Source organism: Paenibacillus sp. BR1-192 (assembly GCF_029542445.1).
Taxonomy (GTDB): Bacteria; Bacillota; Bacilli; order Paenibacillales; family Paenibacillaceae; genus Paenibacillus_AQ; species Paenibacillus_AQ lautus_A.
Window position 1 is genome coordinate 5,131,933 of the sequence record NZ_CP120718.1, and the last position, 57,671, is coordinate 5,189,603.

Consider the following 57,671-nt stretch of genomic DNA (forward strand, 5'->3'; position numbering starts at 1 on the left):
TTATGGGGGGGGATTTCATGAGAGGAAGTTATGGCCGACCTAGTAAAAGAGTCCGCGCAGCCATCGCTTCCATTGTCAGGCTCAGCGCATCGGACTCGTTATTAGGTTGCATATATAGGAAGAAGCAGATGTTGGTATCATGAAGTGGATGAAACGTTTTTTCCCGTCGTCTCGCCAATGACCAATTCCGGCTCCACTAGGGTTTTAAAGTATTTTCCGTCTTGTCCGTCATCACTGTTAATCACCTCAAGCAGCGTGTAAGCTGCACGGTAGCCCATGTCTCGTTCAAACTGTTTAACGTGCGTGAACGTGCTATATCCTTCGATGATGGAAGTCGGATCGTCAAAACTGATAATGGAAATGTCCTCAGGCACCTTCAATCCGGCTTGACGCGCAATCTGATAGATTTTTACTCCAAGAATTCCATTAAGCGTAATATAAGCCGTTGCCATTCGATTTTTGATATAGCGGTACAATGGATGGGTTTGCTCAAGGCTTCCGATTTCAAAACCGGTTACGATATGGGCAGGGTTAATGAGTGCTCCCTTTTCCTTGAAGGCATTCATATATCCATCGATCCGTTCTTGAACGGTTACGGTTTGTATGGGCGAATCGGAGCAGATGGCGATATCACGATGCCCCAGCTCCCACAGGTAATTGACCGCCATGTTAGCGCCAAGCCTGCCGTCCGATGCGATATAATGCGTTTCCACCCCGGGAAGGTAACGGTCGATGAGAACAAACGGAAACCCCGCAAATTTCATGCTTAATATTTCCTCGTTGAATAGTTCCTCGTCCACCGGGAAAATCAGCAATCCCTCTACTCCGATGTTACTGCATGTCTGGATCGCCTCTTTTTCCTTATCAATATCGCCCTCTGATAAATAGATAACGCAGCGGTAATCGTTCTCTTTCAGCGCTTGCTGAATACCTTGTATAAGTCGAATCGTAAAATAATCGTAAATGCTGGGCATAATGAGCCCGATCAACCGCGTCCCCATTTCTCCGCTAGTCTTATGGACAGGTTTTACGGTACTTATAGGAGGAGTGGCCGGCATCTGAGATTCGGGCTCGCTTACAAAAGTCCCCTTTCCGGGCACCCTGGTTATGATTTTTTCGTTAACCAAGCCGGCCAGGGCATTAACGACCGTAATCTTGCTTACTCCAAAACGCTCCATGAGTTCCTTTTCCGTAGGTATACGGTCTCCAACCTTCAGTACCTGCGACGATATCAAGTCGCGTATATACTCTTGAACCCTCTGATACAAAGGCATTCTTTCCGTAGAGCTCAACCGAATCACCACATTTCATTCAATATGTTTAATATATACGTTACGAATGGCGTAAGCGTTTTATTCCATGCTCTAATCATGAAACAGCGGCAGCCATGGACGAGAAAATCATGTCCTGACTGCCGCTGTTTATTTATTGATCTATCATATTCGTTAGCTTGCGCGGGAAAATACAAATTTATACTATGATGGATCATAAAAGTTGCTAAAAGAAAGGATAAGAACCCTTGTTTTTTTCGAAACATGTCTCATAAAAAATGAGAAGCGATTCAGATCTGTTCTTTAGTATTAGTGTTGGCTCATAGAAATCGTTAAATCCTTTGAAGACAAATTCGCCATGTATGCGTACTATTCACGATTATACAGTAGTACATTTCCGACAATGCATACTCTATATAAAAAAGGACCCGAGACATCTCAGACCAGCTGTGCGAAATTGGGATTATTTTTCCTTCCTCAAAACGCGGCTTCGAGGCAATAAAAGCGACCTGCATGGACGAAACACACAAAGTCCAGGGCTGTCACTGTTTTTATCGAACTGTTAAAAGTTGATTTTCTCGCCTTTAAAAGCTGCAATGTAAATTTGTTTCATTTGCTCCAAGGATAATTCCCGAGGATTGGATCGCGTACATGGGTCCTCAACGGCTCCCGCCGCCATCTGATCCATTTGTTTCTCGAAGTCCGCTTGATTGACGCCAACTTCTTGGAGTGTTAACGGCAGGTTCAACGTTTTGTTTAAACGGCGAAGCAAATCCGTTAATGAGTCAACTAATTGGTCGTCCGTATTGCCGTTAAGGCACAACGTTCTTGCGATATCCGCATACCGTTTGCTGTTCGCCTTCTTATTAAAGTCTATTACATACGGAAGATACAAGGCATTAGCCAAACCGTACGGGATTTTAAAGCTGTGCACAACTTCCCAAAAATCCATTGGAGAAAGCCATCCCGGCCAGACATTATTATGGACTGCTGAGTTTCCAAGCCCACCTCGTGTAAATACGTCTGGATTTTATCAAGATACCCTGATTTTTTAATAAATTGACCTCCGATACTATCGTAGCTTTTTCCCTTGGATGGTTTTCAGTGCCTCCAAGGATCCTTCACTATAATAAATATCTCTTGGAATGGTAAAACGATTCATGTGATTGCTCCACTTGTTTTTAATGAATAAGTATAATGTTCGCACTCCTTTCATGAACATTCACTTGACTTAATGAAAAATGGCACCCCAGCTTGAGTCTTGCCGAGGCACCATATGATTATTTCCCGAGAAGCTTTAGGAACTCCCGCATAAATCCGGGCAGATCAGGCCATGCCTGGCCAGATACAAGATTGCGATCCACATGGAGTTGATCCGTCACGTATTCCGCGCCCAAATTCTCCACGTCTGGACGGCAGGCAGGGTACGCGGTCATTTTATGATCTGCCAGCTTCAATTTCAGTCCGCTAAGTAATAACACAGCGTGGCAGATGGCGCCTACGGGCTTTCCGGTTTCAAAAAAATGGTTCACAATGCGGCCGATGTTCGGATCGAGCCGAATGTACTCAGGCGCACGGCCACCCGGAATGACCAAGCCGTCATAATCCGCTGGATTCACATCAGCAAACGATACATGACTTTGAATTTGATAGCCGGGTTTTTCTGTGAACGTTTCCCAGCCTTCAAAATCGTGCACGACGGTGCGCAGCACTTTCTTTGTTGGGGATGCAATCACCGCTTCATATCCTTCTTCCTGCAAGCGGTAATATGGATAATACACTTCAAGTGCTTCAACTGCGTCACCTGTAACAATCAACACTATAATCACCGTCCGCTTGATCTTTTATCCGCTAATTGCCAGATGGTGATCGATTCTGGAAAAATCGTTACAGTGGCAATCGTTGCTCTTAATTTTTTGCCTTCTCTGCCATCGAAACCAAACTTTTCGTTTCCCCGGAACCTGACCAAATGATGAGCAGATCTCCTTTTTCTAAGTTCGGGGTAACGGTCTCCCCTACTCAGCTTAGCCTGTCTTCAAGAAAGTCCACTGCCCGACCTAACTCGTTGATGATTTCTGTGAAATAATGAAATCGTTATTCCAAAAATCTAAGCTGCGCGTAAATATTCATAAAGACATTGGAATTCTTTATCCTGTAATAAGTAAACAACATTCGATGCATCGCCATCAAAGAAGATTACCCAGCACGTTAGTTCCTTCTTAAATTCAACCGGAATACTTGCCTGGTTCCCGTTCCTTATGTCGTCCGCTGATATGGCTTTAACATCTACTTTCCAGTCTTTATATGCTAAATGTGGATGCTGTTCCTCCATATAGTGTCTAGATACTTTAAGCACGCTCATGTTATTGCTCGCTCCCCTTATAGGTTGATAAAAAAGGAAAAAAGAGAAGATAAATCATCGTCACTGGATGATTTTATCTTCTCCCTCCTTTGTAGAGCGCCTAACCACTTCATTATTCATTTGAATTTGTATCGATTCAATTTTACGGTCATTGGCTATCGTAATTTTATTGATTAGCAAATGCAATAGCTGTTTTCTCTGTTCGCCTGTAATGGAATTCTTATAACAATCCTCAAAATGATCCATTACCCGTTTGACCGATTATAAATGATATTTTTTGCTTGCTGCCTTGCCCCAATTTTTGCTCAATCGGCACAATTCGGTCATCCAATAGCCTTTTTTCTTCATCTAACTTTACCAATCGGTCCTTTAAATCGGTCTTGTTTAATATTCCATCTTCGTACAGACCTATTGCCTTATCTTTCTTAGATTGAATAGCTTCCAATGAGTTTTTCAGAGATTCGATATTCCCTTTGGAGCAGTTCTGAAATCGTACGATTGCTTTCATTAATTTTACCAACTATATCTGCTGGTTCTTAACTGGGATGATTCATTGGAGCTTGAATCCACACGTTTCTCATTTTCTTACCTTACTCTGTCTGAACAAGGTACAAGCTCTGACTTCTTGTTGGCCACAAGCTCCAACTGTAACACCAGCAAATGCCATAGGATAGGACAGCACCAACTCTATCTGTTGAATGGATTTATTTTTCTTACATTTGGCTATATGAAAATTCAGCGAAGAGACTGTAGAATTAACTTAATGCTTTTACTAAAGCTTCTCCAAATTCTTTAGCGCCATCTGGACCATCACCAGTGATAATATCATCATAAGCAACAACATGTTTTTCAACATAGGTTACTTTATTCGCTTTTAATTGGTCTTTTTGCACATCTACTGGATAGCAAGTTGCTTCTCTTCCAGTAAGTAAACCCGTTTTAGCTACGGTAACCGCACCTGCACAAATTCCTGTTACAAGAACTTTATTAGAATACGCTTGTCTCAAGTACTCTTGTAATTCTTGGTTTCCCCATAGATGATCGTTCGTACCAGATCCACCAATAACAGATATAACATCATAGTCAGAAGCAAAAACGTCTGAGAAAATGACCTCAGCAGTTGCTTTACCTTCATAATCCCCTATGATTTCACCTGTTTTTGTACTTGCAATTGTCACATCAATTCCGTTGCTTTCCAATTCCGCTTTTGGTTGAAATAATTCGTCTTCATTAAAACGTTCTGGTGGTATAATTAAAAGTGCTTTTTTACTCATTTGTAGTTCCTCCTCATTAATGAAAAAGATTTGCCGGTAAGACGACCATTTCATTCTACTGCTTGTTTTCTTCACTGTGAAGAATGCACTTTTTTGTAAGGAGGTTACCGACAGGTTACAATTGATACATTTAAGGAGGTAAGAATTTATGCCAGATACATTTAGAGATGAAGTTAAAGAAAAGATCATAAATGGTGATTATAATTGTGAAAAGGAACTTACCTTATCAATTATAAGTGGTAAATGGAAAATTGTTATTTTATGGCATTTGGGGGTAGAAGGACCACATCGATTCAGTGATCTCCAAAGGCTTTTTCCAAAAATATCTCATAAAATATTAACGAATCAATTAAGAGAACTGATGGAAGATGGAATAGTTCATCGCGAGGTTTATCCAGAAGTTCCACCGAAAGTGGAATATTCCATGACTGAATTGGGGATGACTTTACTTCCTATCGTTGAAATGATGTATGAATGGGGAAAAAATCGGATAGCAGAAATCATAAAAGAAATGGATATCTCGGAATTAAACAATTAAGCATAAGCTTACATTTACAATGTTGCTTTACAAAACCTATTAGAAAAGAAGCACCTTCACTTAACTTGAAGTGCCCCCCTTAGAATAGACATTGGAAAAACCCCCTTGGTTATTCCGATAAATTCTAAGGGGTGTATTTTTGTGGTAATGAAAGGACAAAAGTTAAAGCAATATTCAAAAGAGCTCAAATTAGAAGCGATTCGACTTCATGTAGAAGAGAAGTGGACTTATCAGCAAATCAACGAACACCTTGGTATTCAAGACAAAGACCGAATGAAGCGGTGGATGCGAAAATATCGGGAACAAGGCGAGTTTGGATTATTGGATCAGCGAGGAAGACGAGAAGAATATTTGGATCAAGATCGCTATGTCCAAAAGCTAAAACGGGAGAATGAAATGCTAAAAAAGTGCTTGAAAATCTGGATGAAGGAGGTAAGAAAGAAAGCTTCGCCATGATCGAACAAGCAGCAAAATCAGGGCAAGTAGCTGAACTGTGCCAGTTCATTGGTGTTTCTAGAAGTGGCTATTACGCCTATTTAAAGCGTAAAGAGAACGACCGGGATGCCGAAGACAAACGGCTGATCCTCAGAGTATACAAACGCTACGAAGGAAAGTATGGTTACCGACAAATCCAACTGTTCCTGTGGCAGGATCACGGTGTGTGGATGAATCACAAAAAGGTGCTACGTCTCATGCAAGAACTTGGGCTCCAAGCTAGCATTCGCAAGAAGCGCCAATTCAACATGGTATACAAGGCCGCGGAGCGTGTGGCGGAGAATCTGCTTAAGCGTAACTTTACGGCGGAGAGACCAAACCAAAAATGGGTAACGGATATAACCCAATACCGGGTGGGTGAGCGTTGGCTGTATCTCTCGGCGGTAAAAGACTTATTCAACAACGAGATTGTGGCCTACCAGCTCAGCGAGCGTAACGACAATGAATTGGTTCTGCAGACGTTCGCCATAGCGTTTGCTAAGCAAAAAGACGTGACCGGATTGGTCGTTCACAGCGACCAAGGGTTCCAGTACACGTCTCATGCCTATCACGACATGCTGCCAAAGGTTAGCGCCCAAATCAGCATGTCTCGCCGGGGCAATTGCCTAGACAACGCCTCCATGGAGAGCTTCTTCTCGCATCTCAAAACGGAAGGGCTCTATCCTTATGATATCCGAAATCTAGCGGAGGCACAAAGCCGAATTGAGAAATACATACGATTTTATAATCGAAGACGACCACAGCGCAAATTAAATAAACTGACGCCGGTAGAGTACCGACGCCAGTTTACAGCCTAGGTGTTTTTTCAATGTCCACTAAATGGGGTCTTGACCAACTGTAAGGAAGGTGCTTCTTTTCTATCATCTTCACATGATTTCCCCCTATATTTATATTTGTTGAGTATATTACGTGAGAAATAGAACATGCTGCAGTAGTGTATTTAATACACAGGAGATCAGATCATGGAACAAAAATACATATTTGTATTTCTGATTTATCATTTTAAGGAGGTTAGTGCGCATGGGCAAAAAAAATCGCTACACTACTAACAAACTTATTTGAAGATGTTGAGTACACCGAACCAGCACAGGCCTTTAAAGAAGCTGGTCATGAAGTGATCACGATTGACAAACAGTCAGGCAACGAAGTAACCGGTAAGAAAGGCACATCTGTAAAAATTGATAAAGCCATTAATGAAGTCAATCCTGCAGACTTTAATGCTTTGCTCATTCCTGGTGAATTCTCTCCTGACTTATTACGTGAAGATGATCGTTTTGGTGAATTTGCAAAAGTATTTATCCAAGATGAAAAGCCTATTTTTTCCATTTGTCATGGGCCACAAGTGTTAATCGATACAGATCTTTTAAAAGGTGTCGACATCGCTGGTTATAAATCCATTCGCAACGATTTGAAAAATGCTGGTGCAAACTATAAAGATGAAGAAGTTGTCATCAGCAAAAATATTTTAACAAGTCGAGAACCAAAAGATATTCCCGCATTTAATCGTGAATAACTAAAACTTTTGGTTAAATAAACGTAATGATGTAAACACTTAAGTGTAAAAATAAGGAGGATACAAATTTGTCACTCAAAGGAAAAAAAGTGGTTATTTTAGGAGGCACATCTGGTATTGGTTTAGCTGCTGCCAAGGCGTTTCTCGATGAATCCGCTCAAATCATTATTGCCAGCCGGTCTGCTTCAAAATTATCTGACGCAAAAGCAATGCTTGGTGGTAACGTAGAAGGTTATGAAATCGACTTCCGTAATGAGAAAAAGGTTTCTGACTTTTTTAAGCAGGTTGGAAATTTCGACCATCTAATCGTTACTGCAGGTGAAGGCGCAATGGGTCACTTTAGCGAACTACATGTTGCGACCGTAAGAGAAGCTTTTGATAGCAAGTTCTGGGGCCAGTATATTTCGGTCCATGCAGCTCTTCCATACTTGAATAATGAAAGCTCCATTACATTAACTTCTGGTGTATACGGGAAACGCCCTCCTCAAGGTGCAACGACACTCGCTTCCATCAATTCAGCAATCGATGGATTAGTACGAGGCCTTTCAGTAGATCTGGCTCCTATCAGAGTAAATGTGGTTTCACCTGGTATCGTTGATACTCCTCTTTACGGCGGAATACCAAAAGATCAACGACAAGATATGTATAATGGCATTGCCCAGCAATTACCTGTTGGGCGTGTTGCCCAGCCTGAAGATATAGCGGAAACCTATGTTTATTTAGCGAAAAATGGTTTTACAACTGGTACATCGGTACTTATCGATGGTGGAGCTCATTTAATCTAATCCCGCGATATCAAATTCGACTGATTATTGATTTAGAATAGAAAGGAAAGGATGTGGTTCATGAGTTTTTTATGCTGGCAGTATTGCACGACAAGGTGGAAACAGTGAATACCATCTGGTCGATGAACGAATCGTTGGGCGCAAACCTGTTTCCTTAAGTTTTGTGGAAGCCGTAGCTCTTCCCCTAACCTCCATTACAGCGTGGGAAGCCTTATTTAACCGAATGTCTATTTCCCAGGATCCGGGCCCTAACAAAGGAAAGGCTCTGCTGATCATTGGTGCAGCCGGGGGTGTAGGTTCCATTGCCACTCAGCTTGCAAAACAAGCGGGGCTTACTGTAATCGGGACTGCTTCCCGATCTGAGACGATTAGCTGGGTTAAATCAATGGGCGCGGACTACACCATTAATCACCATGACCCGCTCCTTCCACAACTTCAAGCAATTGGATTTACAAACGTTCCGTACATTTTTTGCCTGAATGCATTGGAAAAACACTGGGCCAGTATTAGCGAAGCTATTTCTCCGCAAGGAGTTGTGTGCGCAATTGATGATCCAACCTCTCCGCTGGACTTCAAATTACTTAAGCAAAAAAGCGTTACCTTCGTGTGGGAGTTTATGTTTACTCGCCCTGTTTACGATACAGATGATATGATTGAGCAGCATCTATTGCTTAATCGTATTGCTGATGCTGTTGACCATCAAAAATTAAAGACAACACTGGCCGAAGTCCTTGGACCGATCTCAGCAGAAAATCTCCGTCAAGCCCACAAATTTTTGGAGAGCAATAGGACGATTGGTAAAATTGTACTAGAAGGTTTTGTTTAAAAATCTGTTTGAAGAGAGTATAAAAAACAATGAGGCTTCCCGATAAATCGGTGTTCGATAATTGCTATTGGGTATAAATCGAGTAGATGAGGGCGGCAAGCCCTCGATCTCTCATAACACCTAGCATGCAGGTCCGAACTAGGCGTTTCCTAAAAGCTCTAGATACCGATTAAACAAGCTCTTCAGCCCTTGGGACTCCCAAAAAGAGACCCCAAGTGCATAATTTGTATTACGGGAAACAGTCCAATATACACAAACCGTTCAGGAACACCGAGGCTCCGAAGATTCCTCCTGCGTGCACTTGGCTTCTTTCACTGTTTCCACAGGCACATTCTCAGCCTTTTTCGAATCCATTGGTCGAAGTTGCCGCAATGCTTCTTAGCGGAAGCGATTTGGAAGTAGCCGATACAGCCCATGAGGTAGCGGTTAAGGTCGCCAATTCGCTTGTCCATCGACATAGATATGGTTCGGCAAGTAAGTTCCTTGACCTATGAAGTGGATCACCGAATTCATGACTCGCTCACCGGCTCGCTGAGCCTGTTGGAGGAACCTGTCCATTACGGTCGGAATGCCAAAAAGTCGAAAACCGCCTCCGGGTTTGGGGATTTCCACCCGTCTGACCGGCTTCGGTTCATAGGTTCCCGCTAGGAGTTGGTTCTTCACCGTAAGCCAGTGTTCTCTCAGGTGAGCTGGAAGCTCTCGGCTACCGTCACACTGTCCACTCCGGGGGCTCCTCCGTTTTGTCTGCAGGCCTCCCTAGATAAGAATGTCATATTTCCGCCCGCGCTTGCCCAAGTTTACGCCCATGGTTTTTGGCGGCTCTGGATTTTGTCTTGTCATGGAGACTCATCCGGCCATGGACGCCTCAAATTGGATTCGTGTACCTCAAGCCGTGCGTTTGCCTCCGGCTTCCTTCAGATTCCGCCTCGCAACGGACACCCTTGCCATTGGCTATGGTAGGCGCTCGCCAGCCTCTGCTTTCCGACTTTCACCGTATAGATGACGCCCATGCTGGGCGTACATATAAAGCCGACTGCTGATCGCAGCCGGCTTTAATTACACAAAGAAACTTTCTTTTACTTATGATATGGTTCCTTGTATCAATATCACACCCTATCTTAAAAACTTTGCCGAAAACTGAAATGAACCTCAACAATGTGTTTTTTCAATTCTGATACTGCTGCCGCTTAAGTTTGTTATCTTCATGTCGCTTTCCTTAGTCTTTCCGATGTGCGACGACTTAGAAGGGAGTGATTCCGGACGGGGGTAGTGAACCGTATGTCATCATTCCAGAATAGACTCCCCTGACCGAGTTAAAAGAAGGGAAGCTGTTGTATTGAACAGACTTCGGATGACTGTATCTTGTCGGTTAGGATGCAGATCGTTGAGAACGAGAACTCTGCAGGAGGAAAGGGTAGAATACATCTGGTCAGCGAATACCGCATCCATAACAATAGTAGGACTCGGGGATGTACTGCCGAAAAGAGTAGTACATGCGTTTCCCGGAAATTGTTTTTTCGAATAACAAAAAGAAAGACAGCACAAAACTCGAATGGCGAGTCGTATATTGTCTTTTTTCGGATGCTCTGTTATCCTTGATTGTTGATTTTTGACCGAAAGAAAAAACCACCATTTAATGACGGTTCCATACTGCACTATCGTTCCCCGATAACAGCTGAATATGTGCAAAGCAAAGGGTATGTAGGATCCAGATCGTTCATCTGTTATCACTCCTTATGCTTGGATTCTTGTTTATGATTACCATTTTTCAATCGGCTCGGAACGATTTGCTTGGTTTGAATCACATCTACCGCTCCACATTGATTAAAGGATGTATTTTGATGTCGTAGTCAACATTAATTCTCATATTTCCCCAATATTTCAACCATTGTTCTTCCGTTATTTCTTTAGAAAACGGCTTAAGCGAATGTGTTCCGACCTCTAAAGGATCCACTTTCCACCGTTGCATTCTTTTTAATAAATCTGACGTTTGTTCCTCAAGGTAGAACTCAACCTCATGAATTAAATGTTCCAATTGTTCCTCACTTTGAATATTCTTTTCACCCTGGTATTCCTCAATTCTTGCGTTCAATCCCACTTGTAAAGACAAGGATGAATAGTCCCTCGATAGTTTCATGCAAACATTGGATCGAACACGTCCTAAACTGATAGATAACGCTGGAATGGCCAAGACTTTTAGAAAATGATCGTTATCCAGTAGTTGAAAAATTTCATCGTCCACATCTTGAATGACCATTACTTCTTTATCCTTTTGGAAGAAGGCTGTCCCTACGTAATTGAAATTGTTCTTATCCGAATGAAAAACCGGCAGAATCGGATCCTTAAGAGGGGAATATAACTTTTTCATAAATTGATGAATATTGACGATGCTCATTTCACCTTGGTTATGCTTCTCGTAATGCTCTAACATTCGGTAAAGAAAATAATCTTGGTTTCCTTGCTTCGTCAGTTGATTTTTTATATATTCATCAAAATCCCCTCTGACAACCAACAAATAAATACGCATTGAAATGTCGGGATCAATCATTAGCGTATTGATCAGCTTTTCAATGCCTCCTTCTTTTGCCAGCTCCTCATTGATTAATAACATTCGCAGCTGCCCCTGCTTTAATTCCTGATAATAAATTAAATTAAACTCCTTGCCTCCCTGTTTTAACAGAGAGACTTCTTTGGAGAGCAGACGTTTTTCTTCTTGGGTGAGCGGTGGTACTAAAGTACTAATTTTCAACTTTCCTTCCGCCCCCTTATCAACCGACCAGAAAACTACAGGAGCGATCTCTTCGATCATATTGTTCTCGACAAATGGAGAAGAACAACTGGTCATCCACATAAGGCTTACAATCACCAATATACCATAGTGCTTGTATAGTACCATCCCTACATACTCTCCTTTCGTTTAACTGCAGTATATAGAATCGTAGGAACAAGTAAATAAATGAATCCGCCGAGACAGCTCTGAATGTTAAGTAATAATTTTTGACCCGGAACGCTTTGCCATAACCATTGATTCATTAAAATGATGCTTATTAAAATGACGAACCAACTCGACAATAATCCAATCCGAGTCGTGCGTTCGTTCATTTTACTCATAATGACTCTTATGGCTCCATAAAAACACAACAGAAGAATTGAAATGTCGAACACATAATTAAACATATGAAAAGAGATAAGGATGTAATCGATTCGATCTAATGCGTTCGTTTCAATGTAGCTTCCCATATATACTACCGGAAAATTGATCTTGCTTAAGAAGCTCGAACCGTAAAACAATATCGTAGCAATGAACAATAATAAGTATTCAATGATCGTCAGCATGTTACCAATGACCAGATATTTCGTTATTTTTTTATTAGAGCTTAGCCATGGAACCATAAAGGCTAAATATACTGGACCAGAATATGCCGACCAAATAAACAATAAACCCTGCCATGATTGTCCTGACCATTCGGTAGGTATGAGGGGATATAAATCGCGATAATTTGCAATCGGTGGAAAGAAAAAAGGAATAAACACAATTAATATCCACGCCCCGCAAAGAAAGGCGATGACGACAAAACGCAATGTTTTCTCCATTCCATGTGAAGCCACATATAAGCTAATCAAAAGAATCACTAGGATCAGCCACTTTTTATCCATTGATGGATAAATAAAACTATGGAGCATTTCAACGTATCCCAGTGATAGTATTGAAATTTTTAACAATATTATCAGAAAACCAAATATTGCGAAAACTTGAACCATCCGTTTCCCGAAAAGCTGTAAAAATCCTTGATAACCTTTTGCTGCATAACTGGAAGTAAACCATTTAGACAGCAGCATCAAATTAAGTTGGGACAGCAGACCCATCACGATAATTCCCCAAACCATATACGAATGAACCAAATAAACCGGCATAATTAAAACATAATAATGCATTTGCGTACGATTGATCAATAAGAGGAAGTAGATTCCATCAAAGGTTGAAGTTCGATTATATAGACTCTTCACTTCTTTATCTCCTTACGCGATTTCCGCAGTGGTTTTAGGTTTTTAGGACGCGTTTTCATCCATATTAAAGGGCCGCGGATAAATAGGTCCTTCCAGTCCCTCCCATAAAAAGGGGCAATCGGCGCAAAATAAGGTTGACCTAATGACGTTAATCCATGGATATGTGCAAGAATCCCGATCAGCCCGATCACGATTCCCGGCAACCCAAGAAACGATGCAAGGATAAGAAGAAGAACTTGCATCAGCACCATGGATTTTGTCACTTGATAATTGGGAACTAAAAAGAAAGCAATCGCGGATATACCCATTAAAACAATCAATACTTTACTTGCAAAGCCTGCTTCTACAGCCGCTTGTCCAATAACGATACCACCGATTACACCTAACGTTTGACTGGTTTTAGACGGCATTCGCAGACTTGCTTCTTTGATGATTTCCAGCGTTATGATCATAAAAAATCCTTCCGCAAATGGAGTAAAGGGCAATTTGCTTCTCGATTCCAATAATACGAAAAGTATCGGCAACGGAATCATCTGGTAATGAAATGTTGTTAACGCAACATAAAAAGGAATCATCGTCAAAGAAACAACAAAACTTCCGTACCGGATTAATCGTAAAGCACTTGCTACCGGCCAACGAAGGAAGTAGTCTTCCGGCGATTGGAATAGATGAAAAAAAGTAATGGGTCCAATCAATGCAAACGGTGAATTGGAAATCAATAGCGTCAGCTTTCCCTCTCCTAAGGCGTAGGCGCAGGCATCCGGCCGATCCGTTTGGAGATACTGGGGTAAGACCGAGTGATGATGATCTTCAATAAACGCTGCAAGCTGAGAGGAGTCTAGAAATTGATCGAAATCCACACTTTCGATTTTTTCTCTTGCATAGGAAACATATTCTGGATTAATTAATCCGTCTATGTACAGTAACACAACCTTCGATTTACTCAGTGAACCGATAGTGAAGCATTCCGTCTTTAATGCCGTTATAGGCAAACGTCTGCGTAACATTGTAATGTTCTTATCAATTTGTTCGCTGAAGCTGTCTTTCGCTCCATATATAACAGTTTCCGTTTGGGAAGGTTCAACTGCTCGGCCAAGAGGATTTTCCATTTGGACGCCTAACCATTGATGGTTGACTGAATCGTTTAGAAGAATAAATCCTTGCATTATTTTTTGCTCAGCATCTTCGATCGATATAACTTCCGAAACTTTGGCATTGGTTATGCATGAAGAAAGAGAACTGCCGGCAGAACGATGAAGTGGCTGAATAATCGTCTCGTTTAAACGCTCTTGATCGATTAACGTTTTTATGTATAAAAGATAGACTGAGGCACTGGTACCCATTCTGTGCTCAACAATTTCGGCATCATCCATATGGTTTAATTTCTGTTTTAATTCATCAAGCCATGTGGACATTTGATAATTTTTCATTTGAGGGTCTTTTTTAACCATAATCTTCTCCATTATTAAAGTAATCAAAATCATGTGGTTTTTATCTTGCCCTGTAATCGAAAAATCATACGACCAGCAATTTGTATTTCAAACTGCAACGTTTTGAGATGTGGTTTGAGTCACACAACAATACTATATGTAGCCTAAGGGAGTAGCAGATTTATTTGGTGTTAGATATGCCGAGGTGAAAACTGCAGCTGAGGTTAGTAAAGTCATCAGATTATCTAGGTATGTAAGTTATGCATAGTTCATCTTCGGGGGCAACTTTCTTCGCCCCGCAAGCATGTAATGCCAAAAAGTTTGCTTCATTTATGGTACGGTTCCCCGCGTTGTCTGTAACGGCAAGTTTTTCTCTGAAAAGGAATTCGTTAGCCTACTGTAGAATCTTGATAGAAAGATGAAATCGGAAAGGGTTGTGTTCAAAAATGGCCAATTCCAAATTCCCTTTGTTCCAGGAAAACTTCGTCCTACAAGCACGTAGTAAAACTCATCATTGGGAAGGTACTGGACCACTTTCCATCAAAACATTTCGTAATGGTCGCGCCTATTACAAAACAAAACTTGGGCATTACGCAGTTGAAAGTGATAGCTACCTTCTTCTAAACGAAGGGGAGCACTACGCGATTGCAATTGAATCAGAAACAGAAGTCGAATCATTTTGCGTATTTTTTAGAGCTGGCTTTGCTGATGAATTTCACAGAGAAATTCATCTAGGAGTAGAGAAGATTTTAGACGATCCATTTTCGGATTCAAAACACCAATTGCACTTTTACACAAAGTCATACCGACATAGTCACTTGATAACTCCAATTATCGAAAACTTTAAGAAGTCCTTACCTGTACTCGGTAGCGAGAGTCTCTGGGTCGATGAACAGTATCAAAATCTAATGCAAGCATTAGTTAACGTTCATCTGAAAATTTCTCAAGAAATCAATGCACTCCCAGGAATACGACCAGCAACTAGGGAAGAACTATTTCGGCGGTTGACACTTGCATACGAATACTTACATGCTTATTACAATCAAAACGTGTCCCTTGAAGAAGTTTCGAGAGTAGCGTGCATATCCAAAAACCATCTGATTCGCAACTTTCGTCATTTCTTCCAAAGGACACCTCACCAATTCATCATTGAAAAGAGAATACTTGAAGCACAGCGTCTTCTTTCTCAAACTGAGGGTAGTGTAACAGAGATTAGTTTGAGTGTTGGCTTCGAAAATGTTTCTTCCTTCAACAAGGTCTTTAAACAAAGAACTGGCTTTTCACCCCAGGTGTTTAGAAAAAAGTGATTTTGGCAAAGCACTGTTTAATCCACACATGTTACATTTAATGTGTGGAAAATACAATCTTGCAAGGGGGAGATAATCTATGAGTTCAGAATTTCAAATCAAAGGTATTGGACAAGTGTCCATTCGGGTACATAACATGGAAGTTGCTACTCGATTCTACCAAGAAACTCTAGGCCTAAACATGTTGTTTCAGATTACAAACATGGCGTTTTTCGAATGTAACGGTATTCGAATTATACTGAGCATTCCCGAAGGCCCCGAATTCGATCATCCCAGTTCTGTATTCTATTTCAATGTTGACAACATTAGCTCTGCGTACGATACATTAATCAATCGGAATGTACAATTTTTGAGCAAGCCACACAAAATTGCTGAGATGGGTCAAACTGAAACTTGGATGGCGTTCTTTCATGACCCAGACCAAAACGTACATGCCCTGATGAGCGAAGTGCCTGTCTCCAAATAATTGATAAGTACCAAACACTTTTTCAAGCTTATTATGATTTTGGTCACCCGGATATCGGGTGGCCTTTTCTAATTTCAGGAGGGATTTGGACATGCGAACCATCAAAACCCAGCAGGACATCAACACCCTGCAAAGCGTCAAATTTTTGCCGGAAGCGTTCCTTGAACACATCGACAAGTACTTACGGCAACTGGAAGCTGCTTTGGCGAACGATGAGGAGGTGTTCTCACTCGAACATCATGGCTACATCGTCTTACTAGAAGCGGGCGACAACGTCCGCGACCTCGGAAACGTGGGGCTGGGCCGCGAAGATGGCGGACTGCTTGGATGTTTTCCCGAGTACGTCGAACTGCTCGACGTAGGCGGAGGGCTCCAGGCGTACAAAATCGCTGTGCTGTACGACAACGACTACCTGATGACGTTCTTCACGCAGGCTGGAGCACACGACGAGGAGGTGGAACATTGGCTGAAAGACCAAGCGGAAAGAAGCTGACCGGCAAACGAACTGGTTCTCCAGAAGCTGAAGGAGACGTTCGAGCGGAACGAAAACGTCGCCGCCGACAGCAACTGGACTAATGTTTGGGTCATGCTTGTCGCAATTGCCTCTTTTTCTGAGAGTTCTGCACTTCCGACATGGCCCCTGCCCCATTCTGAACAGAGACCTTCACATCACGTCCGCGTAGTGCTTCGGACATCGACAAGCGAAGGATACAATCCCTAAGTTGACGGTTCCGATTTCTTTTTCTTCGTAGATTCGGAAAGTCAGTTGGTTGAATTCGTTTGGGAAGAGGAATGCTTCGGGTACAGCCCGGATTATCACGGAGGCACAGTATAAGGAGCTTTGACTTGGACAAGCCAACTGGCGGAACCGTGCTTCGTTCAGCTTGCAGACCCTTTCTGCTAGTTTTCCGTCAAATTCCACCTACGAAAAGCGTCAGAAGCGAAAGTTACAACACGACAGTTTGGTCGCTCCTGACGCTTTTCAAAGGGCCTTGGTTTTCTTCCACACCTCTACAAATAGGGCTTCTAACTCTTTCACATTGGGAGCTACTGACCCTTTTTGAGGAATCTAAGTGTCCCGCTTTTCTGTGGGATTTTTTTTGCAACCGCATTCAATGAAAAATAAAACCTATATTATAATCCTAAATGATGTTTAATCGGTAGGCAATCATACCGGATCACAAGGAACACAAATAGCCGCCGAAAAATTTCATGAAATCTAAGATATAAAGAGCATACGGGCCCCTGAGCGAGCTTATTAGCGCCTCTAAGACCTTTCCGCGAGCCTTCGCTCCCCAGTTGCAAATTGCCATCTTCCAGACGAGCTTCGAAAAAAAAATAGCGACTCCTGTACACTAAGGTCAATCAGTCCCTCAGCAAATCCACTTCATGGCCAGATCGAATGAGCAACTGTTGAACCCGTAAAGTGCCTCTGCAGGAAGGTCGACCTGACACTACGCGGGCAAAACTGAGGAGGCGCAACTAATGAATTCTACGGTTAAAAGGCAAGCAACGGAATCAGCCAGCAATCCAACGGATATGCTCATCTTCTTCGGCAAAGACGGCAACAAGTTCTTCACCAACTTGAACGGCGAACCCTACGTTTGCATTGACCATCATAATTCGAGCAAGGCCGTCAAGTTCAAAAGTAAGACCTTCAGGAACTACCTGATGAAGCGCTACTACGAAGAAACGAGGCAGGCCCCATCACCCAACGCGTTCGCACAAGCAATGGGTCAGCTTGAAGCAGACGCTACCTTTTCGGGGCAATCGAAGCCTGTTGAGCTTCGGGTTGGTGAGTACGCAGGGAAGATCTACTACGATCTCCATGACGGGAACGGCTCGGTTGTCGAAATCGACAGTACAGGCTGGAGGATAACCCGCAGTTGCCCGGTCTGCTTCTCCTCAAGCCAAAACATGCCGCAAAGATTGCCCCAAAAATCTGGAAACTTGAAGAATCTCCTCAAGCATGTCCGCTTCAAGAGCAAAGCAGATAAGCTTCTGTTCCTTGTCTATATAGTAGCCTGCTTCATACCGGCTATACCGCATCCTGTCCTGATCTTCGCCGGGGAGAAAGTGGCCGCAAAGTCCTCTTCGTCCAGGTTGACCCGCTCCATTGTTGATCCTGCGTTTAGGGACATCACTTCCATGCCGGGAGGTCTTTAGGATCTGGCCATTTCCCTGCAGAACAACTACATGCCAGCGTATGATAACCTCACTTCGATTTCGCAGAAGATTAGTGACCTTCTCTGTACCGCGGCAACAGGCGGTGGGTACAGCACTCGAAAGTTCTACACTGAAGACGAGGAAACTATCCTTTCATTTTTGCGCTGTATCATCCTCAACGGCATCAACGTGGTAGCTACGAAAGCAGACCTCCTCGACCGAAGCATCATTCTTGAGCTCGACCGCATAGACGAAAGCGAACGCAAGGCCCTGAGCAGGGCGAATTCGAACAAGACAAGCCATCCATCCTTGGCGGCCTGTTCAACGTGCTAAGCCGGGCGATACAGATCTACCCCGACGTTCAACTGAATAGCTTGCCCCGAATGGCAGACTTTGCGCAGTGGGCTTACGCAATTGCAGAGGCCATACAGGAAGGCTACGGAGAGAAGTTCCTTAGAGCCTATAAGATGAACACAAACAAGGCCAGCGAGGAAGCAGTCTCCGCACATCCTGTCGCTTCAGCCTTCATAGCCCTGATGAAGCGGACTCCATTCTGGGAGGGACCCGTTTCAGACTTGCTCGACAAGCTCGAGAACATTGCCGCAAGGGAAAAGATTGACACTCGCACTAAGGAATGGCCGAAGGCCCCGCATGCGCTGAGCCGAAGAATTCGGGAAATAAAGTCGAATCTGAAGGCCTGCGGGATTGAGGTCGAGATACGTCACAAAGGTGACTACAAAGGAGCAACAGTCCAAAAACTCGACGCGAAGACGATCAGCGACGAAGCTTAGGCATTCCCAGGTTCCTAGCCTTCGCCACACACTTTGCAAAGCGTCGGTTGCGTCAGTGCTGTCACTGACACATTGACACTTCCGACGCTTTTGCTTGTTTCACGGACGTAGCCCAACTACTCTTCAGCAAAGGTGATTAAAAAACTTGGAGACCAGCGGAACTTCTACGTATGAACAAATGATCAGCATCCTATCAGATATGGTGATCACATACCTTTCAAAACACAGTAGCAGAACAACTCAGTTCCCCGTAGTTTTTGTGTTGAACACAAATAAGAAGCCTGGCCCCCAGACAAATGCGGAAATGATTCAGACGATTCTAACCTGCCAGAACTTCGGACTTTCGTTTGACCCACTAGAGATTAAGCAAACCAGCTAAAAGGGAGTGATTGCATGAAACCCGCCAGTTACCAATATAACAGTCCAATTGTAGTCGGCATCTACGGTAGGGTAAGTACAGAAGAGCAAGCGGAACAAGGCTACAGCATCGAAGCCCAGGTGGAAACACTCCGCGCTCTTTGTAAGTCGGAACACAAAGTCGTCTACAAAGAATATATAGACGCAGGCATCTCCGGCAAAAGCATCGACAAACGTCCCGCGATCAAAGAACTGCTCAGGGACGTCGAGAGTGGCTTGATCTCGGAGCTTCTGGTCTGGAAACTAAACCGCATCAGCCGAAAAATGTCCGATCTGCTGAACATCATCGACCACCTAAACCGTCACAACGTTAAGTTCCGCAGCTACACCGAGAAGGAGTTTGACACGGAAACGGCAGCAGGGAAACTGAGCCTCCAGATGCTTGGGGTCATCGCCGAGCTTCGATTCGGTTCCTCCCGCAGAATGGCTTCCAGTGGGGTGTGATAAGGATAACTGCGGCTAAATAATGCCCAGTGAAGCAAATAAACCCGAGTGGTGGCTAACCCAACGTGAGAAAATCCTTGCCAGGCATGGAGTTTGCCCGCTCTCCGCCAAAAAACTTGCCGTTACTTATGGTACGGTTCCCCGTATCACCCTGTGATACCAGGATATACCCAATGGCAGTTTTCTTTCTGTCAAAAAATGCTACTTTCCTCGAAATATTATAACATGTACCTAAGGCGGGCGTATTACACGATAATAACCGGTATCAAAAAAGGCACAACCTTCGTTTAAATGATGGTTGTGCCTTGTTATTATTCTTAATTTTTGCATTTTAACGAACTCATCTTTGTTTTTTGACTAGTTTTTGAACTTATTTCATAGATCTGACACAAAGTCTTTAATAATATCTCTTTTAATATCCTCATCAGTTTTTAGTAACTTTTCAATTACTGTAGACAAGTGTTTCACTCCAAGTAAGCCAAATTTGGAGCATTAACTCCATGCCTGATAAAAAATATCACCCAACTACTCTTAATGACTCCCTGTCGTTCCCCTCTCGGCGCCACGAATCGTCACCTGCTCTCCCATATCCCCGATATAGTCCTTTCCCCACTGGTACATCAGATCCAGAATGGGAATCAGGCTCTCCGCGTGGCGTCAGACTGTATTCCACTTTAGGCGGCACAACGGGATACACTACGCGGTTCACGATGCCGTCATCTTCCAGCTCCCGCAGCTGTGTCGTCAGCATGCGCTGCGTGATGTCCGGAGTCAGCGATTTAAGCTCGCAGAACCGTTCGGTGCCCTCTTTTCCCATGTGCCACATGATGATCATTTTTCACTTGCCCCCGATAATGGAGAGCGTCAGTTACCGCATTTCTGCTCATGCTTGCAGTGCCTCCTACATCGTTCGATACTTTTAGACACTATATAACAAAATTGTGCCTACTTCCAGCTTTGATACCTTCTCCTTATAATTAACTTCAGCCTTGCGCATACTTAGTATATTCACACTCAAAGGAGGTACACATTCATCATGAAACTTCAGCTTGCAATCGATCTGGTGAACATTCCGGAAGCCAAGGAAGTCGTCAAGGAAGTACAGGAATATATCGATATCGTCGAGATCGGCACCCCGGTCGTCATTAACGAAGGGCTTCGCGCCGTGAAGGAAATCAAGGAGGCGTTCCCGAATCTGGACGTGTTGGCCGATCTGAAAATCATGGATGCCGGCGCATACGAGGTCATGAAGGCTTCCGAAGCCGGGGCAGACATCATCACAGTGCTGGGCGCGACCGACGATTCCACCATCCGCGGCGCGGTGGAGGAAGCCCGCAAGCACGGCAAGAAAATTCTGGTCGACATGATCAACGTGAGAAACCTGGAGGAACGCGCGCGCGAAGTCGATGTACTCGGCGTTGATTACATCTGCGTGCATACCGGGTATGATTTACAGGCGGAGGGCGAGAATTCCTTCGAACAGCTTCGTGTGATCAAAAACGTCGTGAAGAAAGCCAAGACGGCGGTTGCAGGCGGGATCAAGCTCGCCACGCTGCCGGAAGTCATCGAGGCGTCCCCGGATCTGGTCATCGTCGGCGGCGGCATTACGGGCCAGGCGGACAAGCGTGCCGCGGCGGCCGAAATGAAGCGACTGATTTCGGCGCGTTAAGCGATGGCGCAGTCCATCAAGCGCCATGCGGCACATATCGTGCAGGAGCTCGAGCATGCCGCATCGCTGCTCACAGAAGACGCCGGCGAACGGCTGACGGAAGCGATTCTCGGGGCCGAACACATTTTTGTAGCGGGGGCGGGACGCTCCGGCCTCATGATGAAGGCTTTCGCGATGCGCCTGATGCATCTGGGGCTTCAAGCCCATGTCGTGGGCGAGACGGTAACACCAGGTATTACTAAGGGTGACCTGTTGCTGATCGGCTCCGGTTCGGGCGAGACGCAGACCTTGATTGGCATGGCCGAAAAGGCGAAGGCGCTGGATGCGGACGTCGCCGCACTCACCATCCAACCGCAGTCGACGATCGGAGCGCGGGCCGACATCGTCGTCCAGCTGCCGGGCGCGCCGAAGGACCAGGCGTCCGGCCGGGATTTGACGGTGCAGCCGATGGGATCGTTGTTCGAGCAGACGCTTCTGGTTGTACTAGACGCTGTCATCCTTCGGATCATGGAATCGCAGCGCCAGAACTCCGGCAAGATGTACGGCAATCACGCGAATCTGGAATAACGTACAGGAGGGAAAGGCAAGCATGCTCAAAGGTAAAACGGCTATTTATTACAGGCGCGGGTAGGGTGATCGGACTCGCGGTCTTCCGCGCGCGGAAGGCGTGCGTCCGGGCCTGATGGCGCGGTCCGCGTCCGACCTGGAACGCGCGCAGAAAAAGCTGAAGGAGTCGACGACGCCATCGCGACGGCCGACGTGGCAACCGCGGGGAGGCCGAAGCGGCTGTCGCCCGCTTGATCGGCGAGCTCGGCACCGTCGACATCCTGATCAACAACGCGGGAACGGCCACGTTCGGCACCGTGGCGGACATGGGTCCAGAAAAGTGGCTGCGCATCGTTCAGGTCATCCTGATGGGTACGTACTACGTTACAAGCGCCGTGCTGCCAACGATACTGGATCGCAAGTCCGGCGACATTGTCGATGTCGCGTCCACGGCCGGAGAACGCGGCTTCGCGACGGGTTCGACCTACTGCGCGTCTAAATTGCGCCGTGATTCGTTAGTACTTCTGTAGCCAGGGAAGCTTCCTTCATCCATTCCTATTATCATAATAGTGTCAAATACTAATCCCTTTTGAGTAATGACGAGTAGATGGGTAAAATTACATCAACAGTGGTTCCTTCGTTGACCGTGCTTTCGATATGAATACTCCCTCCGTGTTCGTGGACAATCTTGTTGCTGACCATTAGGCCTAATCCCGTTCCCTTTTCTTTGGAACTATAAAAGGGTTCTCCAATGGATTTAATTCGTTCCGCCGAAATGCCACTTCCTTGGTCTATAAATCGAAATTTGATAAACTCTGAATCGTGGCATAGAATCTGTGTTTTGATGATTCCTCCGTTTGGCATAGCGTCAACCGCATTCTGGAGAATGTTAATAAACACTTGCTTGATTTGATTCTCATCGCAGTAAATACGTAGTACTTCCGAGTCGTGTTCTTCAATAATTTCAATGTTGTTTAATATGGATTGTGTACTGAATAACAACACCACCTGTTGTAAAACAACCGCCGCATCAACTTCCTGCATTTTCGGAGCTTGGGGTTTGGCAATTGTTAAAAATTCCCATACTATAGCTTCTAATCTCCCAACCTCAGATAGAATCAATTCAATATACTCGGGTTTTTCGTTACCTTGTTGTAACAGCTGAGCGAATCCCTTGATCGAGGTTAGAGGATTTCTAAACTCATGTGCAACTCCTGCCGCCATTTGACCTACTATCGAAAGCTTTTCAGTTCGTAGAAGGAGTTCCTCTGCCTTCTTTCGTTCCGAAATATCACGAGACCCGTACACGCATTGCACTACTTTACGATTCTCATCAAATATAGGAGCGCCCCTGGTCTCGATATATACCCAACTGCCATCTGCTTTTTTACACCTCCACTCAAAATCGAACGTTGATTCTAATTTAACCATGTCATTGAATTGCTTCTTCACGTACGCAAGATCGTCAGGATGAACGAAATAAAATGCAGAATTTCCTTCAAATTCGCTGGACGAAAACCCCAAGACCAATTCATGGGACGGCGAGGCGTATAGAACTGTACCTTCCATATCCACGACACCGACTAAATCCTGGGTATTTTCGGCAATAAAACGATACTTTTCTTCTCTCTCAGCGAGACGTTCAGAGATATCACGATACCGTTGTTCGCTCTCACGGAGTTTCCGTTCCTGTATCTTGCGTTCTGTAATCTCCCGACCAGTTATTAAGATGCTTTCAATCTTACCATCAGACGTTAGAATGGGAGTCCCTATGCCTTCGAGCCAAATGCAGGTCTCGTCCACTTTAACGAATCGCCACTCAAGACGTACCGAAGTCTTGGTGTATATCATTTCATCCCAACGTTCTCTGATGAGTGCAAGATCATCAGGGTGTACCATAGAGAAAGGGTAGTTTTCTTCAAACTGGGAAGCTTCCCCCCGAACACCCGAATGTGGGATGGCGAAGCGTACTGTAATACACCATTTGTATCCAAGTATGGCAATCAGGTCTTGTGAATTCTCCCCAATCAATCGGTATTTTGACTCTTGCTCCACGAGGTATTGTGTGAGAAGGGACGCTTCCCTTTCTTTTTTAATACGATCACTTATATCGACAGCCGAGCCGATTACCTCTGCCACTTGTCCTCCTCTATGGATAGGGCGTAAGGAAGCCAAATACCAAATTCCGTTGTATTGACCTTCGTAAATGACGTTCTCCTCGCCACCCCAAGCTCTTTCGTAATATTGAGACTTCCGTTCAGCATCATTGAGCGGGAGGAATTCATGAGGCTCCTTTCCTACGACTTGTTCGGGTGTTAGACCCATGCGATATAACAATTCACCATCACACAAAGTATGAATAAATTTTCCATCATGCCGAGTCAACTTAAAAGTCATACCTTGCTGGTATCTCAACGTAACTGCTAATTCCTGCTTTGTTTTGTGCAAAGCTTCTTGTAACCATTTTTCTCTGAATAATGCTGAAGGTATTCCATCTCTGCTAATAATCTTCTCTATTTGATGGAATGCCACCAGAAATTCCGATGGCGGCAAAGGTTTGCTAAACAAATAACCTTGCCCTAAATCGCAGAGGTTTTGTTGGAGAAATATCAATTGCTCTTTCGATTCGATCCCTTCAGCAACCACCTCCACATTTAATTCATGCCCCAGAGCAATAATTGCCTTGACAATCGTTGCATCCTTCATGTCCACCAGGCAGTTACTCACAAAACATTGATCAATTTTTATAATGTCAATCGGCAATCTTTGAAATTATACAGGGAACTATACCCTATCCCGAAGTCGTCCAAACTGATTTTTATACCGATATTTTTTAATTGTCTTAGAATTGGAGCAATTCGGACAATTTCCATCGTCATGTATTCCGTAATTTCAAGCTCCAGATACGATGGAACAAGCCCTGTCTCATACAAAATACTTTCTACACTTTCCAAAAAATCAGGTTGATAAAGTTGACGTACAGAGAGGTTGACTGCCATTATAAGTGTTGGGGCACCTGCATCCTGCCATGCCTTGCTCTGAGTACAAGCGGTTCGCAACACCCATTCCCCGATGGGGCAAATCAGATTAGTCTCTTCTGCGAGGGGAATAAACTGTGTTGGAGTAAGCAGTCCCTGTTCTGGATGCTCCCACCGGATCAATGCTTCAACGCCTGTGATTTTCCCCAAAGCCAAATCCAATTTTGGCTGGTAGTACAGTTGGAACTCTTGACGTTCCAGTGCTTCTCTTAAATCTTTCTCTAATTGTTGAATCCCCATTGTTACCTACCCCTACTCGTGTAGTTGATGAGACGGCAAAGTACCTGTGGTATCGTGGATGAATTTATCGAATTACGGGGGGCTATCGCTATTCTCGCCACTCTAATCCCCAACAACAGACTCGAGACAACGCAAAAAAAAACGCAACACACGGCCACCTTGCAACCATAACGCACATGCGTATTAGATCCATGGCTTTACGTCCCCATCTTTCAACGGGTTTGCCATTCCAATTGTTAATCTTCACCACATTATGCCATGGCTCGACAATCTTCTGCAACATTCTCTTTGTGCATGAATATTGTCTTTGCGAGGATACCAAGTTGATCAGGGTTTCGAATGAGCTTTCGGACAAATGAAGCGCTTTAGCACGGGATTACCGTACTATCCCTCGCGCCAACATTAGCATATAGGTTAACTTTTCGAACATCAAATCATCGACGGTGAAGACGGTATCCCGATCCTCAGACATCAGCGCATCCATCTTTTCCACCTTTTTCATGGTGGCTACGCTAAGCGAGGTCAGATAACGACACCATTCAAAGCCGGCATGATTGAGAAAGCAATAAACCGCAGCTTTGCCAAGCATGGAATCGTCCTTGCGGCTCTCAAGCAGGCGAAACCAGTTTTTCTGATGGAACTACAGAACGAAGACGAGTTGGAACAGCCGGGCGCAGCTAAAGCCTAAGCATTTACGGAACCCAGCTTGTTGCAAATGCTGCATGACTTTCAATTCTTGGAACGCTGGCTTTAGTTCGTTAGGTATATTAATCAATTCGGATGGATGGGCTATCATTAGGTTAAAGTGATTGCTCGAAACTCTCACTTTTGCAAACGAAGCGGTGTTTTTCTATTAACAAGTCCAGTTATCTGATCGCCTTGGAAGCCTGCAACGACATGACTTTTAAGACGAATTTCGCTCAGCGAAATTTGGGTTGGTAAACTACAAGTATTGTTAAAGCCTTAGAAGAACTTGGTACAGCTTCGAAGTAAGTTTTGATCTGGTTCGCGAGAAAGTCTTTGCAGATTTGGGAAGACAATTATATATAGTCGCGCGTGAATTTGATACAGGAGAGTTTACAGGAATATCTCTTGGCGGCTTGGGATTTCGCTGTGTTCAGGCAGCTCATCCGGCTATCCCTTCCTCAAATTCAGTTCGTGTACCTTGGCCCGTGCTTTTGCCTCCGGCTTCCTTCAGATTCTGCCTCGCGGCAGACACCTTTGCCCTTGGCTAACAGTAGGCGCTCGCCAGCCCCCGTTCGGGCTTTCACCCTAGAGATGACGCCCATGCTGGGCGTACTGAAAAAAGATGACCCCCGAAGAATCAGAGGTCATCTAATTGCTGGTTAGGCTTAGGGCTGTTTCTTTTTAACCGTCCACAATCCGGGTCACAGTTCACTCATCGTGCCCAGGTACTACAAGAGAGAACATGGAGAGATATGCTGCAGTTGTCGAAACTGACGGAAAAGCAGCGGTTTGAAATTCGGGAATACCTCAAATCTAACCTGCGGGAACTTTCATGTGAAGGCTTTCTTAAATAATGTCGAGCTGAACCTTTCTAGTCGGTTTGGGGAACGCCTCATCCAACATCCCCAAGTCTTCCTCGGTAAGCTTAATACGTTCCGCCTCCGCATTCTCTTCGACATGCACTGCTGTCGACGCCTTAGGAATGGCAATTACGTCACCGCTTCTAATGCACCAAGCCAAGAGAATCTGAAGAGGCTTCACACCATGTCGATCGGCAATTTCCTTAACCGCTGGATGCTCAACCAACCCTCTTCGTAAAGTGCCCGCCTGGGCGAGCGGACTGTAGGCCATCGTCGGGATTTTTTGCTCTCTCAACCAAGGAAGCAGGTCGTATTCTACGCCGCGGGAACCGAGATGATACAGCACCTGATCGACCATGCAATGCGTCCCTCGCGCCGCGTCGAACAGTTCTTTCATATCATCCGTGTCCAGGTTCGAGACGCCCCATCGCAAAATTTTCCCCGCTTCGACCAGCTGCTCCATCGCTTCTACCGTTTCGCTTAGAGGAATACTTCCTCTCCAGTGAAGAAGATAAAGGTCGAGACGGTCCGTCTTTAACCGCTTCAAGCTTTGTTCGCAGCTGCCGACGATGCGGCTCAGACCCGCGTTGTGCGGGTACACTTTGGATACCAGAAACACTTGATCTCGTATCCCTTCGATCGCTTCTCCAACCAAGGACTCGGATCTGCCATCGCCATACATTTCTGCCGAATCGATCAGGTTCAATCCAAGCTCCACACCGCGTCTTAACGTGCGAAGCTCTTCATTTTTCTTGGACGGCTCATCCCCCATATACCACGTACCTTGACCGATTCTGGGCAAAGTTGTCCCATCAGGAAGGGTTACCACGCGCCCACCCCCTTATTTTTTTAATATTTTTCCCGCAGCGCCCCGTCCTATTCTCCATATCTAATATATTGGGCGATGTTTTTGCAGTGGTCTCCCATACATTCTAACTCAACTTTCGCAGCATAAAATCGCCAAACAAGCCTTAATGTAACTGGGTAAAGCGGCAATCCATTGATGGAGTGACGCTGAATAAGAGCGGAAATCTTCTTACGGGCTTTTTGGGCTACTTGGTTGATCAAATCCAGCAGCTGTTGCAGAACAACGACCCAATCGAGCGTACCGACTTCGTCGCACAACAAATAAAATAATCCGCCAAAGGAACGCGCATCCGTGCTTTTCCGGTGCTGCCACGCCAGCAGTATGTATCGGCAAAACACAATCGCCGTGTGGCCGGTCAGCAAATCGTAGGAACGGCATTGAAACTCTTTTTGCAGGCGAAGCAGCGATTTGGTGCACCTGAAGAAGACCTCAATGTCCCAGCGCATCGCGTAAATCCGAATGATCTCTTCTACGGTGAGGGTAAGATCGGTCGTCCAAAATCGCCAGCCACTCGTTTTTCTTCGAGAATGCCGCGTTTCGTACTTACGACGGGAGACGCAGCCGCGTACAATTATTTTAACGTCAGCTTCTGGCCTTGAATCAGGAAGTGCTTGTTGTCGTTCTTGGACCATTCCGATCACATCCAGGCCGCGAGTGACAATTTCGCCGATGAGCGGCGCATGGGTAAACTTAACTGTCCATTAAGACGTAGGAGGCCGTGGCCCCAGCCTTTAGCGCCCGATCCAGCATTGACACATGATGACCTGAGGGGATGCAACAACGCCTCCTGCCGGCGTTTGTAGCCATGCGAACGTTTATCGATGTTTTCATTCATGCCATTGATCGCCGATTTACTGGAACTCAGCAGCGAAAAATCCAGCGACACGAAGGTATGGCCGTCAGATCATCCCACAGTCAGCATGCGGAAACCCTTGTAAAATGTGCCGGAAGCATTATCCTTAAACCGGGCTAGCAGCTCGACAACGTTGCTGCGCCACGCTCAAACATGGAATCGTCGACGATGAAGACGGAGTCGCGATTTTCCGAGGTCAGAGCATCAACCTTTTGCATGGTAGCCGTCCCGAGCAGCGTCAGAAAGCGACGCCAAGCAAAGCCGGTGTGATTGAGGAAGCGATAGACGGCGTCTTTGCCGGGAAATCCCCTTTACTGCTCTCGAGCAAACGAAACCAATTCTTCTGATGAAACAAAAGGAGCATGAAAACGAGTTGGAATAGATGGGCGCATCTGAAGCCAATCCGTTTGCGAAATCCGGCTTGCCGAAGTTACGGTTACAACTAGGGCATTTCATCATCAATAAGATCGAGTGTTTCATGACAAGTTGTATAAGGATTTTCCCTCAAGCAAATGGGACAAACTTGATTGAATGTTTTACATGTTCCAAATCCACCAATGTGACGTAGTATTTTAATATCTTGATCTGAGTATCCCCGCATATTCAAAAAAGTTAACTTTATAAGTTCTTTTCCTCTTTGTTTACCAAGTTACATAATCCATGAATGCCCACTTTTTCAGTACTCTATCACCAGCGATTGGTATATAATGTTTCAGCCTTATTCTTAGGTAGTTGATTTGGAGAACTTTCAAACTCAATAACGACTGCCACTGCGTCCATTGAATCAGAAAAACCGACTTTATCCAAGGCAGCTATTAAAGAACCAATCGCTTGTTTTGAAGTAATTTGACTTTTCAACTCATGAGAAATGTTCTTCAAGAATAGCTCACAATTGGAATATGCTGCTTTTTGAAGAATTTGGATCTTTCGTCTTTAAAAAAGCTCGGATCGATTCAAGATAATTTAGAAAAGTTTCTTTACTCGGCAATTTATCAATATGACATTCCAATACAGCGATAAGAAATGCGACTTTTTCGGAATCGTTCAAAAGAGTCAAGTTATCACCCGCTTCACCTGTTTCTTTCATCATTACAACAAAACAAGCGATCAATCGAGAAAAAGATTTAAACCGCCTTCTCGATAATCGCTTGTTTATGTGACCACGCTTAGTCACATATTTAGTTTTGTCATAAAACCCATACTTTATACATCTGTGGACAACCTTGCACGAGAATTAAAATGCAAATTATCGCATAATTATACACAAACTAATAATTATGCATTTTAATAAATAATATGAACTTTTCTCAACATTAGTGACCATTGTTAAGCTGATTTTGCAGTATTCGTGATTCATCTCAATTAGGAGGGAGCAGCTCATCTCTACGACTTCCTTAAGAGCACTTACTATACCCGCAGTTCCCGCACGTCTTGCATCCCTCGATGTTAATCAAGGATGCCCCGCCGCAGGACGGGCACAGATCCAGCGACATGCTGCCGCCTGCGTGCGTGCCATGTCCGCCGTGGCCCGCGGCTGCCGTTGCCCCGCCTTCGCCTGCATCGGCAGGCGCCATCGTGGCTGCGACCGGTGCCGGATCATGGTCATGATCCGCCTCGGCGTTGTTGGCCACGTGCGTCTCGAGCGCCTTCGCCACGGCGTCGGCGATGGACTCGACGCGGTTCGCGCCGAAGCCGATCGCGCCGGTGCCGCCGATGCCTTTGAGGTGCTTGATCAGCAGCTCCACCTTGTTGCCGTGGTCTCCGTAACGGAGGAACAGTGAGCATACGCGGCCCAGGGCTTCCGCCATCGCGAACACATCCGATCCGGCTTTGCCGACGTTCAGGAAGATTTCGCTTGGAATGCCGTCCAGATCATTGATCGTGATGTACGCCATGCCGAACGGCGTGTTCATTTTATAGGTTGCGCCGCGCAGCACTTGCGGACGCTTCTTGTATTGTTTATCCAGTCCGCTCTTGCTCGGCGAGGCTGTCACGGCCATGCTTGCAGCAGCCGGCTCCACGCTCGCCGTTTCCTCAGCGGCTTGGCCTGCCGCACTTTGCTCCAGCGCCGCTTCCGCGGTAGAAGCTGTTGTCGCTTCGGCGGCTTTGTCTTCTTTTTTCTCCGTCTGCAGGACCTGCACGTCGCGGCTGCCGTCGCGGTAGATCGTTACGCCTTTGCATCCCAGATCGAATGCCAGCTCATACAGGCGTTTCGTATCTTCAACCGTGAAGTCGGACGGACAGTTCGCCGTCTTCGAGATGGAGCTGTCCACCCAGCGCTGAATCGCCGCCTGCACGCGAATGTGATCCTCGGCGGAGAGACTCATCGCGGTGACGTAATAGTCCGGAAGCTCTTCGCCCGGATGGCTGTCCAGCCAATCCTGAGCAATCGGCACGAACTGCTCGTCGAAGCCGAGACGGCTTTGACGGAAGTATTTGAAGGCAAAGTACGGCTCGATGCCCGTCGAAGTTCCAACCATCGTACCCGTGCTTCCCGTCGGCGCTTGGGTAATGACGGTAACGTTGCGGGCGCCTTTTTTGCGGACCGCTTCGGCAACTTCCGGATACACCTCGGCCATATTTTTCATGAAGCCGCTTTGGAGATACAGTTCGGCATCGAATGCCTGGAACGAGCCCTTCTCCTCGGCAATATCCGCGGATGCAAGATACGCTTCGCGCGCGATGAAGCCATACAGCTTATCCAGGAACTCCAGCGATTCCGGGCTGCCGTAACGGATGTTCAGCTTGATCATCAGCTCGGCCAGACCCATTGTTCCGAGGCCTACGCGGCGCTCTTTTTTCTGGTTCAATTCGTTTTCTTCGAAATGGTAAGGCGTCCGGTCGATGACATTATCCAGGAAACGCACGGAGTAACGCGTCGTCGTAGCCAGCTCATCCCATGCAACGTCATGATTCGCTTCATCGTAGAACTTCGACAGGTTCATCGCGGACAGGTTGCATACGCCCCAGCCCGGAAGTCCCTGCTCGCCGCAAGGGTTGGTACAGATGATCGGGTTGAAATACCAGCTGTTGGACATCTGGTTGTAGTATTCCATGAAGACCACGCCCGGCTCTGCCGATTTCCATGCGGATTCGATAATGGTGTGCCATACCTCGCGTGCTTTAACCGTTTTATATGGAATGATGCTGCGTCCGGCTTTCTTCCATTTATCCAAATCGCCGTCCCACAGCTCATCGTAATCGGGATCGGTGGTATCCGGGAACACGAGCTCCCAGTCCAGGTCTTCCTTCACGGCTTTCATGAAAGCGTTGCTGACGCATACCGACAGGTTCGCGTTCGTGACTTGTCCCATCGTCTGCTTCACCGTAATGAAATCCTCCACGTCCGGGTGCCAATCGTTCATCATCAGCATGAGCGCGCCGCGGCGGCTTCCGCCCTGCTCGATCAGGCCTGTCGTATAACTGAACAATCCGCCCCACGATACCGCACCGCTGGAGGAGCCGTTCACGCCTCTAACGATCGCGCGCCGAGGACGAAGGGAAGACAAGTTGATGCCGACACCGCCGCCGCGCGCCATAATCTCGGTCATCTCGCTCAGGGTTTCCATGATGCCGCCCCGACTGTCCTTCGGGGAAGGAATGACGTAACAGTTGAACAGCGTCAATTCATCGCTTGCACCCGCTCCGGCCGCAATCCGTCCGCCCGGCACCAGCTTCCAATCATCCAGAATCTCGCGGAATTTCCCGCGCCACTCTTCCTGCAGTTCCGGCGTTGCCTCAACCGATGACATGGCGGCCGCGAGTCGATCCCACATTTCTTCCGGCGTTTTCTCGATGGTTAACGTCAGCTTCTCCACATCCGACTCCACAAACTCGCCCTTCCGTGTCTTCACGGTGACCTTGCGGCCTTCGCGTTTCACGATTTCGCCGACTTCCTTGGTCGGAAATTTAGGATCATCCTTCGTCAGCACGAGCACCACGTCGCCGACCTTGGCGTTGTTGGTGTCCGCATCCTTCCAGGCATACCGGTCCAAAAAGATCTTCTCGCTTAAACCTTCCAGCCGCTGATTCTGCATCGTACTCAAGTGCAACTACCTCCTATATAAGATATAAAATTTAAAAGATTCCCAAGTATGTGCTCACCAACAACATAACCTGTTATGTAGCCGGTCAAACATCCAAAACCACAATATACACCACATATAGTGCTATTTATTCATTATACTACACTATATATAGGTTAACTATGCCGATAATGTGAAAATTAAGCCGACAGTTCCAAGCTCCCGCGCGCAAGCTTCCGCTTTCTTCCTCTCGCTCTCTTTTTCGCTGATCCCTATGAAAAAAAAGGATGAAAATATCCAATTCCAGCAGCCGTGCGCTCTATAGGGTATTCCGCGGCTCCCGAATCCGTGCAAGGTTATGAAGACTTCTTTTTTCGTCCATACTACATATACACCGTTGGCCCGGAATCTTTCATCACAGGAGGAGATCGACATGAACCAACAGCCATCTGCCGACTCAGGCATGATTTTCGACCCGCGCCTTCCCGTTCCATTGCAGATCGACCGTTCTTGGTTTGACGATCTCTCTGGCCGACTGGACAAAGGAGGCCCTTGGGGTGACTATCGTCTGGCCCAGCTTGCCGTTGAGGGCGAGAAATCGCGCCTTGTTACAAGCTTTGAAGAACTGCAGTGCCTCAAGCACCTTGGCGGTTTATCCCCGCTCCCCCATCAGACCGATACCGCAAGACGCGTTTTGTTCGAGATGTCGGGCAGAGCCATTTTGGCGGATGAGGTGGGACTTGGCAAGACGATTGAAGCCGGTCTTATTTTAAAAGAATACATCGTGCGCGGACTGGTATCCAAAGTGCTGATTCTCGTACCTGCTTCCCTGGTTCTCCAATGGGTCCGCGAGCTGAACTCCAAGTTCGGCATTCCCGCGGTCGCGCAGAAAAAAGCGTACTCCTGGGGCAATGACATCGTTGTCGCCTCCATGGATACGGCCAAGCGCGATCCGCATCAGGAGATTTTGCTGAACCAGGAATACGACATGCTCATCATCGATGAAGCCCACAAGCTCAAGAACAAGAAAACATCCAATTATCAATTCATCCAAAAGCTGCGCAAAAAATACTGTCTCCTGCTCACCGCCACGCCGGTGCAGAACGACCTCAGCGAGCTCTTCAATCTCATCACGCTGCTGAAACCGGGCCAGCTTGGCGGCCAGGGACAGTTTGCCGCAAATTTTGTCGTGGATAAACGAAGACCGAAGAACCAAGACCAGCTCAAGGATGAGCTGTCCAAGGTCATGATCCGCAACCGTCGGGGCGAAGGCGAAGTGAAGTTCACGAAGCGGTCCGTCCGCAACGTGGGACTCAGCCTTTCGCCTGAAGAACAGTCATTATACGACGGCGTTACGTCCTTCGTCAAAGATCAGTATCAGGCAGCTGGGGGAAATTTAAGCAGTATGCTGTCGCTCGTCACCCTGCAGCGGGAAGTATGCAGCAGCCGGGATGCCGTCTTCGTGACCCTTGTTAATCTGTCCAAGAAGCTGCCGGAGGACTCTCCGCTGCGCGATAAAATTTGGGAGCTGGTCTATCTCATCAAGGCCATCAAAGCAAACACCAAGGCGGAAAAAGCCATCGAGCTCATTCAGCAAATGAACGAGAAGGTCATCGTGTTCACGGAATATCGGGCCACGCAGGAATACTTGCTCAATTATTTCCGCGATCACGGGCTGGTCTCCGTCCCATACCGGGGCGGCATGAACCGCGGCAAGAAGGACTGGATGATGGACCTTTTCCGCGGCAAGGCGCAGGTCATGATCGCGACGGAAGCCGGCGGCGAAGGCATCAACCTGCAATTCTGCCACCATATGATCAATTTTGACCTGCCCTGGAATCCGATGCGGGTCGAGCAGCGGATCGGACGCGTGCACCGTCTAGGCCAGACCAATGACGTGAAGATCTACAACCTGTCGACTTCGGGAACCATCGAGGAGCATATCCTGAACCTGCTGCACGAGAAGATCAACATGTTCGAGATGGTCATCGGCGGGCTTGACGTTATCCTGGAGCGCTTCGAGAAGAAGGAATCGATCGAGAAGAGCCTGTACAAAATCATGCTGGAGTCCGGCAATGATGATGAAATCCGCCAGCGCATCAGCACATTGGGCGACTCGATTCACCATATCAAGCAGGACGTCGAGCTGGAAAGCACGGCCGAAGAAACTCTCAGAGAGGAAGAAGCCTAATATGACCATGACGCCGCAGGAGGTGCAGCAGCACTTCATGGCCTATTTGGAAGCCACCGAATGCACCGTCATCGAAAAATCGCCCGAGCATGTCACCGTGAAACTGTCGCCGCAGGCCGACAAAATGCTCACCAACCGCCCCTATTACTGGGGGTTCGTGGAACGTACCGGGGCTCCCGCCGAAACGCTGTCGTTCAACTTCGTGTTTGATCCGGAAAAATACGACGAACGGCTCGCCAAGGCGGAAGAAGCCAAAGCCAAAACCCAGCTCAACGCACCTGCGCAGGATCCGCTGCTGGCGCGCTATTACGGGAACGCCCCGGTGCTGCCGATCTTGGGGCCAGGCCGGATTCAGCGGGAGAATATCGGCTACGGCAGCAGCCGGCTCGCCCAGATTTGGAATGCCTCCCGCGAAGAGGGCAAATGCGTATATCTGTTCCAGCAGCGGGATGCCGAACCGCGTCCCAGGGGCCGTTCCACGCCTTATGAGCAGTGGCTGGGCGTCTGCTTCAAGGTGGAGTTCAGCTGCGATCTGAAGCGCGAGGAATTGTTTTTTCTCGGAATCTCGCTGTCCAGCCGCGCGATTACCGAAGACTTCCCCGCCATTCTGCATGGGCGCGAATTGACTCCACGCCTGCCCGAGAGCGTTCACGTCAGACCGGCGGCTCTCACCCTTGAGCAGGCCGTAGCTGCCCTGGAGAATCATCTGATCAACAAACTGAGCAAGCTGGATTACGATTGGGCGGCGAAAGCTAAGGAACGCCTCGAAGACGAGCTGATGGTCATCGACGGCTACTACGAGGATTTGCTCAAAGAGCAGGACGAAGAGAAAAAGGCGCAAATCGAGGAGCAGTACAAGAACCGCCGGTCGGAAATGCAGTGGCAGTACGAGCCGAAAGTGAGCCTGTCCGCCATAACCTGCGGTCTGTTTCATCTGTGTTCGCCCGTGGGCGCGTCTTCATGACGCCTCTCTACAAAAGCAGGCAAAAAAAGAACCATTCTCCCTTCCCCTGCCGCGACAGCTTGCAACAGCCTTTGCAGAGCTTGTCCGATATGATGATTCCATCACATCCATGGCGCGTAAGGGCCAAGGAAAGGCGGTTAGCGATTTGAAGCTGTGGAACATGGAACCCCATTACCAGGATGACAAGGACAACAAGCGCAAACCTAAATCAATCGACAACAAACGCTTTATCCAATATCGAAGGTGGTCTGCCTCCGTCATCGTAACGGCACTCCTGTGGTTCAGCACGACCCACCCGCAGGCAGGCATGGCTGCGGCTCGTGAAGCAGACACCCCCAATCCTGCGAGCGCCGTCCGTGCGGCAGACGCTCTGCTTGCAGTCCAGTCTGCATCCAGCCTCGCCTACAGCAGCGCCCGGGCTCAAGTACCGGAAAGTTTGGTAGACTTTGCAGAACAGACCGTGGATCAACTATCGGTGCATGCGCCATTTACTGCCTGGGACGGAGCAGAGCTGGAATTCACCCCACTTGGTCCGGGCACCCACGGCTGGCTGGTCACGATTTCCGATCAGGGACTGCCTCAGGGCTACATGATTATCAGCGCAGGAGAAGACGGTGGATATATCTTGAGCGAATACGGGATCGGCTCCACCCTTCCCTACAGTCAAGCACCGCTGAATGAACGGCTTGCGGCCGAGGGATTTCTGAAGGCCGGCGGATCTTTGCCGAAGGGAAGCAGCGTGCGCAAGCTGTATGACGTATCCCCTGTCTGGCAGGTTCAGCTTCCCGGCAAGAAGCCGGTTTATATCAGTGCACTGAATAGCGAAGTCCTTCCGGAAGAACTCAGGCAGACAACGACGGCGGTCAAGCCGGCATCGGCTTCGATGCCGGCGGCAAGCAAGGGATTGGTAACTTCATCCGCTCGCTGGATTGCCGGAGCGCCAACCATTGCAGCCGGCGATGCCCGGGATCCTTACGATAATCTGCTGTGGCTGACCTCAAGCAATCTGACGGCCCGAAGCAGTGCCGATCTGCGTAAATTGCTGCAGGAGCACTCCAGCCTGATATTCAAGTCCAAAAATAGCAACGCCGCTTTCGGAGCCCCTTTTACCTTAAACGGGTGGCACCGCTGGTCGACAGGGATTCAGAAGCATTCGGCAGCGCTCTATGTGTCGGTTCCATTGCGGAACACAGATACCTTCCGCTTCCTGCCGGCATCCCGCTTGATCGGACAAGGCCAGTTCTATGCTCAACCCAAATGACGCGAAAGTACAAGTAAGCGGGCTAACAAGTCCGTCATTCATGCGAACCAACCATAAGCCCTCATGCCTTCAGCATCCCAGACGGACAAAAGGACGCGGCCCTGATCAGGGCTCGCGTCCTTCATCGTTTCACCTGTTTTTTTCAGTGCGTACTTCCGTACTTCCAAGCTTAGGCTGCCAGCCAATACAATGCAAAAACATGCCCCAAGTCTGGCATCTGGCTGCACAGGGTGCCGTGCGCACGCTGTACAATAGCTGATTTCGTTAAGGAACATACAGCAAATGAACAGCAGCAGCTTTACTTTTGCCTTTTTTTGCGCTTGGAGGATACGTCGTCTTTCCACAGCGACATGGAGAACGGAATCATGCCGAACCACCTTGTGGTCCAGGATTCCTTCACCTTCGCCCTGCGCCGAACTTCCTTAGGCGTATCTATATAGTTAACCACGCGTTCGGTAATATATTTGATCAATTCATCTCCGCTTGCCATACGAATCAACTCCTTATGGTTTATCCGCTTCCCAGTATCAGTGTGCTCCATTCCGACCGATTCTAGACTCCTGTTTAACGGCATGATTTTTCTGCCTAATGCACATTCTAATAAAGCCGAAATTTTACGTGAAAGAAGGAATCCATCATGATTAAGTCAGCAGGAGTATGTTTGCTTCTCTTGACGCTGGTACTCCCCGGTTCTGTCACGGAAGCAAGCCCAGTAAAGAAGCAGGCCCTGATGCTTCCAGCACATGCCGTTCATCCGAAAGTGATGCCGGCAGCCCAGCTTATGTTCGAAACGCCGGAATCAACCCATTCCTCAGGACGGGAAATCGACCAATCACAGCTTAAACACCTCCACCCATTTGCACATGATGTCGTGCTGATCGATGTGGGCCATGGCGGAATCGACGGCGGAACGTCGCATGGAGACATTCTCGAAAAAGATATCAATCTGGCCATTTCACGCAGACTGTTCATGCTGCTGCGCAAGGAAGGCTATCATGCCGTGCTGAATCGCGACGCCGATTACGAGCTAAGCGACGATAACCGCTGGCATCGAAGCTCCTCCAGGCATCGCCGCGATCTGTCGCAGCGCAAGCAGCTCAGCAGCGAAATCCCGACCAAGCTGGTAGTCAGCGTTCACGTGAATTGGGGAAAAAATGCGTCCAAGCGCGGCGGCATCGTACTGCATCAATCCGAGGGCCGAAGCACCTTGCTCGCGGAAACCATTCAGGAACAATTGAATTTGGTATATCGCAGCAACAATGGCATCATGGTAGGCAAGCCTTATTATCTGCTTAATCAAACCCAAGTACCTGCCGTCATCGTGGAAACCGGCTTCCTCAGCAATATCGAGGACCGGAAATTATTGACTAGCCGTAACGGCCAAATGATGATTGCCGAAGCCATTGCTGACGGGATTATCAGTTATTTAACAGCTCTTTAAATAGGAGCTGTTTTTTGTTGGGCGCCTGGCCTATAGAATCCTGATTCCAGGCCTTCGAACCCATTTTTACGTCATAAAAACTAACATCAATATGAAAAAAGCATCATTTTTTTCAAAATTTTTAGTCAATTTTTCCGAAAATTATGGTAGTATATCTAACATATATAAAGATGGATGAATCAAATGGGAATTGGGGGAGATCGTTATGTTTGACTGGCTTGGGTATCGCCAAGGACTTCCGCTTTGGATTTCATGGCGTCTGAATCGTAAATTGAAGGAAGACATCGAAGACATATTCGAAGGCATTGCCGAGACGCGCAAAGAGCTGCTGTTCTCCTGGAGCCATGAATATTGGGGACATCTGGATCGACTGAAGGAGCAGCTGGACAAGGACAAGCCCCATGGTTCATCAGTCGGCGGCGAGCATTCTCATCTCTTCTCTACTAGTGCCCCATTGAGCCAGGAGCAGCTCTTCTCCGCTTTGTACTCGCGCGCTGCCGATTTCACGGAATTATTCTTGCTGAACCCTTCGGGTGAGGTCACGTACTCTACATACGCTCCGCACGTTGGAACCAGCTACAGCAAGAGCAGTCCATTGGGACAGGCAATCATTCATCTCGCCGGCTCGGATACCGGCAAATTGCTCTTCGGGCCGTATGCGGATTCCGTCACGTTCACTATCGGTCCCCGCTCCTCTGCTTTTCACGACAAAATGACGCTGCTGTTCATGAATGCCGTTTACGTCGACGATACGTTCGCCGGCATCCTCTGCGGCCGGGTGCCAAACGACGTGATCGGGGATTTAATTCAGCGGGAATCCGGCCACGTCTATCCCGATTCCGGCGACAACTATATATTCATGGCCAAGCCCGAGATGAATCGCCATATTGCTCCGGGCACGGCCCTTTCCAGAAGCCGCTTTGAAGACCGGACCTTCACACACGGGGAGAACCTGAAGGACGGCGTCACGACCGACTGGGGGACCGTGTCGGTTCAGGAACATACGGAGCTGGAGCTGATGTTCACCGACCCGGCAACGGGTCAGCTTCATCCAGGCGTAGCCAACACCATCGCGAACGGAAGCAATCTGTTCGTGTCCTTTCCGGGCTATTCCGATTACCGCCACATCCCGGTAATCGGCAAAGGCGTGACGTTCCGCCTGCCCCATTGTCCGGATGTTTGGGGGATGATGTGCGAAGGGGACCTCGAAGAGGTTTACCGCATTCGCGGCATCCGCTTCAGACATGCCAAACTCCATGGCTTGTTTACCCTTATCTCGAGCCTCCTGACGGCTGTCTTTGTTTTTATTACGGCTGTTTATTTATCCCCGGCATTCGCAGCCACGGCGGGAGGGTTAGCTTGCTTGGTCACCGGCTTTTTCACCTCTTCCCTGGTCGGCCGTAAAGAAATCGGGCGAATCGCGGATCGTCTTCGCAGCCTCAACCGCTTCATCCGCATGAATGCCGAGGGCAGCGGAGATCTGACGCAGCGGCTGGACCCTCGCCAATTCGATCAGGATGAAACGCGCGAATTAGCCAAATGGATCAACAATATGATCGATTCGCTGGAAAGCATCATGATGCAGGTGAAGTTGACGGCAGGCGACGTTTCCTCCAGCCAACAGGTAATGAACGACACCACCGCCGTCACCGTTACTTCCGCACGGCGTGTCAGCAGCAACATTAGCGAGATGATCCGCAGCATGCGCAGCCAGCTGCAGGATATCGATGCCGTGAAGGACAGCGCGGAACGGATGCGGGAGACGCTCCGCCAGCTGGAACGGCAAGCAAATGAGCAGATTGATGTGGCCAAGAATGAAGTCGTCCGGATCGGAGACAAGATGTCTCATATTTCTGCGAAAGTCGAGGAAACCAATCAGACCATCCGCACGTTCATGGGAACCGTTCAGGAAGTTACAGGCGTACTGCACGCGATCGAACAAATATCCTCCCAAACCCATTTGCTGGCCCTGAATGCTTCCATTGAAGCGGCACGGGTCGGAGAACACGGACAAGGTTTTGCCGTCGTTGCAACCGAAATCCGCAAGCTGTCCGAACTGACCAGACAGTCCACGGAAGAGGTCCACCGGATTATCGGCCATATCTATCAGGACGCCCAGCACGCCGTGCTCTCGATGAAGGAAGGGACCCGGGTCGTGGAAGAAGGAAACCTGCTGGTTTCCGCGGCTTCCGAGCTGCTTGCCGCCGCAGCCGAAGACGATCTGCGCAAGCACCAGGCCGTAGATGAAGTGGTTCAGCTGATGGAGAAAATCGCTTCGGTCAGCAAGGAGAACCGAAAGATTTCCAAGGATGTGGAGAGCAAAGTGCAGGAGCTGTCGCAGGAAATCGAAAGCGTAAGGTACACCTCAGGCAATGTCGAAGCCATAGCGAAATCGATGCAGCAGCTGGTAGGTCAATTCAAACTCACCGATGCCCGCATCCGATAATATAGCGCAACATATAAACAGCCTTCCAAGCATGAAACTCGGAATCACCGGGACTCTTGCGCGGAAGGCCGTTCGTTTTATATTCATACCCGGTCTCGGCTGATATTTAACGTTTGGACATTCCATCGGTCTCGTCACTCGATTCCGGACCTGTTTCGGGGCTCAAGGAAGATCTAATACGAGCGCAGCGGATCAGGCCGCCAGCTTGAGTGCTCCCTGACGAGATCGCTGATCCCGACGAACTCCACCTTTTTTTGCAGTTCCGGGATCGTGCCTTTCAGCGCCTCTGCCGTCCGGATTCCATATACGCCAACATGGCCGATTGCAATGCAGGAAGTTCTCTCTTCCGCATGCTGCGCCGCGGTCTGCAGCTGCTTGCTCACATGCTGAACGGTATGAACGTCATCCAGGAAGATATCGTTGGCGATGGACGGCATTCCCTTCTTCGCTGCCAGTTTGCCGACTACGCTGTAGTAATTCGTTTTGCTGTCGATGAAAAACAGCCCTCTCTCCCTACAAACGTCGAGCACGATGGACATGACCCGTTCATCCCCGGTAACCTTGGAGCCCATGTGATTATTAATCCCAACGGCATAAGGAACCGAATCGATTGCCTCCTCCATGCGTTTACGAATTTCCTCATCGGTGAGCGAACTTAAGATAGCACCCGGTCCAAGCCAGGAAGACCGGCCCTGCTTAGGCTCCATGGGCATATGAATAATGACGTCATGCCCTTGCTGGTGCGCGGCCTCGGCATCTTTCTTGCTCGTCGGCAAAAACGGCATCACGGCCACCGTGATTTTGACAGGCAGATTAAGCATTTCCTCGGTCCCTTTCTGATCATTGCCAAAATCATCGATAATGACGGCCAGCTTATTCGGCTTCTTTTCCTGGCCGGATCTGCTGTGATCGGATTCTTCGTGCATTTTTCGAGTATCATGGTTGAACGAATCAGGAGCATTGACCACCCCCGCCCCGTATCCGATCTGTGCTCCGTTCGAGATCCCCCATACCAAACACAGCAAGATAATCGATTTTCTATATCTTTTCCGCATTGTTACGCCCCTTTCCACTCATCGTCATGATAGCCTTACCTAACCGTATTGTTTGAGAAAAGCTACTCAAATATGTAATTACAGGCATAAATGTTAATCAGTAATCCTCCGCTTCCGCAATCACCTGCAGCGCATTTCCGACGGACTGCAGAAGATTGCCGGCCACCGTAAGATCGTTGGCTCTCCTATTCGTTTCGTGCCGCAGAGGTCAGCGGTAATTTCGGCCTCTGCCGCATTGGCTATCGATTGCATCGAACAGTCCCATAGAATTCCAAAGCAAAAAAGCTCGTAAACTGCAAGAACAGTTTACGAGCTTTCTCATTAGATGCGGTCGAGAGGACTCGAACCTCCACGGGGGTAAGCCCACACGGACCTGAACCGTGCGCGTCTGCCAATTCCGCCACGACCGCATGTATGTTGACCACCTTCGAGCCAAGCTCTTATCAGCGGCGACAAGATATATAATATCACGCTAAATAAATCGAGTCAACACTTTTTTTGAACTTGATTAAAAACCTTGTTTTCGGTTAAAATAGGAACATAAGTTCTCATTCAATATCCATTTTCTATATAAAGGCGGTGATGTTGATGGCCATTCAGGCTGTTACAACGGAAGAACGGGCGTTGATCAAGAGTTACCTGCTGCTGATGTTCATTCATAAAGTGTTTGAACGGGATTGCCGGATCATTCAGGAGAGCGGGGTATTCAAAACCCCTCAATTGTACGTAGAGGTTGTAGGAAACGGCGCCAAACGTGCTGCAGTGCTTCTTCGCGAGGTGAAGCAGGAATTCACCAAGCGGGCGATCAAGGTATATGACATCGGGCAAAGCAAGGACGGGATTCAGGCACGATATGCTTGCCGGGGGTACATTGGGTCGATGAACATTCTATGGCCATCCTTCCGTGAGGAGATGATGGATCGCATGCGAGCGTATCTCGGACTGGTTCCGCCTGAGAGCGATTCCTCCGAGCAAGCCCATCCTCCTGCCGCTGCTTTCGCGCGCTAACATCGCCGTTCCTTAAACGAAAGAATAACCGCCTCCCCGGCTGTATTAGCGCTGCGGAGAGACGGTTATTTTGTATCACGGATCAATGAAGGTTATGCTGCACGCGGGTCAGTCCCTGCGAGAGAGCATGTCCCGCGCTGGCGGCAGACGCCACGGCTACGGCCTCCATGATCTGAGCATCCGAGGCTCCCTTGGCACGGGCTTCCTCCATATGGTAGAAGGTACACAGCTCATTGTTGGCAAACAATCCGATCCCAAGCGCGATCAGCTGCTTCGTTCTCGCATCCAGCTCGCCATCCTGAAAGCAAACGCCGGTGAACTGATGATACGCTTCTGCCATGTCCGGCATGCTCTGCTTCAAATTCTGAATTTCATTCTTGTATGCCGAGACCTTGTCATTGGACATTTCCATAACCAAAAGCACCTCTTCCCAAAAAAATAGTTCCGAGGTTAAGTTGTCCGACGAATTCGAGATCTATGCTTATTCTTCGACCGGGCTGACTCTTGGCTCTTTTTTGAGCTGGTAGCTGTAGCGCCGATCCAGTTTAACGACCCGCCGGTTTCTGCGGCGGATGATAACCTGCTCCGGGTCCCAGGCTACGACGAACCCTATAATGTCATTGGTCTCCAGCCCATCCCGCACAACCCGGACCAGTTCGCCGGAGATCCGCAGCTCATCGAGTCTTTCATCGCTGATCATCGCCATGCCTCCTTCATCACTTACTGTGCAAAAAAAGACCTAAATGAAATCATTTAGGTCTTTTGAATGCGTTGCGATATCGACAAACATCCCGATTAAGAGATGTTCTATATACCCATTAACGCTGAGCCGGCTCGATGCTGTCATTCTTCTCGTACCAATAATCCAGCACGGTGGAAGACATGACGCGCTTCTCGATATATTCGACCTGCTGAGGCGTAAACTGTTCCTTCCATTCGAAGGAAACCTCCTCGCACAATCCGGCAATCGTCAGCAGTTCTGACCAGGCAACATAGCGTTTGTACCAGAAGAACTGAGGATGTTCAATCATATAGGGATATAGATCATCAAACTCCGTATGTTTACAATCCAAAGCACGTTCAAAATGTACCTTCGCTTCATTCAGCTTCTCAATCAAAAACGGCTCGGTTACAGGTTGTTTCCCCATGTTGCTGCCTCCTCTCTCTTGCCTACCTCTTTATTATAAGCGAAAATCACGGAGGCGAAAAGATTTAGTTGAGATTTTAGGCGGAAATCCCATTATCATTCACTTCAAATTACCATTTTTTCTATTCGTTTAGACTAGGGTACAACCGTTCATGACCTAAGACCCGGCCCGTGACAATCGGTCGAAGACAAGCCTAAGGAAACCCTAAGTTTTAGCTGAACGAAATCTTCCCATCCTCAAGCGACGATATGGTGACAAGCGATTCCACGTGAACATGCTGTTCGCGCAGCGTTCTCGCCCCGGCTTGGAAACTCTTTTCGATCACGACGCCAAGCCCGATTAATTCCGCCCCGGCCCGATCAATGATTTTGATCAGCCCTCTCGCGGCGTCTCCGTTTGCAATAATGTCATCGATGAAGAGCACTTTATCGCCCTCGCCGATAAACTGGCGCGACACCATGATATCCGTGACAATGCCTTTGGTGAAAGACGGCACCCGCTCGCACAAGGCGTCTGGATCGGCGAGCAGCGTTTTTTTGCGCCGGGCGAATACCATGGGGACTCCCAATTCAAGCGCTGCGGCAAAGGCAACCGATATGCCGGAGGATTCCAGCGTAACGACCTTGGTCACGCCGCTCTCTTTAAATCTCGCCGCAAATTCCCGGCCCATGTCCATAATCAATGCCGGATCAACCTGATGCGTCAGCAGGGCATCCAGCTTCAGCACCTGATCCGACAACACGACGCCTTCTTTAACAATCCGCTCCTTTAACCAATCCATCCCAAAGACCTCCCATGATTCCTTTGTCGTAAAAGTAACATATTCCTCCCTGTACGGCAAGTACAAACGGATGCTCCGTCATTTAACTTGCTAGTTCCCGTCATAATTCCTGACATAGCTTTCCGCTTGCTTGGCGCTATGCGTCCAAATCCCCTCCAGTCGAAGGCCTTGGACAGGTAGAAGTCATGTCCCGGCTCAGCCAAGCATACCTTGTACTATGCAGATATTAACTTTCAAGGGGGACGCGAGGCTTGCGTAATTTTATGCGTGTTTTACAGATCGCCTTTACATATATCGGAACCGTCGTTGGCGCTGGCTTTGCTACCGGCCGGGAAATCCTTCAATTCTTTACCCAGTACGGCCACTGGGCTACACTGACCATTGTGCTTACGACGGGATTGTTCATCTGGCTCGGCACGAAAATCATGACGATATCGAGGCGGATCGGAGCCAAATCCTTTGAGGATTTGAACAAATTCCTGTTTGGCGAGAAAGCCGGCGTCTGGATCAGCCTCTTCATGTTTGTCATTCTGCTCGGGGTGAACAGCATCATGCTTGCCGGTGCCGGTTCCGTGTTTGTGGAGCATCTGAATTTGAGTTATCAAACCGGATTGTTTGTCACGATGATCGGGACTTATTTTATTCTCAGAAAAGGCATCCAGTCCATCATGACGATGAACAGTCTCGTCGTGCCCATGATGCTGACCTTATCGGTGGCGGTGATCTCTCAAACGCTTCAGTCCCCGGGCGCTACCCGTTTTTTAACCTTGACCACCGACCACAGCCTGCCTTCGGTTTGGCTTGCGCCGCTGCTCTACACCGCCTTTAACCTGGTGATGGCGATGCCGGTGCTGGTCCCGCTCGGCAGCCAGACCGAAAGCGTGCGAACCGTAACCTGGGGAGGCATCATTGGAGGGACGGGCGTAGGGTTTATGCTGATGGCGGCGCATTTTGCGATGTCCGCCCATATGCCCGGCATTAGCCAATACGAGATTCCGATGGGCAGCATCGCCAACCAGCTGGGCTGGTTTGTACAGATCATCTATCTCATCCTCATCTTCCTAGAAATTTTCAGCACCTTCGTTGCCAATATTTACGGCATCACCCTGCAGGTTCAGCAGCGAACCTCGCTCTCCCCGAGAGTGATCACCCTTGGCATCATGGTGTTCTGTTATTTCTTCAGCCAGTTCGGCTTCAGCTCCCTGCTTTCTCTGCTCTATCCGATGTTCGGGGGATTGTGCCTGCTCTGGGTGCTCCGGCTGACTTTATTCGGAACACCTGAAATCAGGGGTAAATAAAAGGGCTCTCCCAAAGGTGCGTAACGCCTGCCTTTGGGGAGCCCTGTCTTATGGCTGCATCGGGATGAGCCGTGCATCCGGCATGAGTTCCATCGTCTGCTCGGCGACATGTCGATGACACGTCATCATGACAACCTGCCGGTTACGGGACAGCTCCAGGATAGCCCCGAGCGCATGCCGCAGCCGATCGCCGTCAAAATTAACGAACAGATCATCAAGCAGCAGCGGCAGGCCCGCCGCATGCGGCATCGATTGGATCAACCCGAGCCGCATGGCCAAATATAGCTGCTCCGCCGTTCCCCGGCTCAATCGGCTGCTCTCCACCAGCTCGCCCGTCGGGCGCTCGGCCAGCAGGCTCTGGTCTCCCAAGCGCATCACAACCCTGCTATACGCACCGCCGGTCAGCATCGAGAAGAACCGGGAAGCCAGCTGCAGCACCTGCGGCTGCTTTTTCTTCCTCGTACAAACGCCTCGTGCGTTTGATAAACTCGGAGGCCATCGAACGCACCGCATATTGGGACACGATTTCCCGCAGGGCGGATCGGTGCTCCTCCAGCTGCTGCAGGGCATAATCCTGATTGCCAGCCGATTCCAGCGACTCCCTCTCCTGAAGCAGCCGCCCGCGCCGTTCCTGCAGCTCGTCCCTTAGGCTGTGCGCGGCCGATGCGGCCTCCTCCTTCTCGACGCACTGAGCTTCGAGCTCGGCAGCGTCGGTGAGCTCAAGCAGTTGCACCAGCCGCCTGCGGCCCGTTTCATCCCATCCGCTGAACATGGTAATTTCATGATGGCGGATCGTGCGGACAAGCTCCTCCCTGCGCTTGGCGGCGGCTCCCATGCGAAGAAAGGTTTCCTCGTCCGCCGATCGGGACGTGGCGAGTAATGCCGCTTTGCGCTGCTGCAGCCCTTCCCGCTCCTCTTCCATCGCAGCCGCCTCTTTGCGCAGCTCCTGGATGCGCTCGGATAGGACTTTACGCTGCCTTGAATCCTCTTGGTACGCCTTCCAACGGGAATGGATGCCGCTAAGCTCAGCAACGCCCGGATTTCGGTTGCCGTCAGGGTCGGCTTCGGGATCCGCCGCAATGATCTCATGGCATTGGACGATATAATCCTCGGCCTCTCTTAACAGGACATCCATCTTCAGACCAATCGATTTTTGCTGGCGGATCAGCTCCTGTCCCTGCTCAACCTTCACGAATACATCCAGCATCACGTCAGGCGACAGACTCTGCGGGAGTGACCGGGACATCAGCCAGGACTCCCACTGCCGTTCCAGCTCCAAATACCGCTTCTCTTCCTGCTCGATGGCGCTATGGATCGTTTTTAATTCAGCCGCCTGCAGGGCAGACTTCTCCTCAGCCGCCGCACAATCAGACGTCAATCGATCGAGCCGCTGCCGCCAGGCTTGCCAGCCCTCCATCACGGACCGAAGCTCGCGCATTCTCGCCTCCACCATGAGGGGGTCACGAGTCAAAACAGCGTTTCGATCCCTTCGGCTGCCCGGAATCGTGCTCCCTGTTGCCGCGGCATAGGGAGCTGAGACCAGACTGGAGTATAGATGGTCCACATGTTCCGTTCCCTGACCGTCCAGCATGGAAGTGCCTTCCGAAGCTTCTTCCTGAATCTCGCGCCCGCGTTGAGCGCTCCAGTATATATATCCCATACCAAGCAGCATCACGATGCCCGAGACCACGGCGGCTTCCGCGGCTCCCGTCCATAACAACACGGCTGCAAGCAGCAGCGTCATGACCGCCATGCCCGATAGCAGCCCCGCATACATCCGGGGGAGTCGTCCTCTCCCCGGCCGGCGTGTCGAAACAGGCACGGGCTCGGCACCGGACAGTCTGCGCTCGCGCCAACGCTCGATTTCCAGCTGCAGCTGATTCCACAGCGCAGCCGTCTCCTGCGGCGCAGCAGGCTTAATCATCGCAAAGGCCTCCTGGCCCCGCTCCGACTCCTCGCGCAGCTGGCGCCTTGCTTCCCGCAGCGTCGATTCGGCTGCAGCCGCCGAGCGCTGGGCCCCGCGCTGTTCAATGAACAGCGCCTCCATCCGGCGATCGTACCCGGCAAAGGCAGCACCGATCCGCCGTACCTCCTCGCGGTCTGAGGCGGACACCGGCAACGACAGCAGCTCTTGCCGGGTCCATGCCGGATCGATATCCCGGAGCAGCTGCTCCAGCCGGTTTTCCTGAGCTTTATATTCGGCCGTAAGCTCGGCAAGCTCGCGGTTCCCGGCTTCATGTAGACTTCGTTTTGCCCACAGCTCCTCAATCCGCTCGCCGTATTGTTCCAAGAAATCGTTCACGGGTAGAGCCCCCAGTTTATCCTCCGCATCCTCGATCGCCTGCTCTACGCGGATGGACTGGGCATGAAGGACCCGCTCTTCCTCCAGTATCTTCTCATAACGGGGCATTCCATCCGGGGGGAAATGGCTGCTGTCCATCAGATCCTTCAATTCAACCCCGGCCTCTTGCCATTCCAGCCAAGCCGGACGGATGTCCAGCGCTTTGCGAAGCAGCGATAAATCCTCGCCGGTCCTGGCACGTTCCTGCTCCAGCAAGTTTAAACGGCGCTCTATTTCCAGAATGGAGCTTACGACCTCGTTATAGCGGGATACGTAAGCCCGGCTGTCTGCAACCCGGGTTCTTAAATCCTCGATGGACTGCAGCAGCTTGGCTGTCTGCTGTACCTTCCCGCGAGGCTTATACAGCTTGTCCATTTCTTGGGACAGCTTGCGTTCGGCCTCCAGGATGTTGGCTCCGCCGCCGATCCCGGCATGGAACAGGTAGCCGCTCATCTCGGCGGAGTGCAGACCGCGGATTTCCTGCAGTTCGCTTAACGAGATGGCAAACAGCTGGCGAAACATGTCCCTGGACACGCCGCCCAAAGCGTATTGTTCCAGCTCCTGCTGCCCGAGCTCGATCACGACCCCATTATCCGCTTGTTTATGAATATGTACACGTTCGCCCTTGCCGGAGGCGGCATTCCCTTCCCTGGACCGGTTACAGCGCCGGACCACCCAAGGTATCCCCTCCTTATCAAGAAAACGCAGCTCGCCTCCGTGAACGCCTTCCCCGGAGGGCTCTCCGCGTTCCGCCGGCGAGCCCTTGCCCGGAAACCCGTAGAGCATGGCGCTGATAAAATGCAGGACCGTGCTCTTCCCCGCTTCATTCGGCCCATACAGCACGGTTACGGGGGCATCGATGGAAATGCTCATGTCCCGGACGGCTCCGAATCCTTGTATGTTCATCCGTTCCAGCCTCATCTTCCGGCACCTTCCTCCCGCGAACGGTCGCGCAGCAATAACCCTAAAGTCAGCTCCTCCGCCCTGCGAACCCAGTCCAGCATTTCCTCCGGGCTCGTCTCGTCAAGCAACGAGCGGATCTCCGCATGTTCCATAAGAGGCTCCAAACCCTTGGCAACAACCCCGTCCGGATCATGAATTCGTTCCTGCTCCTTCCGGACAAGGCGAAGCAAGTCCCCCGTGAAGCTGTCTTCCGCCAACAGCCTCTCCGTATCGATCGCATCCCCGGATTGAAGCGAGAAGCTCTCGATCCAGACGCAGCCCCGATAGCCGCATGTCTTGCCCTTTGCGGCCTCTCTTCTCCGCAGATCGGTCAGCAGCTCGTCCAGCACGTATCCGCCCTCTAGCTGACGGTGAACCGGACTTCGTCCCGTAACCCGAACGCGGATCATGCTTAGCCGATCCGCGTTGGCTCTGGCTGTATCGGTGAGGATGGACTCCAGGGAGCGTCGCCAGTCGTCGACGTCCCGGCAAGCATCGATAGGCGCTTCAACGACGTTCCATCGCATCGAATCGAGCTCATGGAAGCTGAGCTTCGTGTTAAAGCTGCCGTCCACATCGACGACGTAACAACCCTTCGGGCCCGTCTCCCGGACATGGCGTCCCTGGATATTGCCCGGGTACACGATATAAGGAGATTCCTGCAGGGTGCGGCGGGAGTGGATATGCCCGAGCGCCCAGTAGTGGAATCCGGCCTGAACCAGCTCCCTTTTCGTACAGGGAGCATAGGTTTCGTGCTGGGGATCTCCGTCCACGTTCGCATGGAGAAGCCCGATATGATAGAGCCCCGGTGATGGAGCGGGATAACGGATCGCAATATTATCCGTGACCTTCGAGGTCGGATACGACATGCCGGCGATGACCGCCACTTCTTGTTGGTCCGAACGGCGAACAGCCGTTACGGCTGCAGGCTCCGCTCCAAACACATGGACATGGGAGGGAAGCGTCATGGACAGCTTCGTGCTGTCGAGCGGATCATGATTGCCGTGGATCACATAAACCGCGATCCCTTCCCGCCCCAAGCGGTTGAGGGAATCCAGGAAGCGAAGCTGGGCCCGCAGCGAAATGTTGGAGCTGTCGTAGACGTCTCCGCTGATGACGATAAAATCAACCTGCTCCCCGATGGCGAGCTCCACAAGCCGCTCCAGCGCACGGAAGGTCGATTCCTGAACGAAAGACCGCAGATCGTCATCGAGTCCGCTGATTCCGATAAACGGACTGTCCAGATGCAAATCCGCAGCGTGAATAAATCGAAAAGAAGCCATAACCGATCCCTAACTCTCTATCTGGGGTTGAAATTTCAAATACATTTTTTTCAGTTCGTTCACGGATCTGGACAAGGAGTATTGGTTCTTTGCCTTATCCGAAGCGGTCCGGGCCAGCTCGTAACGATAGAGCGGATCGCTGATGACCTTCTCGAGCGCCACGCTGAGCGCCATCGGATCTTCAGGCGGTACAAGCAAACCGTTGACCCCGTCCTCAATCTGCTCGGCGATGCCGCCGACGTCGGTCCCTACCAAGGCGAGACAGCTGAGCGCCGCTTCCGCGAACACCGATCCGAACGCCTCTGCTCTCGAAGGCAGGACAAAGATGTCAAAGAACGGCATGAACTCCTCCGGATGCAGCGTATAGCCGTAAAAAATCGTCTCCTGGTAGATGCCCAGCGTTTTGGCCATCTCCTCGAGCTCCTGGCGGGAAGGTCCGTCGCCGATAATATGAAGGACGTAATCATATCCCTTCCGTTTTAGTTCCGCGCAGGCCTGGAGCAGAATATCCAATCCTTTTGCAGGCACCAAACGGCATACCGTAATCAGCTGAGGCACCGCATTTTCATGGGGAACGGGCTTGAATCTCTTATCATCGAATCCGTTATGGATGACGCCGATCGATTCGGGCGTGTTCACGTAGGGAGACATATACGCCTTGAAGGAGTTTGACACGGTCAGCAGCCGGTCGCTGATATGCTCCAGCTCCTTGTACAAAGACACCAGGAACCGGTGTTCCAGCCCTCCCTCCTTGATTCTTCCGTTGAGGATCAGCTCGCGCTCGTAACTGGAGTGCACGGTTTGGATGAGCGGCACCTCGGGAAATACGGCTTTCATCGACATGCCTGCGATCGGATGATGACTATGGATAAGATCATAAGGCTTTTGAATGCGCAGACGGGTCCACCACAGATAATCCCGGTAGGTTTGAAGGTATTTGGCCACGATCGGGCTCCCTTCGAACTCTCTCCAATCAAACGTGTGGAATATCGGATCCTCCTGGCCTTTATTGCGGATCCGCTTAGGCAGCCAGAACATTTCCATCTCCCAACGGGAGGAATGAAAGCGCTCCTGCAAATATGGAATCATGGACGAGACGCCGCCCGGCTGTTCAGGAGGGAAGAATAATGCCTGAAGAAGTTTCATGGGGATCCCCCTTTCTCTAAATCTCTTTTCAGATTCTTTTTCGATATGATATATTAGAACATATGTTTCATGCAAAGGAAACCTATCCCTATTCAGGAGTGAATCGATTTGTCCTATGAATTGAACTACTGGTCCACTTCTCCACTACCCACCATATTTGCCGTGTGCGGAGCTTATATCGCTCTCATGATGCTGATCATGTGTCTCTTTATGTACAGCAAGCAACGCAAGAATGCTTACATATATATGGCGGCAGCTTTCTTCTTCATTATGACATACGAGGGCCTGAACATCCATTCGGCATGGACGGGAAAACCTGTTTTCTCACCGGAGTCGGACGTTCTGCGTTTCATCCAGCTTTTTTCGTTCGTTCTGCTGAACATCTCGGTTGTCATGCTGTACCGCAAAATCAAAACCATGCATTATTTGCTTCCCTTGTTGTCGGCCGCACTGCTTATGCTTCCATTCATGCTTCCCTCATTCCTTCCATACACCCTTGACCGGATATGGCAAAGCATATATTTTGACGTGCTGCAGCTCGCTGCGCTCTACCTGGCCTACACGCAAGTAACCCCGCGGATCGGACAGCCGATCAAATACGCGCTCGGGCTTGCCGTTTACGTCATCTGGACGATTCTGCAAGCGGTACATACCTATTCCGGCAGCCTGTCGCCTGCGCTTCAGGGACTGGCGCTCGCGCTGCCTGTGCTCTTTTACAGCATCGTGTTCTTCATTCTGTTTAGGCGCATCGTGGAGCTGATGCAGTCCATTTACCGGTCCGCCATTACGGACGGATTAACCGGGCTTTACAACCGCAGGCACTTTATGAAGCATTTGGACCATTACGCGGCGCAGGAGCTGAAGATATCCGCCATCTTCTGCGACATCGACAATTTCAAGAAGCTGAATGATACCCAGGGACACGCCAGAGCCGATGAAGTGCTGAAGCAGGTCGCCGCCATTATGGAGGAAGAGCTTGAAGGCATCGGGATTACGGGCCGGTATGGCGGCGAGGAATTGGTCGCCTTGGTCGTTGACCGCAAAGCCAAACCCGCGCAGGTCGCCGAGAAGATCCGAGCCCGAGTGGCGAGCGAGAGCATCGTAACCATCAGTATCGGATACAGCGTGCTGCGCAAAGGCGTTCGCGGCGATGAGCTGATGAAACAGGCGGACAAAGCCATGTATCATTCCAAGACGACCGGCAAAAACAAGGTGTCCGATTACCGGTCCCTCAAAACCGCATCCACCGAACCAACGGAATCCGCCGGATAACACTGGCGCAGACTGCCCACGATATGAAGGGGGCGGTCTTTTTTTGCTTGACATTTCTTTACTCCCCCTGCGGCAACGTGATAAACTAATGACCGATTCCTTAGAGACAAAAGAAGAAATGGGCTCTGAACAGGGATTAACTGCCTTAACGCAGCAACATGAACCTTATTCTAAAGAAGGAGCTATTAACGAATGGGAAAGGAACTATTGCCTGTCGGTTTCGTCACCAGCATGAACGAAATCCTTGGGGATGCCTCATGTGACTTTTGGGACAGCTACGATTCGCCCCGCACTCATGGGCTGCGTCTTAACCGGCTGAAAGCGGTTCATGACGCAGACAGCGTCAAGAAACTCATCCGGGACTTCCAACTGACGCCGGTGTCCTGGTGTGATACCGGATACTATTATGATGAAAGCGTTCGTCCAGGAAAGCACCCTTATCATGCCGCCGGACTATATTATATTCAGGAGCCCTCGGCAATGTCCGCGGTGGAACTGCTGAATCCTCAGCCCGGGGAGACCATCCTGGATCTTGCGGCCGCTCCCGGCGGCAAGACAAGCCATATCGCCTCGAAAATGATGGGCCGGGGACTGCTCGTCTCCAACGAGATCCACCCCGAACGGGCGCGCATTCTGGCCGAGAACGTGGAACGTATGGGAATAACGAATACCGTCGTTACGAGTGCGGCACCGGATCAGCTATCCAGCCGTTTCGTTGCCTGCTTTGACCGGATCATGCTAGATGCGCCATGCTCCGGTGAAGGCATGTTTCGAAAGGATGCCGCTGCAATTGCAGAATGGTCGCCTGAACACGTGGATCTGTGCGTTGCGCGGCAGTGGGACATTGTCCAGGAGGCTTACCGGATGCTCAAGCCAGGCGGAACGTTGGCGTATTCCACCTGTACGTTCAACACGGCGGAAAATGAGGAGATGATCGAGCGCATTCTCTCGCAGTATCCCGATTTGGAACTGCAGCAAATGAAGCGCTTATGGCCACATTTGGAGCGGGGCGAGGGGCATTTTGTTGCCATCTTGGTCAAAACGCCGGCTGCCGAGGCTTACAGCGACGATCAAGAGACCTTTACCAACAGCGGTAAGGCTCAGGCCAAATCAAACCGGGGCGGCAAACAGGCTCCTGCGCTTTCCGCCCTGGCCGACTTTCAAGACTGGGCGAAGCAGGACCTCCCCGGCTTTGAGCTTGGCGGCGGCACGCCGATATTGTTCGGCGAAGAATTATATTGGCTGCCGGTCAGCGAGAGCGTCCCTTGGCACGATAAGCAGCTGAAGGGGCTGAAGATGCCGCGCGCCGGCCTTCATCTGGCCCACCTGAAGAAGAATCGGATCGAGCCGGCTCACGCCCTCGCCATGTCCTTGAACTCAGGCCAAGCCGCCAGAAGCTGGGACCTGCCTTCAGATTCTGCCGAAACGGCTGCTTATTTGCGGGGAGAGGTGATCTCCATTCCTTCCGAATATCGGGGCTGGACTTTGGTGACTACGGACGGACTCCCCCTCGGCTGGGGCAAAGCCAGCGGCGGCCAGCTCAAGAATCACCTGCCCAAGGGGCTGCGCAATCCCAAGTAGCCCCTTTCTAATTCCCCAAAAAGTGGCGAACAGAGAAAGACTGTCGTTACAGCGGATACGATTTTAAATAACATTCAGCCTACGATAAGGCCAATGGATCAAATTAGCAGACATTGCGTGCTTGCTGATTCATTTCGTAAAAAGGGACTGTACTCTTCTGCACCAGCATGCAGGAGTACAGCCCCTTTTTCACTTGAAATGCTTTTACGGCTATCCGGCCATCGCCGAAAACTAAGCGTATTTCCACTAAATCCAAGGGGATCTCGTCTATGGCATCCGGATGTTTAGCACGGTTATTTCTCGGCTGGAGTCGCCTGTTCCTTGGCCGGTATTGTAGCGGGTTTGCGAATCGTGGACGCCGCATCGGCATCCCGTATCCATAACGCCGCGCCTGCACCGATGAGCAGGAAGCCAGCGGCCCCAAGCAATGCTGCTCGATATGCCGTCAGATTCGGCCCCAACTCCCCCGCCGCGTTTACGGTCTCCGTTCCAACGGCAGCCAAGATGCCTGATAGAACAGCCAGCCCGATGGCGGGACCAAGCCTGTTCTGCACCGTAAACCAGGTGGAAGCGCGCCCCATCGAAGCAGGCGGGATGGTGGCGAAGGCAGCGATCTGAACGGATCCCACGGTTTGACCAAGGAAAATGCCGACGCCAAACAGCAGGGCCCGTATAAACCACGGATTCGTCCCGGCGTCCACCATGCTGAGCATAATAAAAATCAGCGCGGTAACCGCAAATCCCATGATGATCACTCGCCTAGGGCCCATCCTTGGATACGTCCAGGGTACGAGCTGCGAGGCAACCATCAGCCCGATGGCTTCGGGAAACGTCGTCAGCCCCGTATCCAAGGCGGAGACGTGCAGGGCGTTCTGATACATCAAGGGAAATACGTAGAGCATGCCCAGCAGACCTGCAGATGCACACATTGCGATGATACCCGACGTTCGGAACAAGCGATTGCCCAGCAGCCGCAAATCCAGCAGCGGTTTCGCAGCCCTTAGCTCCACCTTCACCAGAGCAGACAACAGCAGGATGCCAGCCAGGCCGGCGCCCCATACCCGCGGGGCGTCCCACCCGTGCAGCGGCCCCTGGCTCAAGGCGAACATCAGCAGGGCAAGCCCCGGCGCGGACAGCAGCAGGCCTGGCACGTCCAGCTTGCCGGCATCCGGCTCCCGATGCTCCTTCAGCCAGAATAATCCGAACACGAGAGCGGGAATGCCGATCGGCAAGCTCACGAAGAAGATCCACCGCCACGTCAAATATTCAAGAAGCAGCCCGCTCACAACCGGGCCGATTGCAGGCGCAATCGCGATAGGCAGGATGAGCGCCCGGGAGATTTTCGCGCGCTCCTGCGGCGGGAACATGCGGAACAGCATCGCCATGCCGACCGGGGTCAGCAAGCCGCCGCCGATGCCTTGGATCACGCGAAAAAGCGTCAACGCAGCCAAGCTGTCTGCAGAGCTGCACAATACGGATGCTCCAGTAAAAAGGCCCAGTGCCAGGAGAAACGTACGCTTCGTTCCCCATGTATCGCCAAGCCAGCCCGCCATCGGCAGAACGATGGCCAAGCTGACCAAATAACCGACATTCAGCACGCCTGAAGCCGCAGGGGGCACTTCAAGCTCCCTGCTGATCGTCTGAAGCGCCACGTTCAGCACGGTGGCGTCCATGGCAACCACAAACATCGCGGCCACATAGACGATGCATACTACTTTTTTTGGATTCAGCCCATGGCTCATGGTCCGGGTTCCGGAATTGCTCCCGCATCGGCATACAAGCTCCGCGGCCGTAAATCGACCCAGTTCTCGTTGATATAAGCGACGCATTCCTCCCGCGAGCTAAGTCCGAGAACCTGGTTCCAGCCGGCCGGAATAGCCGCGAACGCCGGCCAGAGCGAATATTGGCCCTCGTGGTTCATCAGTACAAGAAACTTGCCGCCGGCTTGCTCAAAAGGATTGGTCATAGATCAGTTCCCTCCTGTCCCTCGTTGTCTCTGTTTTAGATGCCATTTCTTCAAGCTTGTTTAGAATCGTCTTGCCGATCTCATCCAGAGGTCCCGGCTGGCATAAATCCTTATGACGGCATTCGATATCGTGCCGCTCGATTTTGCCGCCTACGTAAGGCTCCCACATCTCCGGGTCGATGGGGTCAAACCAATCCGGGATGATCGTGGAGTGAAAGAATAACATATCTCCCTCAAACCGCTTCGGAACGTAAGCCTTTAGCAGTTGAACCGAATTTTCATAGGTCGTCTTCAGATTCATGATCGTTTCTTCCTCAAGGGACGAGAGCGCGCTGCTCTCGTTACGCAGCAGTTCAAGGGCAGCCGTTATGGTTAACGGCGCGTTTCCAAGCCCCGCTTCAATGCTCTCCCTGTCGAAGCCTCCAAGCGCCAGCAGCGCGGTCAAAGCCTCGTCTTCGTCGGGTTTTTCCTTGATCGGCAAATAATGGCTCGGATAAGCATCCAGTATGGCGAGCAATTCAATGTCTTCACCCGCTTCCTGCAGCTGTACCGCAATCGACTGAGCGACATTGCCGCCCAAGGACCAGCCGAGCAGCCGATATGGACCCGCTGGCTGTAGGGAGCGGATATGGCCGATGTAGTCTGCCGTCATCTCTTCCAGCGATCCC

The 57,671-nt window shown here is 49.4% G+C and carries 49 protein-coding genes, 1 tRNA gene, 7 pseudogenes and 1 riboswitch (1 of these 58 running past the window's edge); of the genes and pseudogenes, 24 read left to right on the plus strand and 33 right to left on the minus strand.

The window, feature by feature from the left end; all coding sequences use genetic code 11:
- Nucleotides 1-137 precede the first annotated feature (137 nt).
- From P0X86_RS23100 to P0X86_RS23130, 7 genes and pseudogenes are all read right to left on the minus strand, one after another.
- Nucleotides 138-1,274, minus strand: a complete 1,137-nt coding sequence (locus P0X86_RS23100; RefSeq protein WP_277749080.1) for a GntR family transcriptional regulator — start codon at nucleotides 1,272-1,274, stop codon at nucleotides 138-140.
- A 559-nt stretch (nucleotides 1,275-1,833) separates the two neighbouring features.
- On the minus strand, nucleotides 1,834-2,223 hold the full coding sequence (locus tag P0X86_RS23105) for a dehydroquinate synthase/iron-containing alcohol dehydrogenase family protein (RefSeq protein ID WP_277746566.1): 390 nt from the start codon (nucleotides 2,221-2,223) through the stop codon (nucleotides 1,834-1,836).
- A 328-nt stretch (nucleotides 2,224-2,551) separates the two neighbouring features.
- Nucleotides 2,552-3,091, minus strand: coding sequence for a DJ-1/PfpI family protein (locus tag P0X86_RS23110; RefSeq protein ID WP_277746567.1), 540 nt, complete (start codon nucleotides 3,089-3,091; stop codon nucleotides 2,552-2,554).
- 26 nt (nucleotides 3,092-3,117) lie between these two features.
- Nucleotides 3,118-3,290, minus strand: a pseudogene (locus P0X86_RS23115) (SIS domain-containing protein); the annotation flags it as partial.
- 88 nt (nucleotides 3,291-3,378) lie between these two features.
- On the minus strand, nucleotides 3,379-3,633 hold the full coding sequence (locus P0X86_RS23120; RefSeq protein WP_277746568.1) for a hypothetical protein: 255 nt from the start codon (nucleotides 3,631-3,633) through the stop codon (nucleotides 3,379-3,381).
- A 232-nt stretch (nucleotides 3,634-3,865) separates the two neighbouring features.
- Entirely contained in the window at nucleotides 3,866-4,141 is a 276-nt protein-coding gene (locus P0X86_RS23125; RefSeq protein ID WP_277746569.1) for a hypothetical protein, read from the minus strand.
- Nucleotides 4,142-4,388: 247 nt separating this feature from the next.
- Nucleotides 4,389-4,907 (minus strand): DJ-1/PfpI family protein, encoded by a 519-nt coding sequence (locus P0X86_RS23130; RefSeq protein ID WP_277746570.1) that lies wholly within the window; start codon nucleotides 4,905-4,907, stop codon nucleotides 4,389-4,391.
- 148 nt (nucleotides 4,908-5,055) lie between these two features.
- Here P0X86_RS23130 and P0X86_RS23135 point away from each other — a divergent pair, with 148 nt between their 5' ends.
- The 6 genes and pseudogenes from P0X86_RS23135 to P0X86_RS23160 form a co-directional block, all read left to right on the plus strand.
- Nucleotides 5,056-5,445: a winged helix-turn-helix transcriptional regulator gene (locus tag P0X86_RS23135; RefSeq protein ID WP_031537027.1), complete on the plus strand. Its 390-nt coding sequence runs from the start codon at nucleotides 5,056-5,058 to the stop codon at nucleotides 5,443-5,445.
- 147 nt (nucleotides 5,446-5,592) lie between these two features.
- Nucleotides 5,593-5,901, plus strand: a complete 309-nt coding sequence (locus P0X86_RS23140) for a transposase (RefSeq protein ID WP_277749081.1) — start codon at nucleotides 5,593-5,595, stop codon at nucleotides 5,899-5,901.
- A complete protein-coding gene (locus P0X86_RS23145) occupies nucleotides 5,898-6,737 on the plus strand; it encodes an IS3 family transposase (RefSeq protein ID WP_277746571.1) in 840 nt (279 codons plus the stop codon). The genes P0X86_RS23140 and P0X86_RS23145 overlap by 4 nt, the downstream gene beginning before the upstream one ends.
- 236 nt (nucleotides 6,738-6,973) lie before the next feature.
- Nucleotides 6,974-7,453, plus strand: a complete 480-nt coding sequence (locus tag P0X86_RS23150; protein WP_277749082.1) for a type 1 glutamine amidotransferase domain-containing protein — start codon at nucleotides 6,974-6,976, stop codon at nucleotides 7,451-7,453.
- Between the two features lie 68 nt (nucleotides 7,454-7,521).
- Entirely contained in the window at nucleotides 7,522-8,238 is a 717-nt protein-coding gene (locus tag P0X86_RS23155) for an SDR family oxidoreductase (RefSeq protein WP_277746572.1), read from the plus strand.
- 64 nt (nucleotides 8,239-8,302) lie between these two features.
- A pseudogene (locus tag P0X86_RS23160) lies at nucleotides 8,303-9,064 on the plus strand (zinc-binding alcohol dehydrogenase family protein); the annotation flags it as partial.
- A 138-nt stretch (nucleotides 9,065-9,202) separates the two neighbouring features.
- On the opposite strand, the pseudogene P0X86_RS23165 reads toward P0X86_RS23160, so the two are convergent.
- From P0X86_RS23165 to P0X86_RS23180, 4 genes and pseudogenes are all read right to left on the minus strand, one after another.
- Nucleotides 9,203-9,807: pseudogene (locus P0X86_RS23165) on the minus strand (group II intron maturase-specific domain-containing protein); the annotation flags it as partial.
- Nucleotides 9,808-10,871: 1,064 nt separating this feature from the next.
- Nucleotides 10,872-11,960, minus strand: a complete 1,089-nt coding sequence (locus P0X86_RS23170) for a Ger(x)C family spore germination protein (RefSeq protein WP_277746573.1) — start codon at nucleotides 11,958-11,960, stop codon at nucleotides 10,872-10,874.
- A 2-nt stretch (nucleotides 11,961-11,962) separates the two neighbouring features.
- Complete coding sequence (locus tag P0X86_RS23175; RefSeq protein WP_277746574.1) at nucleotides 11,963-13,072, minus strand: GerAB/ArcD/ProY family transporter; 1,110 nt, start codon at nucleotides 13,070-13,072, stop codon at nucleotides 11,963-11,965.
- Complete coding sequence (locus P0X86_RS23180) at nucleotides 13,069-14,523, minus strand: spore germination protein (RefSeq protein ID WP_277746575.1); 1,455 nt, start codon at nucleotides 14,521-14,523, stop codon at nucleotides 13,069-13,071. The genes P0X86_RS23175 and P0X86_RS23180 overlap by 4 nt, the downstream gene beginning before the upstream one ends.
- Before the next feature lie 425 nt (nucleotides 14,524-14,948).
- Between P0X86_RS23180 and P0X86_RS23185 the strand changes: the two genes are divergently transcribed.
- The 6 genes from P0X86_RS23185 (at nucleotide 14,949) to P0X86_RS23210 (ending at nucleotide 20,093) form a co-directional block, all read left to right on the plus strand.
- Nucleotides 14,949-15,809 (plus strand): helix-turn-helix domain-containing protein, encoded by an 861-nt coding sequence (locus P0X86_RS23185; protein WP_277746576.1) that lies wholly within the window; start codon nucleotides 14,949-14,951, stop codon nucleotides 15,807-15,809.
- A gap of 79 nt (nucleotides 15,810-15,888) precedes the next feature.
- A complete protein-coding gene (locus P0X86_RS23190) occupies nucleotides 15,889-16,275 on the plus strand; it encodes a VOC family protein (RefSeq protein ID WP_277746577.1) in 387 nt (128 codons plus the stop codon).
- A gap of 91 nt (nucleotides 16,276-16,366) precedes the next feature.
- Nucleotides 16,367-16,768, plus strand: a complete 402-nt coding sequence (locus tag P0X86_RS23195) for a hypothetical protein (RefSeq protein ID WP_277746578.1) — start codon at nucleotides 16,367-16,369, stop codon at nucleotides 16,766-16,768.
- Nucleotides 16,769-17,760: 992 nt separating this feature from the next.
- Complete coding sequence (locus tag P0X86_RS23200; RefSeq protein ID WP_277746579.1) at nucleotides 17,761-18,441, plus strand: hypothetical protein; 681 nt, start codon at nucleotides 17,761-17,763, stop codon at nucleotides 18,439-18,441.
- Nucleotides 18,442-18,824: 383 nt separating this feature from the next.
- Entirely contained in the window at nucleotides 18,825-19,232 is a 408-nt protein-coding gene (locus P0X86_RS23205; RefSeq protein ID WP_277746580.1) for a hypothetical protein, read from the plus strand.
- 393 nt (nucleotides 19,233-19,625) lie between these two features.
- Entirely contained in the window at nucleotides 19,626-20,093 is a 468-nt protein-coding gene (locus P0X86_RS23210) for a recombinase family protein (protein WP_277746581.1), read from the plus strand.
- Between the two features lie 531 nt (nucleotides 20,094-20,624).
- Here P0X86_RS23210 and P0X86_RS23215 read toward each other — a convergent pair.
- Nucleotides 20,625-20,961 (minus strand): annotated as a pseudogene (locus P0X86_RS23215) (winged helix-turn-helix transcriptional regulator).
- A 168-nt stretch (nucleotides 20,962-21,129) separates the two neighbouring features.
- Between P0X86_RS23215 and hxlA the strand changes: the two are divergent.
- The 3 genes from hxlA (at nucleotide 21,130) to P0X86_RS23230 (ending at nucleotide 22,838) form a co-directional block, all read left to right on the plus strand.
- Entirely contained in the window at nucleotides 21,130-21,762 is a 633-nt protein-coding gene (gene hxlA, locus P0X86_RS23220) for a 3-hexulose-6-phosphate synthase (RefSeq protein ID WP_277746582.1), read from the plus strand.
- 3 nt (nucleotides 21,763-21,765) lie between these two features.
- Nucleotides 21,766-22,329, plus strand: a complete 564-nt coding sequence (hxlB, locus tag P0X86_RS23225; protein WP_277746583.1) for a 6-phospho-3-hexuloisomerase — start codon at nucleotides 21,766-21,768, stop codon at nucleotides 22,327-22,329.
- 230 nt (nucleotides 22,330-22,559) lie between these two features.
- On the plus strand, nucleotides 22,560-22,838 hold the full coding sequence (locus tag P0X86_RS23230; protein ID WP_277746584.1) for an SDR family NAD(P)-dependent oxidoreductase: 279 nt from the start codon (nucleotides 22,560-22,562) through the stop codon (nucleotides 22,836-22,838).
- Between the two features lie 49 nt (nucleotides 22,839-22,887).
- Here the strand turns inward: P0X86_RS23230 and P0X86_RS23235 are convergent, their stop codons facing one another.
- The 7 genes and pseudogenes from P0X86_RS23235 to P0X86_RS23265 all read right to left on the minus strand — a co-directional run bounded on the left by P0X86_RS23235 (nucleotide 22,888) and on the right by P0X86_RS23265 (nucleotide 32,891).
- On the minus strand, nucleotides 22,888-24,705 hold the full coding sequence (locus tag P0X86_RS23235; protein WP_481858311.1) for a PAS domain S-box protein: 1,818 nt from the start codon (nucleotides 24,703-24,705) through the stop codon (nucleotides 22,888-22,890).
- 216 nt (nucleotides 24,706-24,921) lie between these two features.
- Nucleotides 24,922-25,586, minus strand: a pseudogene (locus tag P0X86_RS23240) (putative bifunctional diguanylate cyclase/phosphodiesterase); the annotation flags it as partial.
- Between the two features lie 149 nt (nucleotides 25,587-25,735).
- Nucleotides 25,736-25,822: riboswitch (cyclic di-GMP riboswitch) on the minus strand.
- Between the two features lie 182 nt (nucleotides 25,823-26,004).
- Nucleotides 26,005-26,382 (minus strand): annotated as a pseudogene (locus P0X86_RS33335) (IS4 family transposase); the annotation flags it as partial.
- Between the two features lie 737 nt (nucleotides 26,383-27,119).
- Complete coding sequence (locus P0X86_RS23250) at nucleotides 27,120-27,962, minus strand: aldo/keto reductase (protein WP_277746588.1); 843 nt, start codon at nucleotides 27,960-27,962, stop codon at nucleotides 27,120-27,122.
- Between the two features lie 47 nt (nucleotides 27,963-28,009).
- Entirely contained in the window at nucleotides 28,010-28,633 is a 624-nt protein-coding gene (locus P0X86_RS23255) for a transposase (RefSeq protein ID WP_277746589.1), read from the minus strand.
- 908 nt (nucleotides 28,634-29,541) lie between these two features.
- The gene (locus tag P0X86_RS23260; RefSeq protein WP_277746590.1) at nucleotides 29,542-29,733 is read right to left on the minus strand and encodes a hypothetical protein; all 192 of its coding nucleotides are present in this window, start codon (nucleotides 29,731-29,733) and stop codon (nucleotides 29,542-29,544) included.
- 515 nt (nucleotides 29,734-30,248) lie between these two features.
- On the minus strand, nucleotides 30,249-32,891 hold the full coding sequence (locus tag P0X86_RS23265) for an adenosylcobalamin-dependent ribonucleoside-diphosphate reductase (RefSeq protein WP_481858312.1): 2,643 nt from the start codon (nucleotides 32,889-32,891) through the stop codon (nucleotides 30,249-30,251).
- A 421-nt stretch (nucleotides 32,892-33,312) separates the two neighbouring features.
- Here P0X86_RS23265 and P0X86_RS23270 point away from each other — a divergent pair, with 421 nt between their 5' ends.
- From P0X86_RS23270 to P0X86_RS23280, 3 genes are all read left to right on the plus strand, one after another.
- Nucleotides 33,313-35,070, plus strand: coding sequence for a DEAD/DEAH box helicase (locus P0X86_RS23270; protein ID WP_192571055.1), 1,758 nt, complete (start codon nucleotides 33,313-33,315; stop codon nucleotides 35,068-35,070).
- Nucleotide 35,071: 1 nt separating this feature from the next.
- The gene (locus P0X86_RS23275) at nucleotides 35,072-36,034 is read left to right on the plus strand and encodes a YqhG family protein (protein WP_213579364.1); all 963 of its coding nucleotides are present in this window, start codon (nucleotides 35,072-35,074) and stop codon (nucleotides 36,032-36,034) included.
- Between the two features lie 145 nt (nucleotides 36,035-36,179).
- Nucleotides 36,180-37,295 carry a hypothetical protein gene (locus P0X86_RS23280; RefSeq protein ID WP_277746592.1) on the plus strand — a complete coding sequence of 372 codons (1,116 nt, stop codon included), beginning with the start codon at nucleotides 36,180-36,182 and terminating at the stop codon, nucleotides 37,293-37,295.
- Nucleotides 37,296-37,593: 298 nt separating this feature from the next.
- Here P0X86_RS23280 and P0X86_RS23285 read toward each other — a convergent pair whose 3' ends face one another.
- The gene (locus P0X86_RS23285) at nucleotides 37,594-37,785 is read right to left on the minus strand and encodes a YqzE family protein (RefSeq protein WP_036660256.1); all 192 of its coding nucleotides are present in this window, start codon (nucleotides 37,783-37,785) and stop codon (nucleotides 37,594-37,596) included.
- 147 nt (nucleotides 37,786-37,932) lie between these two features.
- On the opposite strand from P0X86_RS23285, the gene P0X86_RS23290 reads away from it, so the two are divergent.
- Nucleotides 37,933-38,736 (plus strand): N-acetylmuramoyl-L-alanine amidase, encoded by an 804-nt coding sequence (locus tag P0X86_RS23290; protein ID WP_277746593.1) that lies wholly within the window; start codon nucleotides 37,933-37,935, stop codon nucleotides 38,734-38,736.
- Between the two features lie 205 nt (nucleotides 38,737-38,941).
- Nucleotides 38,942-41,182 carry a methyl-accepting chemotaxis protein gene (locus P0X86_RS23295; RefSeq protein ID WP_277746594.1) on the plus strand — a complete coding sequence of 747 codons (2,241 nt, stop codon included), beginning with the start codon at nucleotides 38,942-38,944 and terminating at the stop codon, nucleotides 41,180-41,182.
- Between the two features lie 173 nt (nucleotides 41,183-41,355).
- On the opposite strand, the gene P0X86_RS23300 is transcribed toward P0X86_RS23295, so the two are convergent.
- Both P0X86_RS23300 and P0X86_RS23305 read right to left on the minus strand, forming a co-directional pair.
- Complete coding sequence (locus P0X86_RS23300) at nucleotides 41,356-42,237, minus strand: divergent polysaccharide deacetylase family protein (protein ID WP_096776025.1); 882 nt, start codon at nucleotides 42,235-42,237, stop codon at nucleotides 41,356-41,358.
- Nucleotides 42,238-42,563: 326 nt separating this feature from the next.
- Nucleotides 42,564-42,647: transfer RNA gene (locus P0X86_RS23305), tRNA-Leu, on the minus strand.
- Between the two features lie 178 nt (nucleotides 42,648-42,825).
- Between P0X86_RS23305 and P0X86_RS23310 the strand changes: the two genes are divergently transcribed.
- Nucleotides 42,826-43,245 carry a YhjD family protein gene (locus tag P0X86_RS23310; RefSeq protein ID WP_096776026.1) on the plus strand — a complete coding sequence of 140 codons (420 nt, stop codon included), beginning with the start codon at nucleotides 42,826-42,828 and terminating at the stop codon, nucleotides 43,243-43,245.
- Nucleotides 43,246-43,327: 82 nt separating this feature from the next.
- Here the strand turns inward: P0X86_RS23310 and P0X86_RS23315 are convergent, their stop codons facing one another.
- The 4 genes from P0X86_RS23315 to P0X86_RS23330 all read right to left on the minus strand — a co-directional run bounded on the left by P0X86_RS23315 (nucleotide 43,328) and on the right by P0X86_RS23330 (nucleotide 45,174).
- Nucleotides 43,328-43,657: a carboxymuconolactone decarboxylase family protein gene (locus tag P0X86_RS23315; RefSeq protein ID WP_009594838.1), complete on the minus strand. Its 330-nt coding sequence runs from the start codon at nucleotides 43,655-43,657 to the stop codon at nucleotides 43,328-43,330.
- 69 nt (nucleotides 43,658-43,726) lie between these two features.
- A complete protein-coding gene (locus P0X86_RS23320) occupies nucleotides 43,727-43,945 on the minus strand; it encodes a hypothetical protein (RefSeq protein WP_015736661.1) in 219 nt (72 codons plus the stop codon).
- Nucleotides 43,946-44,063: 118 nt separating this feature from the next.
- Nucleotides 44,064-44,393 (minus strand): hypothetical protein, encoded by a 330-nt coding sequence (locus P0X86_RS23325; protein ID WP_009594840.1) that lies wholly within the window; start codon nucleotides 44,391-44,393, stop codon nucleotides 44,064-44,066.
- A 211-nt stretch (nucleotides 44,394-44,604) separates the two neighbouring features.
- Nucleotides 44,605-45,174, minus strand: coding sequence for a xanthine phosphoribosyltransferase (locus tag P0X86_RS23330; RefSeq protein WP_090909444.1), 570 nt, complete (start codon nucleotides 45,172-45,174; stop codon nucleotides 44,605-44,607).
- A 251-nt stretch (nucleotides 45,175-45,425) separates the two neighbouring features.
- Here P0X86_RS23330 and P0X86_RS23335 point away from each other — a divergent pair, with 251 nt between their 5' ends.
- A complete protein-coding gene (locus P0X86_RS23335) occupies nucleotides 45,426-46,472 on the plus strand; it encodes a YkvI family membrane protein (RefSeq protein ID WP_277746595.1) in 1,047 nt (348 codons plus the stop codon).
- A gap of 48 nt (nucleotides 46,473-46,520) precedes the next feature.
- Here P0X86_RS23335 and P0X86_RS23340 read toward each other — a convergent pair whose 3' ends face one another.
- From P0X86_RS23340 to P0X86_RS23355, 4 genes are read right to left on the minus strand one after another with little or no spacing between them, the layout of a single operon-like run.
- Nucleotides 46,521-46,847, minus strand: coding sequence for an ATP-binding protein (locus P0X86_RS23340; RefSeq protein WP_277746596.1), 327 nt, complete (start codon nucleotides 46,845-46,847; stop codon nucleotides 46,521-46,523).
- Between the two features lie 10 nt (nucleotides 46,848-46,857).
- Nucleotides 46,858-49,719, minus strand: a complete 2,862-nt coding sequence (locus tag P0X86_RS23345; protein ID WP_277746597.1) for an AAA family ATPase — start codon at nucleotides 49,717-49,719, stop codon at nucleotides 46,858-46,860.
- An 11-nt stretch (nucleotides 49,720-49,730) separates the two neighbouring features.
- On the minus strand, nucleotides 49,731-51,038 hold the full coding sequence (locus P0X86_RS23350) for a metallophosphoesterase family protein (protein ID WP_192571048.1): 1,308 nt from the start codon (nucleotides 51,036-51,038) through the stop codon (nucleotides 49,731-49,733).
- Nucleotides 51,039-51,047: 9 nt separating this feature from the next.
- Nucleotides 51,048-52,184 carry a glycosyltransferase family 4 protein gene (locus P0X86_RS23355; RefSeq protein ID WP_015736665.1) on the minus strand — a complete coding sequence of 379 codons (1,137 nt, stop codon included), beginning with the start codon at nucleotides 52,182-52,184 and terminating at the stop codon, nucleotides 51,048-51,050.
- A 108-nt stretch (nucleotides 52,185-52,292) separates the two neighbouring features.
- On the opposite strand from P0X86_RS23355, the gene P0X86_RS23360 reads away from it, so the two are divergent.
- Together P0X86_RS23360 and P0X86_RS23365 are read left to right on the plus strand one after the other, a co-directional pair.
- A complete protein-coding gene (locus P0X86_RS23360) occupies nucleotides 52,293-53,456 on the plus strand; it encodes a GGDEF domain-containing protein (protein ID WP_277746598.1) in 1,164 nt (387 codons plus the stop codon).
- Nucleotides 53,457-53,648: 192 nt separating this feature from the next.
- On the plus strand, nucleotides 53,649-55,037 hold the full coding sequence (locus P0X86_RS23365) for an RsmB/NOP family class I SAM-dependent RNA methyltransferase (protein WP_277746599.1): 1,389 nt from the start codon (nucleotides 53,649-53,651) through the stop codon (nucleotides 55,035-55,037).
- Between the two features lie 293 nt (nucleotides 55,038-55,330).
- Here P0X86_RS23365 and P0X86_RS23370 read toward each other — a convergent pair whose 3' ends face one another.
- The 3 genes and pseudogenes from P0X86_RS23370 to P0X86_RS23380 form a co-directional block, all read right to left on the minus strand.
- The gene (locus P0X86_RS23370) at nucleotides 55,331-56,779 is read right to left on the minus strand and encodes an MDR family MFS transporter (protein WP_277746600.1); all 1,449 of its coding nucleotides are present in this window, start codon (nucleotides 56,777-56,779) and stop codon (nucleotides 55,331-55,333) included.
- Nucleotides 56,776-57,003: an MbtH family protein gene (locus tag P0X86_RS23375; RefSeq protein ID WP_277746601.1), complete on the minus strand. Its 228-nt coding sequence runs from the start codon at nucleotides 57,001-57,003 to the stop codon at nucleotides 56,776-56,778. The genes P0X86_RS23370 and P0X86_RS23375 overlap by 4 nt, the downstream gene beginning before the upstream one ends.
- Nucleotides 56,987-57,671 (minus strand): annotated as a pseudogene (locus tag P0X86_RS23380) (amino acid adenylation domain-containing protein); it runs 6,546 nt beyond the window's last position. Before P0X86_RS23380 ends, P0X86_RS23375 begins: the two are co-directional and overlap by 17 nt.

Bases quoted from the DNA above. Each gene is read 5' to 3' on its own strand.
- P0X86_RS23140 (WP_277749081.1), top strand. From the start codon at position 5,593: ATGAAAGGACAAAAGTTAAAGCAATATTCAAAAGAGCTCAAATTAGAA.
- P0X86_RS23290 (WP_277746593.1), top strand. From the start codon at position 37,933: ATGATTAAGTCAGCAGGAGTATGTTTGCTTCTCTTGACGCTGGTACTC.
- P0X86_RS23355 (WP_015736665.1), bottom strand. From the start codon at position 52,184: ATGAAACTTCTTCAGGCATTATTCTTCCCTCCTGAACAGCCGGGCGGC.
- P0X86_RS23185 (WP_277746576.1), top strand. From the start codon at position 14,949: ATGGCCAATTCCAAATTCCCTTTGTTCCAGGAAAACTTCGTCCTACAA.
- P0X86_RS23180 (WP_277746575.1), bottom strand. From the start codon at position 14,523: ATGGTTAAAAAAGACCCTCAAATGAAAAATTATCAAATGTCCACATGG.
- P0X86_RS23130 (WP_277746570.1), bottom strand. From the start codon at position 4,907: ATGAGTAAAAAAGCACTTTTAATTATACCACCAGAACGTTTTAATGAA.
- P0X86_RS23350 (WP_192571048.1), bottom strand. From the start codon at position 51,038: ATGGCTTCTTTTCGATTTATTCACGCTGCGGATTTGCATCTGGACAGT.
- P0X86_RS23270 (WP_192571055.1), top strand. From the start codon at position 33,313: ATGAACCAACAGCCATCTGCCGACTCAGGCATGATTTTCGACCCGCGC.
- P0X86_RS23325 (WP_009594840.1), bottom strand. From the start codon at position 44,393: ATGGGGAAACAACCTGTAACCGAGCCGTTTTTGATTGAGAAGCTGAAT.
- P0X86_RS23170 (WP_277746573.1), bottom strand. From the start codon at position 11,960: ATGGTACTATACAAGCACTATGGTATATTGGTGATTGTAAGCCTTATG.
- P0X86_RS23135 (WP_031537027.1), top strand. From the start codon at position 5,056: ATGCCAGATACATTTAGAGATGAAGTTAAAGAAAAGATCATAAATGGT.
- P0X86_RS23235 (WP_481858311.1), bottom strand. From the start codon at position 24,705: ATGACTTTTAAGTTGACTCGGCATGATGGAAAATTTATTCATACTTTG.
- P0X86_RS23195 (WP_277746578.1), top strand. From the start codon at position 16,367: ATGCGAACCATCAAAACCCAGCAGGACATCAACACCCTGCAAAGCGTC.
- P0X86_RS23105 (WP_277746566.1), bottom strand. From the start codon at position 2,223: ATGGATTTTTGGGAAGTTGTGCACAGCTTTAAAATCCCGTACGGTTTG.
- P0X86_RS23295 (WP_277746594.1), top strand. From the start codon at position 38,942: ATGTTTGACTGGCTTGGGTATCGCCAAGGACTTCCGCTTTGGATTTCA.
- P0X86_RS23125 (WP_277746569.1), bottom strand. From the start codon at position 4,141: ATGAAAGCAATCGTACGATTTCAGAACTGCTCCAAAGGGAATATCGAA.
- P0X86_RS23310 (WP_096776026.1), top strand. From the start codon at position 42,826: ATGGCCATTCAGGCTGTTACAACGGAAGAACGGGCGTTGATCAAGAGT.
- P0X86_RS23120 (WP_277746568.1), bottom strand. From the start codon at position 3,633: ATGAGCGTGCTTAAAGTATCTAGACACTATATGGAGGAACAGCATCCA.
- P0X86_RS23200 (WP_277746579.1), top strand. From the start codon at position 17,761: ATGAATTCTACGGTTAAAAGGCAAGCAACGGAATCAGCCAGCAATCCA.
- P0X86_RS23265 (WP_481858312.1), bottom strand. From the start codon at position 32,891: ATGCAGAATCAGCGGCTGGAAGGTTTAAGCGAGAAGATCTTTTTGGAC.
- P0X86_RS23315 (WP_009594838.1), bottom strand. From the start codon at position 43,657: ATGGAAATGTCCAATGACAAGGTCTCGGCATACAAGAATGAAATTCAG.
- P0X86_RS23275 (WP_213579364.1), top strand. From the start codon at position 35,072: ATGACCATGACGCCGCAGGAGGTGCAGCAGCACTTCATGGCCTATTTG.
- P0X86_RS23300 (WP_096776025.1), bottom strand. From the start codon at position 42,237: ATGCGGAAAAGATATAGAAAATCGATTATCTTGCTGTGTTTGGTATGG.
- P0X86_RS23190 (WP_277746577.1), top strand. From the start codon at position 15,889: ATGAGTTCAGAATTTCAAATCAAAGGTATTGGACAAGTGTCCATTCGG.
- P0X86_RS23345 (WP_277746597.1), bottom strand. From the start codon at position 49,719: ATGAACATACAAGGATTCGGAGCCGTCCGGGACATGAGCATTTCCATC.
- P0X86_RS23365 (WP_277746599.1), top strand. From the start codon at position 53,649: ATGGGAAAGGAACTATTGCCTGTCGGTTTCGTCACCAGCATGAACGAA.
- P0X86_RS23320 (WP_015736661.1), bottom strand. From the start codon at position 43,945: ATGATCAGCGATGAAAGACTCGATGAGCTGCGGATCTCCGGCGAACTG.
- hxlB (WP_277746583.1), top strand. From the start codon at position 21,766: ATGGCGCAGTCCATCAAGCGCCATGCGGCACATATCGTGCAGGAGCTC.
- P0X86_RS23375 (WP_277746601.1), bottom strand. From the start codon at position 57,003: ATGACCAATCCTTTTGAGCAAGCCGGCGGCAAGTTTCTTGTACTGATG.
- hxlA (WP_277746582.1), top strand. From the start codon at position 21,130: ATGAAACTTCAGCTTGCAATCGATCTGGTGAACATTCCGGAAGCCAAG.
- P0X86_RS23330 (WP_090909444.1), bottom strand. From the start codon at position 45,174: ATGGATTGGTTAAAGGAGCGGATTGTTAAAGAAGGCGTCGTGTTGTCG.
- P0X86_RS23370 (WP_277746600.1), bottom strand. From the start codon at position 56,779: ATGAGCCATGGGCTGAATCCAAAAAAAGTAGTATGCATCGTCTATGTG.
- P0X86_RS23210 (WP_277746581.1), top strand. From the start codon at position 19,626: ATGAAACCCGCCAGTTACCAATATAACAGTCCAATTGTAGTCGGCATC.
- P0X86_RS23205 (WP_277746580.1), top strand. From the start codon at position 18,825: ATGGCAGACTTTGCGCAGTGGGCTTACGCAATTGCAGAGGCCATACAG.
- P0X86_RS23340 (WP_277746596.1), bottom strand. From the start codon at position 46,847: ATGCGCTTGGGAGACCAGAGCCTGCTGGCCGAGCGCCCGACGGGCGAG.
- P0X86_RS23285 (WP_036660256.1), bottom strand. From the start codon at position 37,785: ATGGCAAGCGGAGATGAATTGATCAAATATATTACCGAACGCGTGGTT.
- P0X86_RS23145 (WP_277746571.1), top strand. From the start codon at position 5,898: ATGATCGAACAAGCAGCAAAATCAGGGCAAGTAGCTGAACTGTGCCAG.
- P0X86_RS23255 (WP_277746589.1), bottom strand. From the start codon at position 28,633: ATGGTCCAAGAACGACAACAAGCACTTCCTGATTCAAGGCCAGAAGCT.
- P0X86_RS23100 (WP_277749080.1), bottom strand. From the start codon at position 1,274: ATGCCTTTGTATCAGAGGGTTCAAGAGTATATACGCGACTTGATATCG.